54 protein-coding genes are annotated in these 44,245 nt (G+C 61.0%); 18 read left to right on the top strand and 36 right to left on the bottom strand.

The genetic code is table 11. The features are described from left to right. The 10 genes from JJ869_RS03805 to JJ869_RS03760 all read right to left on the bottom strand — a co-directional run. A partial coding sequence (locus JJ869_RS03805) for a tail fiber domain-containing protein (RefSeq protein WP_292264659.1) occupies positions 1-492 on the bottom strand: 492 nt, incomplete at its 3' end. Next, entirely contained in the window at positions 492-3,038 is a 2,547-nt protein-coding gene (locus JJ869_RS03800) for a phage tail protein (protein WP_292264658.1), read from the bottom strand. The genes JJ869_RS03800 and JJ869_RS03805, both read right to left, overlap by 1 nt. A gap of 15 nt (positions 3,039-3,053) precedes the next feature. Next, complete coding sequence (locus tag JJ869_RS03795; protein ID WP_292264657.1) at positions 3,054-3,461, bottom strand: hypothetical protein; 408 nt, start codon at positions 3,459-3,461, stop codon at positions 3,054-3,056. Positions 3,462-3,463: 2 nt separating this feature from the next. Next, complete coding sequence (locus tag JJ869_RS03790; protein ID WP_292264656.1) at positions 3,464-4,024, bottom strand: hypothetical protein; 561 nt, start codon at positions 4,022-4,024, stop codon at positions 3,464-3,466. After that, complete coding sequence (locus JJ869_RS03785; protein ID WP_292264654.1) at positions 4,024-4,611, bottom strand: hypothetical protein; 588 nt, start codon at positions 4,609-4,611, stop codon at positions 4,024-4,026. Before JJ869_RS03785 ends, JJ869_RS03790 begins: the two co-directional genes overlap by 1 nt. Before the next feature lies 1 nt (position 4,612). Next, positions 4,613-7,033, bottom strand: coding sequence for a phage tail tape measure C-terminal domain-containing protein (locus tag JJ869_RS03780; RefSeq protein WP_292264653.1), 2,421 nt, complete (start codon positions 7,031-7,033; stop codon positions 4,613-4,615). Then, entirely contained in the window at positions 7,026-7,292 is a 267-nt protein-coding gene (locus JJ869_RS03775; RefSeq protein ID WP_292264651.1) for a hypothetical protein, read from the bottom strand. Before JJ869_RS03775 ends, JJ869_RS03780 begins: the two co-directional genes overlap by 8 nt. A gap of 59 nt (positions 7,293-7,351) precedes the next feature. Then, on the bottom strand, positions 7,352-7,720 hold the full coding sequence (locus JJ869_RS03770; protein WP_292264649.1) for a hypothetical protein: 369 nt from the start codon (positions 7,718-7,720) through the stop codon (positions 7,352-7,354). A gap of 2 nt (positions 7,721-7,722) precedes the next feature. Continuing rightward, a complete protein-coding gene (locus JJ869_RS03765) occupies positions 7,723-8,664 on the bottom strand; it encodes a phage tail tube protein (RefSeq protein WP_292264647.1) in 942 nt (313 codons plus the stop codon). Between the two features lie 26 nt (positions 8,665-8,690). Next, positions 8,691-9,116: an acyl-CoA transferase gene (locus tag JJ869_RS03760; RefSeq protein WP_292264645.1), complete on the bottom strand. Its 426-nt coding sequence runs from the start codon at positions 9,114-9,116 to the stop codon at positions 8,691-8,693. An 84-nt stretch (positions 9,117-9,200) separates the two neighbouring features. Between JJ869_RS03760 and JJ869_RS03755 the strand changes: the two genes are divergently transcribed. Together JJ869_RS03755 and JJ869_RS03750 are read left to right on the top strand one after the other, a co-directional pair. Further along, positions 9,201-9,485, top strand: coding sequence for a ribbon-helix-helix protein, CopG family (locus tag JJ869_RS03755; RefSeq protein WP_292264644.1), 285 nt, complete (start codon positions 9,201-9,203; stop codon positions 9,483-9,485). Beyond that, the gene (locus tag JJ869_RS03750; RefSeq protein WP_116904306.1) at positions 9,473-9,763 is read left to right on the top strand and encodes a type II toxin-antitoxin system RelE/ParE family toxin; all 291 of its coding nucleotides are present in this window, start codon (positions 9,473-9,475) and stop codon (positions 9,761-9,763) included. Before JJ869_RS03755 ends, JJ869_RS03750 begins: the two co-directional genes overlap by 13 nt. 13 nt (positions 9,764-9,776) lie before the next feature. Here JJ869_RS03750 and JJ869_RS03745 read toward each other — a convergent pair whose 3' ends face one another. From JJ869_RS03745 to JJ869_RS03705, 9 genes are all read right to left on the bottom strand, one after another. Continuing rightward, positions 9,777-10,406 (bottom strand): DUF6441 family protein, encoded by a 630-nt coding sequence (locus JJ869_RS03745; protein ID WP_292264643.1) that lies wholly within the window; start codon positions 10,404-10,406, stop codon positions 9,777-9,779. Next, on the bottom strand, positions 10,403-10,714 hold the full coding sequence (locus tag JJ869_RS03740; protein ID WP_292264642.1) for a hypothetical protein: 312 nt from the start codon (positions 10,712-10,714) through the stop codon (positions 10,403-10,405). Before JJ869_RS03740 ends, JJ869_RS03745 begins: the two co-directional genes overlap by 4 nt. 12 nt (positions 10,715-10,726) lie before the next feature. Continuing rightward, on the bottom strand, positions 10,727-11,749 hold the full coding sequence (locus JJ869_RS03735; RefSeq protein ID WP_292264641.1) for a major capsid protein: 1,023 nt from the start codon (positions 11,747-11,749) through the stop codon (positions 10,727-10,729). Positions 11,750-11,790: 41 nt separating this feature from the next. Further along, positions 11,791-12,171 carry a head decoration protein gene (locus tag JJ869_RS03730; RefSeq protein ID WP_292264640.1) on the bottom strand — a complete coding sequence of 127 codons (381 nt, stop codon included), beginning with the start codon at positions 12,169-12,171 and terminating at the stop codon, positions 11,791-11,793. A 97-nt stretch (positions 12,172-12,268) separates the two neighbouring features. After that, positions 12,269-13,690, bottom strand: coding sequence for a S49 family peptidase (locus JJ869_RS03725; RefSeq protein WP_292264639.1), 1,422 nt, complete (start codon positions 13,688-13,690; stop codon positions 12,269-12,271). Beyond that, positions 13,690-15,186: a phage portal protein gene (locus JJ869_RS03720; protein WP_292264638.1), complete on the bottom strand. Its 1,497-nt coding sequence runs from the start codon at positions 15,184-15,186 to the stop codon at positions 13,690-13,692. The genes JJ869_RS03725 and JJ869_RS03720 overlap by 1 nt, the downstream gene beginning before the upstream one ends. Beyond that, positions 15,186-15,395, bottom strand: coding sequence for a hypothetical protein (locus tag JJ869_RS03715; RefSeq protein WP_292264637.1), 210 nt, complete (start codon positions 15,393-15,395; stop codon positions 15,186-15,188). Before JJ869_RS03715 ends, JJ869_RS03720 begins: the two co-directional genes overlap by 1 nt. A 3-nt stretch (positions 15,396-15,398) precedes the next feature. After that, entirely contained in the window at positions 15,399-17,444 is a 2,046-nt protein-coding gene (locus tag JJ869_RS03710; RefSeq protein ID WP_292264636.1) for a phage terminase large subunit family protein, read from the bottom strand. Next, the gene (locus JJ869_RS03705; RefSeq protein ID WP_292264635.1) at positions 17,392-17,961 is read right to left on the bottom strand and encodes a hypothetical protein; all 570 of its coding nucleotides are present in this window, start codon (positions 17,959-17,961) and stop codon (positions 17,392-17,394) included. Before JJ869_RS03705 ends, JJ869_RS03710 begins: the two co-directional genes overlap by 53 nt. 139 nt (positions 17,962-18,100) lie before the next feature. Here JJ869_RS03705 and JJ869_RS03700 point away from each other — a divergent pair, with 139 nt between their 5' ends. From JJ869_RS03700 to JJ869_RS03670, 7 genes are all read left to right on the top strand, one after another. Continuing rightward, positions 18,101-18,319 carry a hypothetical protein gene (locus JJ869_RS03700; RefSeq protein WP_116904226.1) on the top strand — a complete coding sequence of 73 codons (219 nt, stop codon included), beginning with the start codon at positions 18,101-18,103 and terminating at the stop codon, positions 18,317-18,319. A 2-nt stretch (positions 18,320-18,321) separates the two neighbouring features. Continuing rightward, on the top strand, positions 18,322-18,531 hold the full coding sequence (locus tag JJ869_RS03695) for a hypothetical protein (RefSeq protein WP_292264634.1): 210 nt from the start codon (positions 18,322-18,324) through the stop codon (positions 18,529-18,531). Between the two features lie 12 nt (positions 18,532-18,543). Beyond that, on the top strand, positions 18,544-18,762 hold the full coding sequence (locus JJ869_RS03690) for a hypothetical protein (RefSeq protein ID WP_292264633.1): 219 nt from the start codon (positions 18,544-18,546) through the stop codon (positions 18,760-18,762). 10 nt (positions 18,763-18,772) lie between these two features. Further along, complete coding sequence (locus JJ869_RS03685; protein WP_292264632.1) at positions 18,773-19,057, top strand: hypothetical protein; 285 nt, start codon at positions 18,773-18,775, stop codon at positions 19,055-19,057. Positions 19,058-19,159: 102 nt separating this feature from the next. Further along, positions 19,160-19,507: a hypothetical protein gene (locus JJ869_RS03680; RefSeq protein ID WP_292264631.1), complete on the top strand. Its 348-nt coding sequence runs from the start codon at positions 19,160-19,162 to the stop codon at positions 19,505-19,507. A gap of 55 nt (positions 19,508-19,562) precedes the next feature. Further along, positions 19,563-19,964, top strand: coding sequence for a hypothetical protein (locus JJ869_RS03675; protein ID WP_292264630.1), 402 nt, complete (start codon positions 19,563-19,565; stop codon positions 19,962-19,964). Between the two features lie 37 nt (positions 19,965-20,001). Further along, complete coding sequence (locus JJ869_RS03670; protein ID WP_292264629.1) at positions 20,002-20,583, top strand: DUF3489 domain-containing protein; 582 nt, start codon at positions 20,002-20,004, stop codon at positions 20,581-20,583. Positions 20,584-20,599: 16 nt separating this feature from the next. Here JJ869_RS03670 and JJ869_RS03665 read toward each other — a convergent pair whose 3' ends face one another. The 14 genes from JJ869_RS03665 to JJ869_RS03600 form a co-directional block, all read right to left on the bottom strand. Further along, positions 20,600-20,809 carry a hypothetical protein gene (locus JJ869_RS03665; RefSeq protein WP_292264628.1) on the bottom strand — a complete coding sequence of 70 codons (210 nt, stop codon included), beginning with the start codon at positions 20,807-20,809 and terminating at the stop codon, positions 20,600-20,602. Next, the gene (locus tag JJ869_RS03660) at positions 20,806-22,068 is read right to left on the bottom strand and encodes a site-specific DNA-methyltransferase (protein ID WP_292264627.1); all 1,263 of its coding nucleotides are present in this window, start codon (positions 22,066-22,068) and stop codon (positions 20,806-20,808) included. The genes JJ869_RS03665 and JJ869_RS03660 overlap by 4 nt, the downstream gene beginning before the upstream one ends. Positions 22,069-22,493: 425 nt before the next feature. Then, positions 22,494-23,687: a GIY-YIG nuclease family protein gene (locus JJ869_RS03655; RefSeq protein WP_292264626.1), complete on the bottom strand. Its 1,194-nt coding sequence runs from the start codon at positions 23,685-23,687 to the stop codon at positions 22,494-22,496. Then, positions 23,680-25,734, bottom strand: a complete 2,055-nt coding sequence (locus tag JJ869_RS03650) for a pseudomurein-binding repeat-containing protein (RefSeq protein ID WP_292264625.1) — start codon at positions 25,732-25,734, stop codon at positions 23,680-23,682. Before JJ869_RS03650 ends, JJ869_RS03655 begins: the two co-directional genes overlap by 8 nt. Beyond that, the gene (locus JJ869_RS03645) at positions 25,727-27,052 is read right to left on the bottom strand and encodes a PD-(D/E)XK nuclease family protein (protein ID WP_292264624.1); all 1,326 of its coding nucleotides are present in this window, start codon (positions 27,050-27,052) and stop codon (positions 25,727-25,729) included. Before JJ869_RS03645 ends, JJ869_RS03650 begins: the two co-directional genes overlap by 8 nt. Further along, positions 27,049-29,781, bottom strand: coding sequence for a DNA methyltransferase (locus JJ869_RS03640; RefSeq protein ID WP_292264623.1), 2,733 nt, complete (start codon positions 29,779-29,781; stop codon positions 27,049-27,051). Before JJ869_RS03640 ends, JJ869_RS03645 begins: the two co-directional genes overlap by 4 nt. After that, positions 29,778-30,200, bottom strand: a complete 423-nt coding sequence (locus tag JJ869_RS03635; protein ID WP_292264622.1) for a type II toxin-antitoxin system VapC family toxin — start codon at positions 30,198-30,200, stop codon at positions 29,778-29,780. Before JJ869_RS03635 ends, JJ869_RS03640 begins: the two co-directional genes overlap by 4 nt. A gap of 9 nt (positions 30,201-30,209) precedes the next feature. After that, positions 30,210-30,452 (bottom strand): plasmid stabilization protein, encoded by a 243-nt coding sequence (locus JJ869_RS03630; RefSeq protein WP_292264621.1) that lies wholly within the window; start codon positions 30,450-30,452, stop codon positions 30,210-30,212. Positions 30,453-30,553: 101 nt separating this feature from the next. Beyond that, positions 30,554-31,240, bottom strand: coding sequence for a hypothetical protein (locus tag JJ869_RS03625; RefSeq protein ID WP_292264620.1), 687 nt, complete (start codon positions 31,238-31,240; stop codon positions 30,554-30,556). After that, positions 31,237-32,247, bottom strand: coding sequence for a helix-turn-helix domain-containing protein (locus tag JJ869_RS03620; protein ID WP_292264619.1), 1,011 nt, complete (start codon positions 32,245-32,247; stop codon positions 31,237-31,239). Before JJ869_RS03620 ends, JJ869_RS03625 begins: the two co-directional genes overlap by 4 nt. Further along, positions 32,244-32,675 carry a VRR-NUC domain-containing protein gene (locus JJ869_RS03615; protein ID WP_292264618.1) on the bottom strand — a complete coding sequence of 144 codons (432 nt, stop codon included), beginning with the start codon at positions 32,673-32,675 and terminating at the stop codon, positions 32,244-32,246. Before JJ869_RS03615 ends, JJ869_RS03620 begins: the two co-directional genes overlap by 4 nt. Then, a complete protein-coding gene (locus JJ869_RS03610; RefSeq protein WP_292264617.1) occupies positions 32,672-32,935 on the bottom strand; it encodes a hypothetical protein in 264 nt (87 codons plus the stop codon). Before JJ869_RS03610 ends, JJ869_RS03615 begins: the two co-directional genes overlap by 4 nt. Next, positions 32,932-33,183: a helix-turn-helix domain-containing protein gene (locus JJ869_RS03605; protein ID WP_292264616.1), complete on the bottom strand. Its 252-nt coding sequence runs from the start codon at positions 33,181-33,183 to the stop codon at positions 32,932-32,934. The genes JJ869_RS03610 and JJ869_RS03605 overlap by 4 nt, the downstream gene beginning before the upstream one ends. A gap of 329 nt (positions 33,184-33,512) precedes the next feature. After that, positions 33,513-34,520: a WYL domain-containing protein gene (locus JJ869_RS03600; RefSeq protein WP_292264615.1), complete on the bottom strand. Its 1,008-nt coding sequence runs from the start codon at positions 34,518-34,520 to the stop codon at positions 33,513-33,515. A 226-nt stretch (positions 34,521-34,746) separates the two neighbouring features. Between JJ869_RS03600 and JJ869_RS03595 the strand changes: the two genes are divergently transcribed. Beyond that, a complete protein-coding gene (locus JJ869_RS03595) occupies positions 34,747-35,343 on the top strand; it encodes a hypothetical protein (RefSeq protein ID WP_292264614.1) in 597 nt (198 codons plus the stop codon). Between the two features lie 14 nt (positions 35,344-35,357). On the opposite strand, the gene JJ869_RS03590 is transcribed toward JJ869_RS03595, so the two are convergent. Then, positions 35,358-36,617: a site-specific integrase gene (locus JJ869_RS03590; protein ID WP_292264661.1), complete on the bottom strand. Its 1,260-nt coding sequence runs from the start codon at positions 36,615-36,617 to the stop codon at positions 35,358-35,360. A 201-nt stretch (positions 36,618-36,818) separates the two neighbouring features. Here JJ869_RS03590 and JJ869_RS03585 point away from each other — a divergent pair, with 201 nt between their 5' ends. The 4 genes from JJ869_RS03585 (at position 36,819) to JJ869_RS03570 (ending at position 39,075) form a co-directional block, all read left to right on the top strand. Then, a complete protein-coding gene (locus JJ869_RS03585; protein ID WP_292264613.1) occupies positions 36,819-37,028 on the top strand; it encodes a hypothetical protein in 210 nt (69 codons plus the stop codon). Positions 37,029-37,268: 240 nt separating this feature from the next. After that, positions 37,269-38,225, top strand: coding sequence for a helix-turn-helix transcriptional regulator (locus JJ869_RS03580; protein WP_292264612.1), 957 nt, complete (start codon positions 37,269-37,271; stop codon positions 38,223-38,225). Then, positions 38,222-38,515 (top strand): hypothetical protein, encoded by a 294-nt coding sequence (locus JJ869_RS03575; protein WP_292264611.1) that lies wholly within the window; start codon positions 38,222-38,224, stop codon positions 38,513-38,515. Before JJ869_RS03580 ends, JJ869_RS03575 begins: the two co-directional genes overlap by 4 nt. Then, entirely contained in the window at positions 38,512-39,075 is a 564-nt protein-coding gene (locus JJ869_RS03570) for a hypothetical protein (protein WP_292264610.1), read from the top strand. Before JJ869_RS03575 ends, JJ869_RS03570 begins: the two co-directional genes overlap by 4 nt. 276 nt (positions 39,076-39,351) lie before the next feature. On the opposite strand, the gene JJ869_RS03565 is transcribed toward JJ869_RS03570, so the two are convergent. Next, positions 39,352-40,356 carry a hypothetical protein gene (locus tag JJ869_RS03565; RefSeq protein WP_292264609.1) on the bottom strand — a complete coding sequence of 335 codons (1,005 nt, stop codon included), beginning with the start codon at positions 40,354-40,356 and terminating at the stop codon, positions 39,352-39,354. A 931-nt stretch (positions 40,357-41,287) separates the two neighbouring features. Between JJ869_RS03565 and JJ869_RS03560 the strand changes: the two genes are divergently transcribed. The 3 genes from JJ869_RS03560 to JJ869_RS03550 are packed head-to-tail and all read left to right on the top strand — an operon-like array spanning position 41,288 to position 43,122. Then, positions 41,288-41,557, top strand: coding sequence for a hypothetical protein (locus JJ869_RS03560; protein WP_292264608.1), 270 nt, complete (start codon positions 41,288-41,290; stop codon positions 41,555-41,557). After that, positions 41,554-41,871 carry a type II toxin-antitoxin system RelE/ParE family toxin gene (locus JJ869_RS03555; protein WP_292264607.1) on the top strand — a complete coding sequence of 106 codons (318 nt, stop codon included), beginning with the start codon at positions 41,554-41,556 and terminating at the stop codon, positions 41,869-41,871. Before JJ869_RS03560 ends, JJ869_RS03555 begins: the two co-directional genes overlap by 4 nt. Positions 41,872-41,874: 3 nt before the next feature. Beyond that, positions 41,875-43,122 carry a hypothetical protein gene (locus tag JJ869_RS03550; protein ID WP_292264606.1) on the top strand — a complete coding sequence of 416 codons (1,248 nt, stop codon included), beginning with the start codon at positions 41,875-41,877 and terminating at the stop codon, positions 43,120-43,122. A 5-nt stretch (positions 43,123-43,127) separates the two neighbouring features. Here JJ869_RS03550 and JJ869_RS03545 read toward each other — a convergent pair whose 3' ends face one another. After that, the gene (locus JJ869_RS03545) at positions 43,128-43,289 is read right to left on the bottom strand and encodes a hypothetical protein (protein ID WP_292264662.1); all 162 of its coding nucleotides are present in this window, start codon (positions 43,287-43,289) and stop codon (positions 43,128-43,130) included. 263 nt (positions 43,290-43,552) lie between these two features. Between JJ869_RS03545 and JJ869_RS03540 the strand changes: the two genes are divergently transcribed. Next, complete coding sequence (locus JJ869_RS03540; protein WP_292264605.1) at positions 43,553-43,999, top strand: phasin family protein; 447 nt, start codon at positions 43,553-43,555, stop codon at positions 43,997-43,999. Positions 44,000-44,245 lie beyond the last annotated feature (246 nt).

The following is a 44,245-nucleotide window of genomic DNA, read 5'->3' as shown; positions in this document are numbered from 1 at the left end:
CTGGCGGCTGCCATCCATGGTGAAGCGCACCCCGCGCAAGGCGCTGACCAAGGCCATCGCGTCGACGATGGTCTCCACATCGGATTTCAGCCTGATATCAGACGAGGAGACGAAGTTCGGGGCCGTGACGACGCCGGTGAAGGTCGCGCCAGCGAGCGCAGCCTTCGCCGCGATCGCCGCGTCGTAATCCGCCGCCGACTTGGTCGCCATGGTCCCGAGCCCGAGGTTCGTGCGTGCCACGGCGGTGTTCGCGAGCCCCGCCAGATTGCCGGCCGCATCGAGAAGCGCGTCCCAGCCCGTGTTCGTGGCGTTCCGGCGACGCAGAACCGGCGGAGAGACCGAGGTATCGACCCAGAGCATGCCAGCCGTGGTTGCCGTTGGCGCCAAGGCCCCCGCACTCGTCGATTGCAGGGCCGCGATCACCTCATTGATGCGCGCCCGAACGGCCGCGCCCGCGTCGTTGGCGATCACGAAGCTGGATGTCTGGGGCATTACGCGACCTTATCGGCATAGAGCCGCAATTGGCTGACGATGGGCGTGTAGGACGCATCCTTCGTCGTGAGAAACGCCCGCGCCTCTACCGCGCGGGCTTCGATTTCGTGGTTGTCGAGACGACCCCAGGGGCCCCAGTTGGGCGATGCGGCCGGATCGTCGTCGGTCTCGCGGATCTCGAAGAGCACGTCGATTTCTGCACCGGCCGATCCGTCAAAGTCGGCCCATGTGTCCATCAGCGCGGTGCGGGCATCGATGCGGTCATTCAACGCGAGTGCCGCCACGCCGATTTCCGAGCGCAGTCGCACGCGCTTCACGGCGCCAAGATCAAGACCGGCGGCAAAGGCGTATTGGCCGTCCATCGTGCTGACCTGCGTCACACCATTCGCGGTCGCCGTGGCGAGCGTCAGGTTCGAACCCGTAACCTGTAGCCCTGATTTCGGGCCGACGAAGCCGGGATCAGCCTGCAGGAAGTCCAAAGTCGAGAAGGCAAGCACCTGCGCGCCCTTGGTTGAGACCCTGGTTTCAGGACCGGCACGGCCGCCGCTGTCCTCGGCGCGCACCAGGTAGGTGCCAGGTTTCAGAGGCACGACGGCGATGGCTTCGCTGCCGGAGACCCGGTCCATCGAATAGCTGTCGGACCAGGTGGCCGTCGCTTCCTTGGAATGCCGGATGACGATGTTGCCGCCCACGCGAACATCGGGATCGGCCGAGCGGGTCCATTTCAGGATCGCAAGGCCGCCGGCCGTTTGGAGCGTCACATTCTCGAGCTGTGCTGGCGGGGCAGTTAGCCCGAGGATCTCTGCCTCGGTCCGTTGCCAAGGCGAAGAAACGCCCAGAACCGAGATCGCTTTTACCCGGAAAGCCCAAGCCCCCGGCGCGATGTCGCGAATTTCAAGCGCAGTTCCGTCGGTGCGGCCATAGTCGATCCAGTCGGCCCCGCCAGAAAGTTTGCCCTGCAGCTGATAGGCCGCGACAAACCCGGAAGGTGCCGCCTCCCAACTGATTTTCGCGAGCACCTTCAGCCCCCCGCCGTCCCGCGTCACATAGAGGTCCTCGGTGACCTGCGGTGCGCCGGGTGCCGGGATGTCGTAAGCATTGGGCAGCGCCGTCCGTGGGGCAGCTGCGTAGATCTGCTGCTCGGACGCCGACCAGTCATAGACCAATGGCGAGGTCTCGCGCAGGACCAGTTCCGGCAGGAGCAGTGCGCCATCGCCCGAGGCCGTCAAATCGAGGCTCACCCCATGCACCTCGAAGGGTTTGGCGGCAAAGCCCCAGCGGGCGTAGGACAGCGTCACCACATCTCCGACGGTGGCCGCCCAAGCCGAAAGCTTGCCCGAGAGCCGCACCGTCATCTGCCGTCGCGCGCGTTCAAGTTCGATCTTTGCAAGCCGCTGCGCCATCGAGGCAGAGATCGTGAAGGGCAGCGAGATATCGCGCCATTTCCGCTCACCGCCGTCCTCTGCGAGGTAAACATCCGAGGCGTAAGCCGGGAAGTCATCCGGCTGCCAATCGTTCTCGGGGCTGACGAACTGTCCGCGCACGCCGTTGAAGTTCGACGACATCGTGACGCGTGTCGCCAAGGTCAGCCCGCCTTCGCGGACATGGTCCGAGGTCAGCGCGACATCCGGCGCGCGCCACGCCCCCGCGTGGATACGCCAGGCCCCGCCCGAGAAGGCGCAGCGCCCGGCGAAGGACGACAGCATCCCCTCGATGATCGTCTTCGGGACCTCCGAGAGGGTGATCACCCCATTGCAGGCGTAACGCGGTTCGAACCCGCCACCCGCGAGTGGGACGGTCTCGTCACAGATATTGGCGGCTTCCACGAGGGACATCTCGTCGATCCCGTCTGGCTGGCCGATGCGCGCGCCAATGCCCCAGGTCGTGTTGGCCATATAGTCGGCAAGGCAGAGGGCGGGGTTCTCGGAATAGCCTGCGGTTTGCGTCCGCGGGTCCCAGATATCGTCCTTGCCCTCCAGATCCACCGTGATGTTTGGGATCCCGCCCGGGAAGGCATCCTGATCATAGGTGAGGCGCAGCCGGATCGCAGCACAGCCCCGCAGCCGATGGTTTTCCGTCCATTTGTCGGGCAGCGCGGATTTCAGGCCCGCGAAGGCGGTCTGGTTGGCGGCGCCCAGTTTCTTTTCGACAACGACCTTTCCGGCCCAGCGCCCCTGCGCGGTCCCGGCGGCATTCACCGCCACTTCGCCTTCAAAATAGATGGCCCCGATCGATTTGACCCGATGCGTGGCCAGCACGATCACCAGATCGAGGAACTTGTTGTCCGACCCCGAGGAGTGCAGGAAGACGATGACCCCGCCCTTGCGGGTGCGGCCATAGACGAGATCGCGCGGCACCACGGGCTCGCGGATCGTCACCGTCCGCGGCTGCATCGTCGTCTGCGGTTTCGGCATCAGGGCCTGCGCCGCATAAGACAGAAGCAGCGTCCCGCCGATCCGCAAGAGTGCCGCGCCAATTCCGCCTGCAGCCAGTACGCCGCTGATCGCCCCCGCGATCGCGGTGACGGCTGTCACGATGAAGGGCATGAATTGGGTCCGTATTTAGATGGGCCAGGCAAGCCGGCAAGAGGTGAGCGGTACGGTCACGAGGCCCTCCGGCGCCATGCCAACGGCCGAGGCCCCGTTGCAAATGCCAAACCCAAGGCCGGTATCGGCCAGTACGATGTCGCCGCGTTGCGCAAGCAGAACGGCTTGGCGTGGTTCTCCCAAAAGGGAGCTGCCCATCTCCTCGAGCGAGGCCCAGCCCAGGCGGCGCATCACACGCTCGCCGCCGAGCGCGGTGGTGTAGCGCCCGCGCCAGAGGGCCGCGATGTCCTCACCGCCGGTCAGTATCATGCGGACCTCAAAAGCGAAGGTCGGGCAGTCATGAACGCCCCAAACGAAAGGCTTTGCCCGTGCGGTATCGATCGCTGCTGCAAGCAGGCGTTCCCAGTGGTCAACGCGAGTCATGTCTATCCACGCCCCCAGGTGATTTCGCGGTCCTGGATCGCTGTCACGTATTCGAATCCGAGATCGCCCGGGAACAAGACCTGCTGGCTTTCATGGGTGTAGCGCCAGGTTCGCGCCACGGTCAGGTCGATCAACCGGCTTTCATAGCTGATGGTGATCGTGCAGGTGTCGGCGTCATCCTTGATTTCCGGGACGTCGAGCCGGCCCGAAAAGGCCTGAACCGGATCGGCAATGATGCTGCCATTCTCGGCCAGAAGCCCCAGCCAAATTCGTCCGGGCAGGCCCTGGCGCGCTTCCTCGATCGCCATTTGAACAAGGTCCAGTGGCACGCCGGACAGCGACACCGCCGTGCCGCCCGCCACGACCTCTCCGGTTTCATCGAGCGAGCCAAGGCCCAAGAGCGACCCAGCCCCAGCCCAGCTTTGACCGTTCCAACTGACCTCTCCCAGCCCCGACCAGATACGCACCCAGCCCGTGGCGAACTGCCCTTCGAAGAAGATGACGAGTCGAAGGCTTTGATCAGCCAGCGCAGTGGCAAAAGCGACGGTAAGATCGCGGCTCATCAGAGGACCTCCCGCGCTGAAATCGTGAAGCGATGCTGATCCGCCCGGCCGATGACTGAGGGAACCGGTGACGTCAGCCGCAAAAGAACCGACGGGGCATCAAGGCCGAGCAGCGTTCCGACCGGAACGGAGGCCCGGAGCGGCGGCACGAAGGCGAGCATCGCCTCACTGCCGATGGGCGTCACATCCGCCGTCAGCTGATAAAGCCGGGTGGTGGCATCCGAACCCAGCTGTAAGAAATCCCCCGCGCGAAGCCCAAGTCCCCAACCGGCCGTGCGAAGGGTGGATGCCCCAGCGACCTGCGCCTCGGTGACATAGGGATTGCCCGCCGCCAACGGCACCTCGATCGAGGGATCGGAGAACAGGAATCGGCCCCGCAGTCCACCAAGGGCGGTGAAGAAGGCCGAAAGCCTCCGGGCCTTGGCCCCTTGGGTCACTGCCATCTCGATCTGGTATTCCCACCAGGAGGCACCCCAGTCCTGGATCTGGGACGTGCCAGTGAACGGCGAGCTCGCCTCGGCCACAGACGTGACCAGTCGCCGCTCGAGCGAGGACACAAGCGTCAGCGGCAAAACAGGAATGGCCATCTCAGATCACCTGACCTCGGCGTCGGCCATCAGCCACGCTTTCCTTGGCGATGCGGGCGATCTCTGGGATCGCCGCGCGAAGGCGCGCGTCGATCTGCTCGGCCGCGCCAATCTGTGCCCCGCGCGCGTCGATGTTCACGGTGACGCCCGCGCCAATGCTGCCGCCCCGACCATAGTCCGCCGCCTCGCGCCGGTTCAGCACCCGCTCCCCGCGCTGCAGGATCGTCGGGACCTCGTCGGGGCGGAGACCAGCCCAACCGCCGGAATGCATCCGCGTCGCAGCAGCAAAGGCCATCGCAGGCACCGAGCGACTATGTCCGGAAAGCCCAACGATACCGCCCGCATGCGAGACGGCCGCCGCAACGGACCCGCAGCCAAAGATGCCGGAGAGCGCCGAGGCGATGGGCCCCAGCACCGCGCGCTTGAACGACAGAACCGCAAGGTCCGCCAGGATAGAGCGCACGAGGCCCTTGAAGTCGAATTTACCCGTTTCAACAAAGCTCCGGAACGCGCTTTCCGCACCGCTGAAGGCGCCGGTCAATGTTTCGCCAAGGCCCTTGCCCCAGTTCAGCGCATCCGTGGCGTAGGCTTGAAGGGATTCCGACACGGCAAGCCACCCGGTGGCGACCCGTTCGCCAGCGCTCCCGGCTGCACCACCAGCTCGGCCCATGGCATCCGATAGGCGATCTGCAGAGGCCGTGGCCTCATCTAGCGCCGCCGCGCCTTCTTCACCCGTGCCCGCAACAGCATCGCGAAGTGCGCCCCAAGAGGTGAGTGGGGCTGTCGCGCCATTGGCGAGGTCCGTGGCGGCACGCCGGTAAATATTGGCTGTTTCCAGGGCATCCGCCGCAATGCCATCAAGGCCAAGGTCAGGGGCCGAGAGCGGGTTGTCCTCGAAGGCTCGGCGAAAGGCATTTGCCGCTGCCGTTCCAGCATCTGCGGAGGCCCCGGCAAACGGGTTCGGGATGTCATCGAGACTGATTTCGCCGATCTGACCAAAGGTCGTCTCGATCCCGACCGCCGCCAGCGCATCGCGAATTCGACCCGTGAACGCGTCAATCCTGCGGATTGCGCCGTTCAGCATGGCTTCGATCCCGTCAAGCATGCGGTTTGCAGCCGAGAAGACCAGATCCCCGATCACATCCGGCAAGCGCGACCAAATCTCGCGCACGGCCAAAAGTGCGCCCTCAAACGTGTTGGCGGTGGTGTTGCCGAAGCTAACGACGCTCTCGATGGCGCCGGCCATGCCTGAAGCGGCATCAGCCTTCAGATCGTAGAACATGGCTGTGGCCGCGGCCCCAACGCTTGATGCCCCCATCTTGATCCGGTCCCAGACCTCGACTGCGACGTCCTTCAAGAGGGCCATGGCTTCGCCAAAGCCGCCTGCACTGGAGGCCAACCGGGTGAACCAATAAACCAGCTCGCCCGCGCCGACGATCAGGACGCCAATGCCGGTGCGGATCAAGGCGCCTCTGAGCACCACCAGCGTAGTGGCGAGCCCGCGCACTGACAGCGCCGCGGCAGCCATCGCCGCGACCCAGCGTCCTGCAAGGAAGGTGACAAAGGTGCCAGTATAGATCGTCATGCGCTCAAGATTGGCAAAAAGACCCTGAATGGCCTGGCCCAACGGACCACTGACCCGCGCAAGCCCTGCCAAGACCCCAGCCACGCGCTCAAGCGCCGGGGCTGCCGCGACCGCAAGCTGGTTTGATACGCCCCGCCAGATCAGCCCCAAACGCGAGATCGCATCATTGGTCTGCTCGATCTGATCCGCATCCTGCTCGGACACAATGACGCCGAAGTCGCGCATATCCTGCGTCGCCTGACGCAAGGCCGCGCTGTCGATACGCGCCATGGCGATGGAGCCTTCCTCGCCAAAGAGCTGTCCTGCAACAGCCGCCTGCTGCGCCGCAGGCACAAAGGCTTCAATGGCCGTGTTGATCGCTGCCACACGCTCATCAAGTGGCATCGCCATCAGATCGACGGCTGATAGCCCAAGTTGGTCAAGCGCAGCGATGGCAGGCCCGGTTCCTGCAGCCGCCTGGCTGAGGCGTCGCGTCAGATCCTTGGTGGCTTGCTCAATCCCCGACATCGAGACCCCGGCAAGTTCGCCCGCCCGCTCCAGAACCTGGATCGAGGCCACCGTAGTATCGAGCGATTGCGCAAGTTTGGCCTGGGCGTCGATGCTTGAGAGCCCGTTGCGCACCATGGCAACACCTGCCGCGGCAACCGCAGCGGCTGCGGCGGCCGCGGCAATCTGCGCCCGGCGCGCGAAGGCCGCCATGCGCGCATTGGCCTGGTCCATCTCGCGCGACAGGCGCCCCATGCCGCGGCTACCCGCCTCGCCGACACCTTCCAACTCGGCACGCACTTGGCGCCCGCCGGTCGCGGAGAGGCGGACGGATACCTTCTTCTCAGCCATGACGGTGTTCGATCTCTTCGTTTGTCTTGCGCACCATCACCGCCTCGATGGGCGGCAGCAGTTCTGCGATGATCAGGGGCGAAAGCCCGAGGGCTGCGCCAAGTTGCAGGGCAGCGCCCATGTCCCAGCCGAGGATAGCGCCGCCACTCATGCCGCCCACGACGCGCACCTGTCCGCCGAGGCGCTGTACCAGATCCCAGACCTGCCAGCCTTCCAAAGTGAGAGGTTTGTGCAGGGTCCGTGGGCATTCCGCGCACATAGAGGTGCACGCCGCGCAATAGTCGCCGCCCCCGCCGAACTCCCAGTCGGCGAGAGCGGTCAGGCGTTTTTTTCCGCTTCCAGAATGAGCGCGCCCGCGATGTATTTCGTCTGGAACGCCTCGAAGATCGGCCAGAGTTCCAGAAGCGCGTCGATGCCCTCAGGCGTCAGCGGCAGCGGGTTGTCGTCCTCGTCGCCAATCCCATCCCAATCCTTGACGACGATGCGCGCCACCGCTTTTGCAACGATGCGCGCGAGATCGTCGTTGGAATGGGCCGCATCGCTGTCCGCTTCCACCGCCGCGGCGACAATTGCCGGATCGCTGCGCGCGGCCAACATGATGGCGGTCGTCAGCGGCTCTACAAGCAGTCGGACACCGTGGCCCAAATCAAGCCAGCGTGGTTCGTTCGACAGGTTCAGGCGCAGCATGTTCAGTAAGCCTCGCGGTCATTGGTGAGCGTCACGGTGCACATCCGGCCCACCACCGGGTCGCTTGCAGCCTGCCAGTCGAAGGTCGCCTGCACGCCCTGCGGGCCCGAGATCTCGATCCGGGGGCGTGGGAGATAAACGGCATGCGCGGTGACGGTCAGGCTCTCGCCGGTTGCAAGTGTGTAGGAGAACTCAAGTTCACAGGCCTCGCCGTTGATCGCCTGTTGCACCAGTGTCTGATCCGCGAAGCGCACGACGACATTGCCGGTCAGCGCCGCAATCGAGGGATCCGCACCGTCGATCTTGCCATCCGCTCGTATCGTCTCAATGCGGTCAAGATTGTTGGCATAGGTCAGGTCGGCGGAGACGACGTTGCCAATGTTCGCGCCGTTTCGCGTGATCGCCCCGTTGAAGTGCCCGAAGCGTTTCAGCGCGATATTGGCGGACGTTCCCGCTGCCGTAGTCGTGGCGATCGTTTCCCCCTGCGCCACAATGCTGGCCGTGGCTGTCAGCAGCCCAGAGCGCGCCATCTGCCAGTTGAGGCTATCCACCATGCAGCCAGAATACATCGCATAGCGCGGCACCTCGGGCATCCCGGTCTCGACCGAGAACGACGGCAGCGCCCAGTTTCCGGACCGGAACTCGTGGCTATAGGGCGCTTCCGCGCCGGTGGTCGTGGGCGCTCCAAATCCCGCCTTCAGCCAGAAGCCAAAGGCCTCGGCGTCAATCGGGATGACCACATCGCCATCCGCCGTCACCGCATCTTTGATCGGTGCCTGCGGATCGCGCCCGTAGCCCAGCAGTTCCGATGTCTGCAGCGGTTGTTCTGCCCCCAGCGTCGTGCTGGCGAAGGGCATCTTGGTGAAGCCGCTCGCAGGCGGCGTTCCATAGGTCGTTTCGAACGCCAGCGCCATCTGCGCCCGCGCCCCCTGGGCTCGTGCCATTGGTGTTTCTCCTTGAATTGGTCTCGTCAGCCCAGCGCGTCACTGGTCGCGTAGTGGAGGGTGATCGGAATGATCCCGGCTTTCAGAGAGGCGGCGCCCTCGACGGGAAGATCGACAGGTTCAGCAGCCTCCGGCTCGACCCAGTCGCATAGACCTCGCAAAGTCCGGTCCGCGGCGATTACCGCGCCGATCTGAGCGACAAGCGCGTCGAAAAGGGCGTCCCGGCCCGTTGTCGATTGCACGATCATCTCGAGTTCAGCGCGATGCTGGAAATGATAGGTCAGCGGCGACAACGTCACGCCTGGCTCTCCCGGTGTGCCGTCGCGCAGTATCATCATCCCTGCGGGCGGGATGCGTTCCGGGAGAACTTCCCCGCGCAGAACAGGCACATGCGGGATCGTCCTGAGCAGGTCCGCCAGGGCGGTCAGGATAGTTTCGCGTTGGGTGGGCATGGATAACCGTGCAAGAATTTGACTGTTGTCAGAGGGTAAGGCGTGTTACAGGTAATACCTGTGAATACTCACAAGGACTCACCCATGAATGCTGTGCGCCCCATCGCCGTGAAGCTCGACCAAGAAACCCGTGACCGTCTGAAGCGGCTGGCGGATGCGCGGGATCGCTCGACGCATTGGATGCTGCGTGAAGCGGTTGCGCAGTTCATCACCCGCGAGGAACAGCGCGAAGCGTTTCGCCAAGCCGGACTTCAGGCGTGGCAAGAATATCAAGCCACGGGTCAACATGTGACATACGAGGAAGCAGACGCCTGGCTTGCCAAGCTCGAAGCTGGTGAAGAGGCAGACCTTCCTGAATGCCACAACTGATCTGGTCTCCCGCCGCGCTGCGGGATGTTGAGCGGCTTTACAAGTTTTTGGCCGAGAAAAATCCTGACGCAGCACGCCGTGCGGCGAAGTCGATCCGTGAAGGGATGCAGATATTGCGCGACCAGCCGGGGGCAGGGCGCCCCATGGAGCACATGGATCCAGAGTTTCGCGAGTGGTTCATCACCTTTGGAGGCAGCGGTTACGTCGCGCTGTATCGCCTCGATGCGGAGGCTGCCGTTATTCTGGCCGTGCGTCATCAGCGTGAGGCCGGATACTGAAGGGTATTGCCACTCAAGATCGTTCCTCCAGCCAGTTCGCCACGATCAGGCCCGGTATCGCCGCCTGCGCCCGTTCGGCGTCCCGCGCCAGCGAAAGCCGTTTCGACATTTTCACCTGCCGCACCAGGAGAAAGATGGGCACCGTGCTCTGTCCGCGGCCGCTCTTGGACCGTGATGCCACGCCCAGTCCACGGCTGTTCAGCCGCCCATCGGCCACGAGCAAGCTTGGACCGTTTCGCCGATAGACAAAGCGCAGGCGCAGACCGCGCCGCCTTTCCCATTCACCGGGCGTGAGCGCTTTGCCGCGCGTGCCCTTACCAGCCGCAGGCGTTGGGATGGCAAGCCAGAACCCGTCTTTCGACCTGATCAAGGGTCCCGTGTCATGCGCCCCGATGATCTGGGGTGCGTTGGACCAGACCAGTGCGGCCGCCTCGAGGCTTTCGCCCGCCGCCGGAAAGGTCTTGGACCTGATCGTGTTGGCAAGCCGCTGTCCAAGGCGAGCGCGCGTGATCTGGGCGCGCCAGTCGGATTTAAGACCAGCGCCTGCAACGTGCATGGCCGTGGTTACGGCCTTTTCGCCAGCGAGGATTTCAGCGCGCATGGCGTTGACGATGTCGCCCGTGACGGAGAGGTCGAGTTTCACGCGGGCGTTGCCTCGACTGTCCAGATCAAGCGCTCCCGATCACGGATCGGCTCGCCCTGGATCAGGAATGTTTCATCACCGATGAGGATCTGCTCGTCAGGACGGGGCGCGGGAAGTTCCGAGACGCGCACGTCAAAGCGCATAGTCTCTGAGACCAAGCGCGCTGCCCCGAACGTGGTCACATCATCATTGCGACGCATGATGATGCGGATGCGGGTGAACTGCCCTTCGCTGTCACGATGCCAGGCCTCGTGGGCGAGGTTCGGATCAGCGAAGAGCAGATCGAGGGCCACGGCAAAGGCCGTCATGTCTCAGCGGCCTCAGTTCGAGCTGAAGATCCGGATCGCCAGCCGTGGGCGCTTGTTCACCGGCAGGATCGAGGCCTCGGTCATCAGATCAATCCAGCGGCCCTTCGCATCCATCATCTGCCGCGCGTAAAGCGGCAGACCGACCGTGTTGGCGGTTTCCAGCAGGTTCGCAGGCCCACCATAGGTGGTGAAGGTATCAAAAGTCCCCAAGGGAAACGCTATCCCTTCGCCTGCGGGGATCAGCCGTTCGGAGGTGCCATTCGAGAGCGTGACCGAGCCGTTGTATTCCTCGAAGAGGATGCCCGCGAACGGGAAGGCGCGGCGCATGTCCTCGCGCAGCGGCTGGCCGCCGGTGGCCGAGAAGAACTTGTAGGCCTCTTCGGTCTTCGGGTGGCTGATCAGCTTGTCGAAGAATTCCGAGCTGACCAGCGCATGCGCCGTGGTCATGGTCTCGCCGAGCAGGTTGTCCTCGATCCCGCGCAGCACGGTGCGAACCTTGCTCTGGATGTTGGTGCCCGCGGTGCCGAAGACGAAGTCGACCGAGATCATCTCCAGCCCGAACTCGGTGAAGTAGTTGTAGAGGGTCGTGCCCGCGCCATCCTTCACGATGCCGCGCAGCGCGTTCATCTCCATGTATTCGCGGGTCTGAGCGTGCTTGCGACGCATCAGTGTCAGCTTGCGGTTCATGACATCAACAAGCGGATCGGCTGCGTCTGATAGGCCCAGCGCAGGCATGCCCTGAATGTCGGCGGGCAGGATCACGTCGTCATGCGGGATCCAGGGCAGGGCAAAGCTGCGCATCGAGCGCTGCTCGCGGGTGCCGACCGTGGCTGGCGCGCCCAGCGGGACCGAGGGCAGGAGGCTCAGCACCCCCTCGCGCTGTTCGATGACAACCGAGCGTTGCGTCACGCCCTCGAAGCGGAAGAGGCCGATCTGGCCGAGGCGGGTGTAGAGATTGGGCAGGATGTTGATGGCCTGCGTCATCTCGGCGAGCGAATAGCCGCCCGCGTCAAACGGGTTGCGCGTGATGGTCATGGGGAACTCCGGGGAATGAGGGGAGGAATCTTGCGGCCGGGTCAGGCGGCGTCGCGTGGGATGATGCCGAGCGCGGTCAACTGGGCGTGCTTGGCCGCCGTCTTAGCTGCGTCATCGACACTGGCGTCGAAGACGAGCGCCGCTTTCGAGACGATGGCAGGCCCACGCAGGACGACGATGCCAGTCGCATCCGCAGCCGTTGCATCAACGTCATAAAGCAGGACAGCGGCAGCGTTTTGCGCGCCGTCAGTGCCAGTGGCGGTGCTGAGCTTCATCTTGCCGCTCGCGGTGACGCGGCCCAGCACAGCGCCGACAGGGTAGCTGGCGCCGGCCAGCAGCGTGACGGTCTCGCGGGTAAAGTTGGGGTTCAGCTCGTATTTGAGGACATCGCCCATGGTGGGCGGTTGGGTCAGCACGGACATGGGCAATCTCCTGAAGATTGGGTGTCAAAAAGAAATCCCCCGCCGGGGAGGAACGGCGGGGGATTAGGTGGGCGGTGCAGATTTCAGGGAGAGCAGTTCAGCCCCTGCTGCCCGCCGAGGCAGCCTTCTTCGCGGCAGCCACGATGGGGCTTTCCGTAGATTTGGGCAGAACCGGGGATGGTGGGGCCGCAACGATGTCGCGGGCATCCGCTGCGGCGGAGGCGCGTTGAAGGACCAGTTTGCGGAGGGCTTCTGGCGCAGTGCCATCGCGGAGCGCTTTCGCAGCATCGATCGCGATGCCGAGTCGGCCCGCTTGCGCCGCGATCTCGGCGATCTCGGCTGCCGCCTCGCGAAGCTGCGCCGACAGCTCCGCCAGATTGCTGGGGTGCGCAGCCGCCGGGGCGGGCAAAGGCGCGGCAGCTGCGACGGGCGCGGGGTCTTCTTCCTGTACGCTTTGTTCAGCTTCCTGCTCATCTTGTTCAGTCGCGCTCTCCAGCACGGTGTCCTCGGTATCGCTGATTTCCGTGTTTGCCTCAGTGGCGTCAGTTGTGGCGCTCATGGCTGCCTCCTTTGCTCGGGGATGACTGGCGCGGGGTTGCCGCGCCGTAGGTGATGGGGCAGACAGGCTTTCGCGAAAGCGGGCAAAGCCACGGGTGAGGTCGATCACCTCATCGGCCAGGCCTGCGGCGACGGCATCCGCCCCGCGGAAGGTGGCAGCCTCGGTCGCCAGCGCCGCATTTTGGCTCAGACGCCCAGCGCGCCCTGCGGCGACGGTCTCAGCAAAGAGGAACCGCAGCACATCGATCTCGCGCTGGATGTCGTCTTGGACGTTCTCGGGCAGTGGCTCGTAGGGATTGCCGTCGACCTTGTGCTGGCCGGAATGGATAAGTGTGACCCGCACACCATCCTGATCGAGCTGGCCGCTGAGATCGGCATGCATGACCACAACCCCGATACTGCCAACGGCGCCGGTGCGCGGCAGCAGGATGCGGTCCGCCTGGGATGCCAGCGCGTAGCCTGCCGAGAAGGCATGTTCGGCGACGAAGGCCCAGACGGGCTTGCGGCCGCGAATGGCACGAATGCGATCTGCGAGGTCAAAAACCCCGGCAACTTCGCCGCCAAAGCTATCGATTTCCAATGCGATGCCGCGGACTGCCGGATCCCCGGCTGCAGCCTCAAACTGAGCCGCGATGCCCTCATAGCTGGTCTGACCCGAGGACTGGCCGATCCAGCCCCCGCGATGGATCAGCACGCCGGCAATCTCAATCACGGCGATGCCGTCCACGACAGGGTAGGGCGCATCGCCGTGTTGCTGTAGGCGCTCGGTGAGGTTCCCGGCCAGAATGCTGGCGCGCGCGGGAAGATATGCGGCGCCATCTGAGGGGCCGTCGCTGTCCACCATCTCGACGCGCCGCCCCAGTATGCGTGGCCCGAGCCCCGACAGAAACGCCATGGCCTTGGTGGGTTCAACCAGCAGCGGCGTGTTGAAAGCGCGCGCGGCAATGCGGGCATGGAGCATCAGGCTTGGTCCTCGTCAGGGCGCGGGCGGTCTTCCGCGTCATCGGTCTCATTGTCTGGATCAGCCCCATCGTCTTCAGTCGGCACTGCCTGCACGCCCTGCGCGGGCGATCCCGGCCGGCGGAAATCAAGGCCCAGCGCACGTTCGCGTTCCCGCTCGGATGCGATTTCCCGATCAACTTGCTCCGCGTCATAGCCGCGTTCGGCGATGGCCTGCGTTCGGGATTTCAGGCCCGCCTCGATCTGCGCGATCTCGGCATTGGCGTCTTTCAGCGGGTCGACCCAGTCCCATTTCGTGGGGAGCCAGTCGGCGGCAAGCATGCGTGGGCGCTCGGCTTCATAGCCGGGCAAGGCCAGCGCGCCGGAGAGCACCGCAAGATCGAGCCACCGTGCATAGACCGGGCGGCAAAGCTGATAGACCATCACTGAGTGCTGCCATGCTGAAACCCGACGGCGGAACTCGATCAGCGCCAGCCGCGAGTTCGAGAAGCTCCCCTTCACCATGTCATTGGCGAGGTAGGGGTAGGGGATCCCGAGCGCTGCCGAGATTTGCAGCAGCGTCCGGTACTGGAAGGGCTCATAGGTCGCGCCGCTGTCAGCGGGCTGGCCGACGGTGACATCCTCGCCGGGATCCAGCCGCACGATCTGACCGGGGCTGATCTCGACGCCTGCGGGCATTTCTTCGTCGTCGATAGGCGCGAGCGGGTTCTCCGGGGCGGGCGAGGTCACGAACATCGCATACATCGCTGCGACCTTCTTCCGGTCGAGCTCGGCGTCATCGTACTGATCCAGGAGGAACAGCTTCACGATCGCCGGGGCCAGTTTCGAGACGCCGCGCAGCTGCCCGCCTTCCACCGGGTCGATCACATGGATGACCTCCGAGGCAGGCACCCGAACAATCTCACCCGAGAGACCAGGATCGGTGCTGTCACCCGGGTGGCGGCGGAAGAAGTGATAGGCGACGCGCCGCCCGATCCGGTCGAACTCGATCCCCTGACGGATCGCGTTGCCGTTCCGGGCCACGCCCATTTCATGCAGCGGCAGCATCTCCGAAGGCAGCATCTGCAGCTGGAGCGGGACCGTCAGCCCATCCTCGACCCGGCGCGGGCGGATCCGCACGAACACTTCGCCTGCCAGGAACACCTCACGCGCCGCTCGCCGCTGCAGACCATAGAAATCCGTCAAGCCCTCGGCATCGGCCTCATCGGTCCAGGCGAGCCAGAGCCGCTGCAGCTCTTCCTTGCGGGCAGCATCGGGCAGCTTCGAGAGCGGTTTGATCCCGTCGCCCACGGTGTTGGCCGACCAGATTTCGACCGCATTCACGGCGTAGCCATTGTTGCGCACGAGCCAGCGCGCCCGAGCGGTTATGTCGGGCCCCGATGCTGCTATGAGAGCATTTACATGGGCGCGCGTGGCTTGGAACCCACGCAGGCGACGATGGTGCTGACCGGCATCAAAACCGCCGATGAATGCCCCAAGGCGCTGCCGCCAATTCATCACAGTTCTTTCACTGTATAGGGACGAAGGATGCGCCCAGCGCCGCGTTCGAGTTTGGCAATGCGCCGTTCGACATCGCCTATGGCCGCGGCAAGCTCGGCATCCGTGGCGTAGCTCACAGTCTTGCCGTCATAGCTGACCGACCGCGTGCCACTGTAGCGCGCAGCCAAGAGCGTGCTGTGGCGGAGTTTCAGCTCGTCGAGGGTCATTCGTTATTCCATGTATTTGGGCGTACTGATCTTCCAGCCGCGCCGCCGGGGCGATGCGATCCGCCCCGCTTGCGGTTCTTTCGATGTCTCGGGCTCGGCACCCTGTGCTGGGACAGCCGTTTCCACACCGGCCTGCTTCTCCAACTGTCGCCACATCCGTTCGTCGAAACGGTCGGCGCCGAGGATCCACGCGGCAGCCCGCGCGTAGACCCGTGTGTCCAGCGCTTCGTTCCTCTCGCGCATCTTTTGCCATTCCTGGCGGGCGTAGCCGCGCCGATCGCGGATGGTGACCAGTTGTTCGGCCACCAGCTGCTTGAGCCATTCGCTGTCCGCCCAGTCGGGCAGGTGGATCATGCCCGCAGGGTTGGGAGCGCCCAGCGCGCAATCCTCATCGGACGGTCGCTCAAGGCGCAGATAGCGATAGGTCTCGGCCTTGAAGGTGGCCGTGGCCACCGTCCAGAGCCGAGCGCCTCGTTTCAGCTTGCGTCCATTCACCGTCGCATCGACGAAGGTGGGCCCCGACACCGGTGTCGCCCGGTTGAAGCCCTCAAGCCCTTTCACAGGTGCGACCTGCGCAATGCCCTGTGCCCGTGCCCAAGCGTAGACGGCAGAGGTCTCAAAGCCGGTATCGATGGCCAGCTTGGCAAGCGGCATCACCGCGCCGTTCTCATGCACCCAAGTTTGGCCAAGCAGCTCTGTCATTGCTTGCCAGCAGGCTGGATCACCAGGGCCGCCCGGAAGCACGATGTGGTCAACCAGCCAGCTCTCTAGACCTCGACCCCAGGCCCAGACGTCGATCTCGATCCGGTCCTTTTGGACGTCCGCCCCTGCGGTCAGGAACAACCCACCCATGGGAATCTGCGCCGGGAACGTTTCTCGCCGATCCGCCAGCCGCTGCCATTCCGGCGCGTCGCCACTTTCAACCCAGGTCTCGCCGAGGAGCGTGTTGCGCGCCGCGCGCAGCATCTCGTCCGAGCCCTGGGCCGCCAGCCAGTCCCGCGCGATCTGCTCCCAGCTTTTCCAGCCAATCGGTGAATAGAGGGCCGAAAGGTGAAACCCGATCGCGTTGGGGTCTGCACTGGTCGCTGTCGCCCGCCATTCACCTTGCGCCAACATGTCCGTCTTGTGATGCTCGGCGATCGGGCGCTCGCAGCTCTCGCAGGCATATGCCGCGGTTTCGGGCCGTCCCTTGTCCCAGCGCAGCCGTTCAAACTGCAGCCACTGCATCTGGTCGCAATGCGGGCAGGGCACGAAATAGCGCCGCTGATCGCTGGCCTCGAACTCTCGCTCGATCCGCGAGAGCCCCCGGATGGTCGGGGTCGAGACCATGAACACCTTGCGTCGATGCGCAAAGGTGGTGGTACGCGCCTCGGCGAGGCTAACGGGGTCGCCTTCCTCGTCTGCCGATGCCGGATAGGCATCGACCTCATCCAGAAACACATAGCGCGCTGGCATCGAGCGGAGGCCCGTCGCCGAATTCGCCCCCGTCAGCACCAGAATACCGCCGGGAAACTCCTTCGACAGCATCGAGTTTCCGGCATCCCGCGAGCGAGCCGGTTGCACGCGTTCCTTCAGCGATGGGCTGTCCTCGATCAGCGGATCGATCCTCCCGCGCGATGTCCGCTTGGCCATTTCCACTGTTGGCAACACCGCCAGCATTGGACCGGGCGCATGATGGATCACAAAGCCGATCCAGTTGTTGCCGGCTTCAGTAGCCCCAACCTGCGCGGCCTTCATGAACGAAATCCGCTGCGCCGGGTGCTTTGGCGACAGCGCATCCATGATCTCGCGCAGATAAGGCGCGCGAGCCGTGCGATACCGACCGGGTTCTGCTGCCGCCCGCGACGACAGCCAACGATGCCTGTCGGCCCATTCTGACACCGTGAGATCGGCATCTGGCCGCATGCCCCGGCGCCAGGCGCGCAGGACGTCCTCGGCCCCGTCGAAGCCGAGATCGAGGCCGGAGGTCAGATCGTGGTCATCTTCTCCTTCCCTTTCATGCAAGCGAGACCCTGAGGTCTGCGAGGGCGTCGAGCTGCTCTCGGACATGGGTTTCCAGCACCCTCTGCAAGATCGCAGTCTCGATCGTCACGGGTCTGCCCGATGCCTTCTCCACCTCTGCGGATAACTGCGCGGCCATGAGGGCCGCGACGCGGGTGGGCCAGGTGACCCAGGTGTCGCGCTCCTGGCGCGCAAGGCGGAACACCAGCGTTTCGGCGCGCGCGCGGTCGACCAGCACGCCCTTCTTCTTCTGGATCGAGAGCTGGCGCTCCTGCGCCTGGTACACCGTCAGCGCGGTACGTGCCTTGATATAGGACGTGCTATCGCCGGGGCCGGAGACGGCGCTAGGCGCCATTGCCGTGCTATCACCACCCGCGCCAAGCCCGCCCCGCGATCGTATCTGCTGATCGGGATCGGTCATGCTGCCGCGCCGCGCATCCGAGGCGGCGGCATTGATCGAGCCATCGGCGAAGAGCACCAGCCGCCCAGTCTTGCGCGCCTTTTGCACGGCCCCGCGCGAGAGGCCCGCGTGCTCGGCATAGGCGCGTTCGGACATACCTTCCATGGCGTTTGGACTGGCCTCAACATATTGGAAATAAACAGGAAAAACGATCTATTTGAGTTGATTACACTCCCTGATCGAGCGATTCATGGGTCCAGAAAGCGGGTGCATCGCACCCTGCAAACACGGATCGGAGAGAGCCATGCGCGCACAGGAGAAGATGGGGCACAGCTCGATGAGCGAAGGGTGGCGGGATCATACCAGCCCTGCCCAAGACCGAGTGAACTGGGTGATGGATGAAGTGATGTCGGGGCGGATGAGCCAGGCCGACGGGATGGTCGAGATGGCCCGCGCCCAGGAGATGATGCGCGAAGAAGCCCGCGCGCGCACCACCCACCCCGAACACCGCTGGGAGGACTGACCATGACCCGCCGCAAAACCACCAACCCAACTGCCCAGCGCGACGCCCAGCTCCTTGAGATCGCCCAGCGCCAGTTCCGCATCGAGACGCTGGAGACCCAGAACTGGGACCGGCTGGATTTCCACGATGTCGCCGTCTGGGCCATCCGCGCAGCACTCGAGGAAGCCTTTGAAGCCGGACGCCGCGCAGGCCCAGCCAACACCCAACCCTGAAAGGACATCGCCATGACCGCCATCACCACCATCCGCATCGACTACGCCGCGCTGCCCAAGTATCTCGAACGCTCGTGCCCTGATGCCATCGCCGGGGTCATCGAGGCCGAGCTGCGTGACGCGGGGATCACCGCGGAGGCCTCCGACGTGATTTCCCACATCAAGATCGAATTGCCGACCACCCAGCTTGCTGCTGCCAGCACCCTGCTGGCGAGCCTCAAGCTGATCTGAGGACGCGACGATGAGCACCCGCGCGCAGATCGCCATTCAGATCGGGCCCGAGGAATGGGCGCAGATCTATGTCCATTACGACGGTTATCCGTCGCACATGCTGCCCGCGCTGGCTCCTTGGACGCCCGAGGACATCCTCGTCGCCCGCGAAATCCGACAAGTCACTGCCGAGGCGCTGGACTGTTTCGATCCGCCCCGAGCGCCCCGCATCCTGCCGCGCCCAACTTGCGAACTGTCCCATCTCTACCTCTGGCAGGATGGGGCGTGGGTTGATGCGACGGCCTCTGCCGAGTGATTATAAAGCAAGGTTATTGCTCTGATTTTGCTACGTTAATCGGCCGTTCAGAGCGACTGTCATCGCACCAAAACGATGCAACTCACCTGAAAGGCCCGAGCCATGACCACCCCGACCGCCACCCTGATCGCCAACTTCCGCGCCGCCGCGGAAGAGATCGAAGCCCGCCTCGCGCCCAGCGCCTGCGCCACGATCGCCTCGCATAACTGGATCGTCATCGACGACTTCGGCCCCCTCAAATTCGAACTGACGCCCGAGGGCGGGAAGCATCGCGCGACCTGCACGGGTCATGGCAGCGCGCACAAGGTCAACCGCTTCACCCGTGAGGATGCCGAGCGCCTCGCAGCCGCCTGCAACGCCCGCGCCGCCTTCTGGGCCGACGCTGCGCTCGAAGAGGCAGCAACGCTACGCAGCCACATCGCCAAGCTCGAAGCCCTTAGCGCCGCCTGAGCCCCAACCGGCGGGGCCGAGCGCCCCGCCAGCCCCCATCACGAGGATCCCGACCATGACCACCCACCCCTACCTGCCAAGCCGCAACGAGGATTACGGCTTCTTTCGCACCCTGACCGTCTGCCCTCAGCGCGACCGCCGCAGCGCGGAGGTCTGGACGCTCGCCTCGCGCCTGATCGCCGAGGCCATAGGCGCCAGCAGCGAAGACGAGATGATCGGCATCCGCGACTTTCTCGACAGCCGGATCGGCCGCCATTTCGCCGACGATGTCGTCGGCAACATGACGGGCTGCAACATCGGGCTCGAGGCCGCCATCGCCTCCGCGATCCGCCGCTGGCAGGGCTGGCGCATCGATCGTGCCACAGAACGTTCTGAGGGTATCCCCGCAGGGCTGCCTTATCTGACCGGTTGGGTGCAGCACTTCGCGATTACGGCCGAGAGGGCCGAGAGCGACTGACGCAAACCCCGACATCCCATCACGATAGGAGGCCAAGATGCCCAAACTCACCGATACGCAGTCGATCATCCTCAGCCGCGCGGCCACGCGCCCCGACAATCTTGCGATGCCGCTGCCAGAAGGATTGGCTGGCGCGGCCGCGAAAATGGCGGTGGCCAAGATGATCGAACGCGGCTGGCTCGAAGAGGTCGAGGCCAATCTGCGTCGTGGCGACCCGCTCTGGCGCGAGACCGGCGATGGTCACAGCACCACGCTAATCGCGACCGAAGCTGGCCTTGCCGCGATCGGCATCGAGCCCGTAGTCGCGACGACCATGACCAATCTGCGCAAGGCAAAGCTGGAACTGGCATCGGCGGCAAAGGATCCCATCGAAACATCGCCCGATGCCGACACGTCGCAGCCCGTTGCCATCCGTACCGGTACCAAGCAGGCTCAAATCATCGCGCTCTTGCAGCGACCCGAGGGGGCGTCCATCGGCGAAATCGTCGAGGCGACGGGCTGGTTGCCCCATAGTGCCCGTGGTCTGATCTCGGGCGGGCTGAAGAAGAAACTGGGGCTGCCGATCATCTCCCAGAAGCTCGATCAGCGCGGCACCGTTTACAGACTTCCGGCCGCCTGACCCCCGCAACCCGCCCTCACCTCAGCCGCTCGAATAGCCTGCGCAGCGCGTAGCTGCGCAGAAGCGAGATCCCGGTGAAGATTGAGCCGATGGCAAGGTTCTCGCCAAGGCTGGGGTGAATACCAAACCATGGGAACACCACGATCTGCGTGATCACCGCCAGCACATAGCCCACGGCGACATTAGTGACTGCCTCGACCAGCGACAGCCGGCGGGATTGGGTCACGCGGCCAACCGCTGCGACTTGAGCGCTGCAAAGGTCTCGCCGCTGTCCAGCAAGACGGCCTCTTCGCCGGTGAAGGCCTGCCAGCGCTCGATGGCCACATCAACGTAAACCGGGTTCAGCTCCACCCCGTAACAGAGGCGCCCAGTCGTCTCGGCCGCGATCAGCGTGGTGCCAGAACCCATGAAGGGCTCATAGACCGCTTGGCCCGGGCTTGAGTTGTTCAAGATTGGGCGGCGCATGCATTCCACCGGCTTCTGCGTCCCATGAACCGTGGCTGCATCCTGATCCTTGTTGGCAATCTGCCAGAGCGTGGTCTGTTTCCGATCGCCCGCCCAGTGGCCTTTGCCCTTGGCGCGCACCGCATACCAGCAGGGCTCATGCTGCCAGTGATAGTCGCCGCGGCTGAGCACCAGCCGATCCTTGGCCCAGATGATCTGGGAGCGGATGGCGAAGCCCGCGGCGATCAGGCTGTCCGCAACCGTGGCCGCATGCAGCGCGCCGTGCCAGATGTAGGCGACATCGCCCGGGAAGAGCGACCAGGCCTCGCGCCAGTCAGCGCGGTCGTCATTCATCACCTTGCCGGTGCGCTTCGTCTTCGCGGCACCCGCCTGGTTGCGCCAGGACGGATCGTATTCCACGCCATAGGGCGGGTCAGTCACCATCAGCAGCGGCTTTACGCTCCCGAGAAGGCGCCCAACAACATCGGCGCTGGTGCTGTCACCACAGATCAGCCGATGCGATCCAAGCTGCCAAAGGTCGCCCGCCACCGACACCGGGTTAACCGGCGGCTCTGGGATGTCATCCTCGCCTTCGACAGCCCCGTCTTCGCCCATCGTCTCTGGATCCTGTAGAAGCGCATCCAGGTCCTCATCCGAAAAGCCCAGTAGATCGAGGTCGAAGTCTTCCGCCAAGAGCCCTGCGATCTCGTCGCGCAGCATCGCCTCGTCCCATTCGCCAAGCTCGGTCAGCTTGTTATCGGCGATGCGATAAGCGCGCCGTTCCGCTTCATCGAGATGGCCAAGCCGGATGACAGGGGCTTCGGTCAGGCCCAGTGCCCCTGCGGCCAGCACACGCCCATGGCCAGCAATCAACTCGCCGTCGTCGGCCACCAGGCAAGGAACAGTCCAGCCGAACTTCGCCATGCTGGCCGCGATCTTCGCAACCTGTGCCTCGCCATGGATCTTCGCGTTCTTGGCATAGGGGCGCAGCTTCTCGATCGGCCAGAGCTCAATCTGGCGCGGCGCAAAGACAAGATCCATTGGAAGGAAAGCTCACAGGCAGGGGCGAAGCATGCCGAAGCCAACCCCGAGGTCACGGGCGCGTCGGCAGTCACGATGTCAGAAAAACAAAAGCGCCCGCGAGGGTCTCCTCCGGGCGCAAATCTTCGATGTTTCCTTGATAGGTCAAGGGGGCTAGAAATGTCAATCCGTTTTCTGTTTTGAATCAATGGCTTCCTAAAGGGACGGGTGGATTCCACGAAAGGTGGCTTCCTTGGATTCCTCAGTGGAATCCACCTGAAAGGGCTCTGGGATGCGTAACCCTTTGATAATGAGTCAGGTTTTTGCGCGTCACGAAAGTACTGGCTTCCCGGTGGATTCCCCGGTGAAAAGGCCAGACGCTAGAAAACTTGCGCGCTGCGCCCCCCCGTATACGCAAAGGGCCAGGGAGGAACCATGGGAGGGGGTCATACCGCGCGCTTGACCAGCTTTGCCTGCCTCGGATCGTACAGGTAGTTCGCGATAGACCCTTCCTTTATCTTTTCGACGGCCTCGTTGACCGCGAAGAGTGGAACAAGAAACCATTCGCGCGGCAGAACAGGTCTCCCAAAACGATCCATGATCTCGATCTCGAGGCGCGCGGGCTCGAAAATCCGATGGATCAAATTCTCCAGCTTTGTCCTGTTGATATTGTAGAGCTCATAGGTTGCCACCACCTCTACATTCGCCATGAGAAACGTTGGCTGTAGCTGGGCGCCAGCGATCCGCTTTTCAACACTCATATTTGTGACGCCGATCTTGTGTACGAGGTCGCGGTTCTCGGCGACAAGTGGATGATCGGATTTGCTGCGCAGCACATAAATCGTCCCGCTTGCCTCGTCTCCGTCGATTGTCTGATCCGAAAAGAGCGGCCCTGCTGATGGGTCTGTGATCCGGCGTCCGGCGTCGTCCTTGTTCAAAGCGCGCTGAAGCGAGCGCATCAGCATGTTGCTTTCCGTGCCGTTGTCGAAAATGACCCTCAGACGTGCATCCGTGCGGCCTTGTTCATTGGTGATTGTTTCGCCCTTGGCCGCGACATAAGCTTTCTGTCCACTGACGATGAAGAAGCGTCCTTTTTCGATCTCGGCCTTCATCTCGAACGGTCGGGTCTCGCGCAAGCCGCTATCCATCTCTTTCTGGACCTGCTCGAACAAGGGCTTGAACGTCGCGAAATCCTCGCATTTCTCTCGGTTCGCCACTTCATCGGCGGCCTTTTTCTCAGCTGTCGACCGGACATGCTTCAACTCTGTGAGTGGTGACGTGGCAACTTCTACGCCCAGTTCAGCGAGGAGTGCGTCGTCATCTAGATCATCGGCGTCCCCCGCTAAGGGCGCAGAGGTTTTTGCAAGGAGACCTTGCTCGTCCAGTGGTGCAAGGAGGTCGCGGCACTCCTGCAATTCGCGTATCCGATCAAGACGCACGGCGTAGAGGCGTTCAAAGATATCACGATCCTCCCCGTGCTGGGGAGGCCGACCATGCTCCTCTGCAAATCGCAAAATTTCCTCAAAGCCTGCGATGATGCGCTCTTCGCGTGGTGTGCGGCTGAGCTGCTTCTTGACCTCGACCTCGACGCCAAGCTCAGCGAGAAGAGCGTCGTCCTCATCAGTGAAACCCTTAGCCATTGGCAGCCTCCTGCTTCATGCGCGCGAGATAGGCCACACCTTCGGCCATTTTCTTCTCCCACGGATCAAGCGATGTGATGGAAGGCAATCGGCCCCGCTCCTGCTTGAACTTGACAGCGCGCTTCGCCAGATCACGCGCCTCGTCCGAGGACAGTTGCACCTTTTTCGCCGAGATCACGGCCTGTACCTGCCGAAGGCTCTCCTCGCTCATCGTCTTTGCCAGGATCGAGTAGGCTTCGCCGAAGGGGTTGATCCGGTCGATCAAGTCAATGTCGAGTTCACGCACGTCCATTGCGAATTTGCGCACCCCGTCGATCAAGGCTGTGTTTCCCGTGGTCTGTATGTCATCGCTGCTCGACAGAGCGATCTCCTTCGCCTTCTGGGTCAGGTTGAGCGCGGCCACCGCATGCTGCCGCACGGCTTCCTGATCCTCGGCATCCAGCTCCGGGAACTTTGCTCCGACGATCTTGCCCATGCGAACCTGCGTCAGTTCCTCGGGTACCAGTTCCTCATCGAAGAGGCCCCGCTCGATCGTGGTCTTGTCCTGAACGAAAGCGGTGATCACCTCGTTGAGGTCTTCCTGGCAGATGCGCTTGGCTTCCTTGCTCTTGGGCTCTACCAGGCCCTTGATCTCGATCTGGAACTGCCCGCTGGCCTCGTTGAAGCCGACGTTCTCCTTGTTCGGATCATAGCCGCCCTCGCCGTAATCGAACCCTTCGACAGGGCCACTTTTCACGGTCTTGGGCGTGAAGTTGAAACGTGGGGCAAGAACCTGCTCCATCAGCAGGCTCGCGGCGATCGCTTTCAGCGTGTCGTTGACCGCCTCGGTCACGGCCTCGGCCGCGGCGTCGGGCTCCGCGATCAGGTTGGTGAAGCGCGCGCGCGTCTTGCCCTCGGCATCGCGGGTGGCGCGGCCGATGATCTGGACGATCTCGGTCAGGCTGGCGCGATAGCCGACCGTCAGGGCGTGTTCGCACCAGATCCAGTCGAACCCTTCCTTCGCCATCCCCAGGGCGATGATGATGTCGACATGGTCGCGGTTGTTCTTCTGCGCGGGGTCCTTCAGCGCAGCGGAGACCTTGTCCCGCTTGGCCGGTTCATCATCCACCAGATCGGCGATGCGCAGCACACGCCCCTCAGGCGTCTTGACCAGTTGAAACCCGGTGGCGGGGTCGGTGCCCTGCCAGTCACCCAGAGCGTCGATGATGTGCTCGACCTCGCGATGCTTGTCCTTCGTGCTCTCGCGTGAGTTCACGTTAGGGATGTGCAGGATCGTCTTCTCGGCTGGGTCCAGCACCTTGAGGATGTCGTCCGCATAGGACCCGGAATAAAAGAAATACCCGATGTCGAGCGACTTAAGGTATTTGTAGCCGTTCAGCTGCTCGTAATAGGTGTAGGTCACTGTATCGAACCGCGCCTCGTCCTCGGGCGACAGAACGGCCTCGGCATCTCCGCGGAAATACGATCCGGTCATGGCGACCAGATGCACCTTGTCGCGCGCGACCAGTGCGCCCAGGTGCGTGCCCAGCTTATTGTCCGGGTTGGCCGAGACGTGGTGGAATTCGTCCACGGCGATCAGGCGATCGTCAAAAGCCTCGATCCCGAACTTGTCCACGGCGAAGCGGAAAGTGGCATGGGTGCAGACTAGCACCTTGTCGCCGCTGGCCAGGAACTTGCCGACGGCTCCGACCTTGCCGTCATCTCCGCCGGGGGCATTGCACAGGTTCCATTGCGGCTGGACGGTCCAGTCGGTCCAGAAGCCGTACTTGCTCAACGGCTCGTCGTTGAAGCTGGACCCGATGGACTTTTCCGGTACTACGACTATGGCCTGACGCAGGCCCTGATTATGCAGCTTGTCGAGCGCGATGAACATGAGCGCCCGGGATTTGCCCGAAGCGGGGGGCGACTTGATCAGCAGGTATTGCTCGCCGCGCTTCTCATAGGCGCGTTCCTGCATCGCCCGCATGCCCAACTCGTTCGACTTGGTCGAGCTGCCATTGGCGGCGTATTTGACGGAGACGGAAGGTACGCTAGACGTGTCAGCCATCTTGATCGCCCCTACGACTCGAATATTCTTTTAGGCTGTTCGCGACATTATCAAAGACAGGGTTAAATTCCTTGATCAGTTTTTTCATCCCCTTTGCGATAGCCTCTGCGTCGCTGATGTCCTCTATCGTGGTGTTGTTGCGATTGAAAAACTTCGAATATTTCGCACCCGGCTTGGTGGCATCAGCGCGAAACTTGATGCGATCCTTGGTTCTGCCTTGTGCACAATGCTTTATGCTTTCGATTAGGTCGGTTCGGGCCTCCGCGTCGGCAAGAGGTCCAACTTCGGCATAGAGAAAAAGGCCGCCCTGCACGCCATCAGGTTTAGTGTTCAACTGTAGCCAGCATATGACTGGAAAGCCGGCCCACCAATTTTCGCAGCCTATCCACGGCTTACTTGTTTCATCACCCAATGCATCCAACCAGGTTGTGGGCAGGAAGCTGAATATACGTTGGTTTTGTGAATGATACATGACGCTAGCGTCTAAACCGTGAACAGGTAGCTTATCACCGTATTCCAGGTTTTCTCCAAATACGATCTCTGCAGCGACCATGAATTCCGTTGAAACGCCGTGCTCCATGATGAAATCGAGGGCCTTTTTGTGTGTTCGGTAGAGCTGTCGCGCGATGTTGGCCATGACCTTCTGATCGTCACTCATATCAGTAGCCTCTCTTATAACATCCAAATAGTGTTCGAGGAACTGCCGAACCTCGCCGCCCATCCTGCCTTCACGTGCCGTCATAACTGAAGAAAGGATTTCGCATATCTCTGAATATTTCAGAGCAACATACTGATCCGCTGCATCGTCGTTAGGCGCTTCATCGTGCAGTGTGAGAAAAATACCTTGGTGGGTGAAAGCCTTACCAGCATCCATTGCATCTTTTTTCGCGCGCTCAAGATATTTGGAAAGCTGTCCGTCGCTCTGCTTGCTATGAAACTTATTCTCGATAACGAACGCCCAGCCTTGCGAGGGCGAAATAACAAAAATATCCATGTCGCGCTTTTCGCGCTGAATTTCGGCATCTCGCAGATCTGCTTGAGAGACGTCTAATGCCGATAATTTTGCGTTCTTTGATCCAACAAGTGCTTGCGCCAGAAATGCGCGTAGGAATTCGTCATCGAAACCATGGTTTTCAGTTGGGTCTAGCAACCATGCAAGTATCGCAGAATGCCGTATCTCCATGGATTGCATGCGCATAACGCGAATTGGATTGAAGCGGTTAAGGTAAGCTGAAATTCGATCAAGCTCACGGTTGTTCACGAACAAGGCTTCGAAGTCACCCGGCGTGGCGTTGTTAGGGTCTGCATTCTTATTCATGCGCTTACCTTTGTCGTCATCTTCGTGTACATCTCGAACAGTTTTTCCAGCCGTTCGGTGTCGTTGCGGAAGCGGCGGCCGATGTAGATGCGTTCCAGCACCTCGTCGTTGTGGTCATGCGCAGCGCGCAGGTTGGCGGGCATTTTTTCGGGGTCGTAGAGGTCGGCGATAGTGGCGGGGAAATGCGCCTCGCGGGCCAGAAGGATGCCTTCTGCCGCCGCCGTCAGATCGGCGCGGTTCTTTTCGGTCAGTTTCGGGACCGGGAAGGCATTGTAACAAACCCCAGACGAATACCGGAAGTCAGACTTCATTCGGCCAGCTGTCAACTTGACCCATGCTGTGTGCAATCTTGTCTGTAGAACAGCGAACACATACAAGGGAGCGTCATAGACAGCCTGCGCCGCATCCGAAATAATAATGTCAGGCTCTAGAAGGCCCGCAGGAAGATACTCGCGGCGTTCTGACGACACTCTTGGGACGATAATAGTTGAAGTCTTTCCCAAAATCCGCCGCTCAAAACGATGCGGCGTAGCATAACCGAGCTTTCCGCGCTCACTCCCTGTTCGCCTATATTCTTTAACCCGATCAAGCCTCTCTAGGATAGGTGGTATTGATTGTGCTAGAGGCACCTGATCGTCACCAATCCATAAGCAGTAACGCTCGATTCCATTAATAAATTCCTTGGAGCCTTGTATCTTTCTTATTAGCGGCTGGGCCTCTTGATATTCGCTCAAAAGTTGAATCTTGGCTTCTGGATCCAACATGAAATTCCCGAGGTCACGGGGAATATTACCTGCAACCATCTCTGGAAGACCATTAACAGGTTCGGCGTGCTTCTGCACAATAACACTCGGCCCATCAACGAGATAGGCGTTTATGTTCTCTGCGACAGTTTGATGGCAATCATCATAGATTTTCTTGGGAGAATTCGCATTTCCCTTTGGCGCAACTCCAACAATTACACAAATCACATTGGCATTGTTGCTGGCGTTGTTCGACCAGTAGAAGCTCCGATGTGCAAAGAAAATTTCTTGACCATTTTTGAAAACTGGAGGCCAAATTATGGGGACTTGCACCCCCTGACATATGGAATTTGTAGTCACAAATGCAAATAAACCATCTACGTGTTTGATGTATTCTGATGCTTTCCAAATCCAGCCAACGACATAGTCGACAGCTTTTGCATTCTTCATGCCAACTGCCAGATTGGCTAGGTCGCTCTTGTGCTCCAAGCTCTGATATTTGTCGCCTACGTAAGGCGGGTTCCCGCAAATATAGGTCTCGCCCCCCTCGTTCGCGAAATCGATCTGCGCCTGATCCAGCGGCGGCATGAACAGGTCGTCGGCCTGGAACTTCACCCCCGTCCCCGTGGGCGGGCAGACCGACAGCCAGTCCAGCCGCAGGGCGTTGCCGCAGGTGATCCAGTTCTGCGCGTCCAGCGGCAGGAATTCGGCCAGCGCCTCTTTCTGGCCGCGATAGGTCACGTCGCATTGGTATTCCGCGATGATCAGCGCCAGCCGCGCGATCTCGGCCGAGAAATCCCGCAGTTCGATCCCGCGATAGTTGGTCAGGGGAATGTCGGTGCGCCGCTGCGGCTCGCCCCGCCGCTTGTTGATCTCATACTCGATGCTGCGCATTTCCTTGTAGGCGATGACAAGGAAGTTGCCCGACCCGCAGGCGGGATCAAAGACGCGGATCTTGGCCATGCGTGCCCGCAGATTGGCCAGCTTGCGCGCGTTGTCGCCCGCCGCCTCCAGTTCGGCGCGCAGGTCATCGAGAAAGAGCGGGTTCAACACCTTCAGGATGTTCGGCACCGAGGTGTAGTGCATGCCGAGGACCGAGCGTTCCTCCTCATCCGCGACGGCCTGGATCATGGACCCGAAGATGTCGGGGTTGATCTGCGTCCAATCGAGGCTGCCGATATGGGAGAGATAGCGCTGCGCGATCTTGGAAAAGCGCGGCACATCGGTACTGCCCGAGAACAGCCCGCCGTTCACGTAAGGAAAGGCATCGGCCCAACGGGGCAGCCTGGCCTCGGCGCGCTTGGCGATGGGCGTGTTCATCGCACGGAAAATCTCGCCGATGACCTGATGTGTGTTGGACCCGTCGCGGTTGGCCATCTGGTCGATGGTGGCGGTGAACAGGTTGTCGCTGACAAAGATGTCGGTGTCTTCGGCGAAGAAGCAGAAGATCAGCCGCGCCATGAAATGGTTCATGTCGTGGCGTTTGGAGGCCACTCCCCAGTCGGGGTTGTCCTTGATCAGTTCGACATAGAGCCTGTTGAGACGGCTGGTCGCGCGGATGTCGAAGGCGCTTTCGCGGATCTGCTTGACAGTGGAGATGCCGGCGAGCGGCAGGAAGAAGCCGAAATGGTCGGGGAAATCGGTGTAGCGGCAGGCGATGGTTTCGCCTGTGGTGATATCCTCGGCCTCGAGGTCGATGCCATCGGTGGCGAGGATGAACTTCGCCTTTGCGCGGGTGGTGGCAGGGCTGTCGCGCAGGGCGGTCAGGGTCGCCGCTATGTCGCCCGGGGCGCAGGTCGCAAGGTGGATGTTGTTGGTCTGCAGGACGCCGCCGAGGTCGGATTTGTTCGACGCGCCGGTACGCAGGCGCTTGATCGTCGTGTCCTTGTTTCCGAAGGCCATGAGGAAGGCATAGGGGAACTCGGCCGCGTCAAAAGGCTGCTCGGCGAGTTCGGAAACGGCTTGTTCGATTTCAACGGCGTTCATGCGGCTGTCCAGGGGTTGATCAGGTCGATCTCGCAACCCTCGAAGTCAGGCGTATTGCGCGTGGCGACCGTGGCGCCGCAAGCGTGGGCAATGGATGCAATCTGGCAATCGGCTTGGGCAATCGGTCGCCCGGCGGCGCGACGTGCGGCTGCTATGGTGGCGAAGGACTGCGCGGCGTTGCTGTCGAAGGGCAGAATGCGCCCGGCCAGGTCCTCGCGCAGGATGCGGTCCACAGCTTCAACCAGCGCGGCGCGGCGCTTGCCGCTCCCCATGATCGCGAGGCCGTAGCGCAGTTCTGCCTCAGATATCGAGGTCAAGTAGACCTTGAGCCCGTCCTGAGCGGACAGCCAGTGTTCGACCATTGGCTCCGGGGCCGGACGCAACAGCTCCGAGATGACATTCGTGTCGAGGATGATCATGCGTCAGGCCTAGTCAAACGCGGGCGGTTCACGCATGGCTTCACGCTGCGGAAGGTCGAGATCAACGCCACCCAGAGGCGCGACCCGTGCACGGATGGCCGCGGCAAGATCGTGAGCGGGTTTTGCTTGCCCGACAACCTGACGCAGAATTTCGCGGGCCTCTTCCTCCATCGACCGACCATGCTCGGCCGCGCGAACGCGCAAGCGGCGCTTTACTTCGTCATCAAGGCTACGAATCGTGATGCTTGCCATGGTCTCCTCCCTGCTGCTTGCTCAAAGTAAGCTGTGATTGCATTGCAATCAAGTGGGATGCGATCAAGTTTGCCCGACTTCCAGGGCACCGAAGCGTGAATCTATCTTCGCGTTTGCGGTGTTAACCAAGGCTGCGTTTTCGGCTGTGTCGCCGTGAGCTCGACGTCTCGCAGGAGCCTGCTTGCCGTTAGGCCGTCTCTAATCCAGCCCAGCGCTTCGCACCAAACCTGATAGGCGCGCCGAGCAGCTTCAATCTGGCTGGCATCCGGTCTGAACATCACGGGACATGCTCGAACCTCGACGCTACGCCATTTTCCTTTCACCAGAACGCGCTCAGTTCCAACGACGGTGCTGACTGCGCGATCACCATGTCGGTTTCGTTTTATGTCCACGGGCACGCAGCGCGGCACGGCCCCCGGCATCCAGTCTGGCGTCAGCCCAGCGCGAGCGAGCTCTGCCACGCGGATAGCCATGCGCTTCCCGCCGAGGTGGTCGGGCATGCCTGCGACAGTGGCTGCAATGACCTCGGCGTCCTCATGGACGTAGCTGCCAATCTTGTACTGGCCGCCATCAACCTTGCAGCCGAGGATGGCGCGCTGCAGCAGTACGTATTCGAGGCCAAAGCCAAACCCTTGCTCGCGCTCGGGATCGGGTGGCTCTGGCAACTCAAGCTGGGCATGCTCTACCCGGAATGCCCATTCTAGTGCCTGCTGAACCGACATGGACCGCTTCGGGCGGCTTGGCCCGACCCGCCCAGCGCGTGAATGCAAACTGCGATCGTGTTTCATCTGATGCCCCGTTCACGGAGGCGCTCGGCCGTCACGAGGCCACGGGCAAGCATCACGTCGCGCATAGAGTTCGAGATCGCGCTCACGGGAAGGTAGCGATCAGAGTTGACCATCTCGGCATAGAAGACCGGCAGGTCTGTAATTGGGCGGGTTTTCTGCGCAGAGGCCGCCTTTGGCCTGCGCCGTTTTCGCGACGCATCATCCACCTGGCGCTGGGCGGCGCGCTGCATGACACGGTCCAACGCCTTAGGGCCGTCGGGAGGTTCGGGGTGTTCCTGCCGCGACGCCCCTGCCACCTCGAGGATGTCGGCCTCACTCAACCCGAGGTCCGTTTGCCATCTCCGAACATGCTCACGGGGTGGCCAGCCCTGCCACCAGCCGGGCAGGGGGCCGTCAGGGTCGAACCCCAGTGCCGCAAGCAACGATCCGAAAAACTCCTCGCCGAGGCCGTCACGCGCTTGCGCGCCCTCCTCCTCCTTTACTGGTTTACTTACTGGTTCTCTTACAAGGTTACTGTCCGGATTTCGGACACGGCTCGGGGCTTTTTCCGGACACGGGTCGGGGTCAAAATCGGACACGGCTCCGCGTCCGGATTTCGGACACGGGGTCAAGTTATCCATAGGAGATGCGCCGATTTCGGCAGCGATTTCCGGGGGCGCGAACGGCAGATCGTTCTGCACGTCACCACCATGTCCGGTTTCCGGACACGGAGCTGGCTTATCTTGGGTAAAGCCCGGCTCGAAGGCCAAGATGTAGCGGGTCGGCATCTGCCGTTTGTTGCCGGGATTGAGGCGTTGCACGCGACGGATCAGGCCAGCCGTCTCAAGCAAGGTCAGATGCTCGTTCAGCGTCGATCGGCTGATTTCGCAATCATGAGCAAGCTGCTCCTGGGAGGGAAAACAGCCGAAATCCGGATTGAAACGATCACATAGATGCCAAAGCACGATCTTGGTCGTGGGTTTCAGACCGCGCTGTTGGATAGCCCAGTTGGTTGCGGCATGGCTCATGTCGCGCCCCTCCGTGACTTGCCGACGTCAAATTCTGACGTCGACGAGATAGAAGTGTTGACCACACGGGTTGTGAACCCGTGATCTGCCAGCGCGCCCAGCGCATCATCAAGCGAGCGCACAAGCGCCCAGCCGAAGCCTTGGGACAGCACCGCATCACGAAACACCTCTTGCGCTGGACTGAGGCGGCCCTTGAGGGATTTCAGCTCGAGGAAAAGGACTTTGCCGTCACACAGAATGATCAGGTCGGCAAAGCCGGGGTGGACGCCCATGCCAACCAATATTGCCTGCCGCTTGGCTCCACGCGGGCCGGCCTCGGTCACCTCATTTGCACCGTGATGGATGATGGCGCTCTTAGGTAGGGCAAAGCGCAGCGCGGTCACGACAGCGCGCTGCAGGTCTGCTTCGGGTGTGCCGCGTCGCTTCATGAGCGGCCCTCCCGATCTGGCGCGGGCAGGCGCCCGGGCGTTTTGGCATCGAGCACGACAAGCAGGATGCGCGCGTCCTCGCGCTCCTCGGGGGTTTCACCATGCTGGACCAACACATTGCAGGCGAGCCGAACGAGATAGTCGGAATGGTGAACCATATCGACCACCACCATGCGCGCCTCACGCCGGCGCTCGTCAATCCACTCCTGGCGAACACGATCCCGGGCGCGGGGCTTGCGGAAGGGAAGGGGAATGCTCATCGGCGTCCCCTCCGCTGCCGAATGGGCTGACTTTGCTCTCGGCTCAGCAGCCATTGTTCGACGCTGGTCCGGCGATAGAATACTTTCCGGCCGACCCGCATGCAGGGCGGTCCCTCGCGCCGCGCTTCCCAGCGCGACAGGGTATCCGTCGTGATCATCAACTCTTGGGCCAGCTGATCCCGGCTAATCCAGTCCGCAAGCAGATTGAGCGGCGTAGTCTCGTGGTCGAGCGTCATCGTCTCCGACATTCCTGATCTCCTTGTTTCAATCCCCGTTAGGACGGGCTGGGAGAATCGAAGCAGAGGTTGATGGGCGGAAACGAGGCGGAAGGTGGAATTGAAGGCCAAGCCACATTCCACCCCTTATTTTATTGGTATTTTTGTAGGCTTCAGGCGACGCCAGAGCGGCTTCCATCCCGCTTCCCGGAATTTTCCAAGGCAAATTCCGGCGTTTTGTTCGGGGCGACGGGTGCGTAAAGCCCCAGAGAATGGATGTATGCGGATTTCACCGTGCCGTCAGGCGCGGCTCTCTCTGGAAGCGGCTGCACATCTTTTCTATCTGATGGTTGGCCATGCTATCACGGCAAAGATGGGAAATCATCGCGGCGATGGCCGTCCACCATGCGGCGCAACTGTTCAGGGGCGATCACTTCGACCGTGTCGCCCCACTTGTAGAGATGCCAGGCCATTTCCAGCCAGCCAGCAGCCTCAAAGCTGACGATCAGCCCACCATCATCATCGTCCTCGATGGTCTGGTTGGGATGAAACACGTAATTGCGTGCTGCCCGTGCTGCTTTACTGCTGAAGCGCCAGATCACTGTTCCGAACTCGGTTTCGGAGTGAAAGGATTCGAATGCGCGCGCCACGTGTTGTTTGAGATCAAACCCTTGTTTGCGCTGAAAGCTGTCGTTCAGCCGGCGAGCGTTCAAAATCCGATCTACGCGGAAGTTTCTGATGCGTTCATCGGCGGCCAGATCACGGCACGCCAGGTAGCAACGGGTCCCGAAGAGCACTCCATAGGGCTCGACGGTGCGCAGGCGTGGCTCGTCGTCCAATTCTGCCAGATATGTGATCTCCAGTCTGAACGGCCCCTTCAAGGCAAGATCGATGATTTCGAGGATTGCGGGATCGTAGGCCGTGCTGGGCCCTGGTCGACAGGCGTGGCCACGCGCCTGCAAAGTGGCCTCGGCATCCGCCTCTGCCCGCACGACCTCGCTTGTGGAATGCAGGACAACCAAGCGATCGCGCAGGGCGGCCAGCGCGCGGGCTTCGGTTATTGCCCCTTCCCGCTCCGCGCGGCGAATACTCATATCCAGCGCAGAGAGTTCGTCGTCCCGAATGCCTTTGAGATGCAGAAGTCGCTCGCCCCCGGCTAGTGACCATCGCTTCGGCTCGCCCCTCTTGCCGCCAGACACAACAACGCTCGGAAAGGCCTGTGTAAGGGCCTGTGTCATGCGCTGTGCGCTTCGAAGTGTCACGCCGAAGGTCTGCTTGATCTCCTCGAGGCTTACGCCGTCCTCGCGCGCGGCTGCCATGTCAGCGAGGCGCAGAAGCTCGTGGGTTTTGGAAAAGGGAACATATTTCATTTGGGTGCCAGAATTTTACGCCCTATTGAGTGCATTTTCCTCCAGCTTTCGCAAGCTGTTGGTGGCGGCATGGGCGATTCTCACGATCCCCACGTACATCGTTCTCGCAATCCACCCACGCGTGTCTCACCGCGGCGCGCGGACCTTGGCGCGTAAACTGCGCAAGGGGGCGGTGGGCCGAGACGTGCGCGCCGATGAGGTCACGGGAACATGGAGGAAAGGATCAATGACTGCGACACCAAGTACGTTTTATTCGATTATGGAGCTGTCTATCCGCTGGGATCACGGCGTGCACAGAGTTGTGGACGCAGCAATCCTCGGGCAGCTGAGGGTGGTCACGGGCATTTCACCCGTCGACTGCGGCCTGCAGCGCATAGGAGGCCTGGTCCAGGTCAACATCGCCGACGTCCTACCCATGTTTCGCCGCATCGGCCCGAGCGAAGAGACAGCCACGCTGCGGCGCATCGCGCCCTATGAGGGGGGCGACTGGATCTACATCACCGATCCGGCCGAAGGCATTTTGATCCGCAGCAACGATCTTCTCGTCCCCGGGCAAGACGTGCAGCGTTATGAGGATGAGCGCGATCTCCTGCGCCGCAGTGCGCATTCCGCAGGTGCAACGCCGCGCTATGACTGGGACGCGATGTATGCATGGCTTTTCAAACGTATCAACGATTACGGGGTTCCAGAAAGCCAGGCGGCCCTCGTGGGCGAGGTGCAGGAATGGTTTGTCCGTAACTCGAAGTCGGGCAAAGTCCCCGAGGACAGCACGATCCGTAAACGGATCCTGATGATCTGGCGGATCCTTCGGGGCCGGAAATAGCGCCCAGCGCCAAATCACGCTGAGCGCTGGTCCTGATCGGCATCGTGCACTAGCTGTGGCCGCGGCCGGAAGATGCTGGCCACGCTGTCCACGCCTGCACGCAGGGGTGACTCCATCAAGTGGGCATAGCGCTGCGTGGTCTGCATCTGGCTGTGGCCCAGCAGGCGTCCGATGATCTCGAGTGACGCACCGCCGCTGACCAGCAACGAGGCGAACGTGTGACGCAGGTCATGGATGCGGACGTCGGGCAGGTCGGCCTCTCGCTGAACCATGAGCCAGAAACGACGGATTTCGCGGACAGGCTTGCCCACGGCGTCACCGGGGAACAGCCAAGGGTTGCCGCGTGGTACGACAAGGTGGCGCTGCCGAACAATCGCCACCACGTCCTGCGAAATCGGGACGCGGTGGATCTTGCGCTGCTTCGTTGTTGATGCCGGCTTTGACCAGATGGCGTAGTCGAGGTTGAACTGCTCGAACCGTGCCTGCCGGACCTCTCCGACGCGTGCGCCAGTCAGCATGCACATTCGGATGATCGAAGCGGCGCGCTGATCTTCAGCCTTGTCGAGCACCGCTGCAAGGCGGGTCAGCTCCTCAGGCGACAGGAAACGCTCCCGGGCATGTTCAATGCGCCGGTGAAACCCTTGCGCTGGATTGTCAGACCGCCATTCCCATTCCATGGCTAGGGTGAACATCTTGCGCAGCACTTCCCCCATTCGGTTCGCGCGGATCGGGGTGGGCTTGTGGCCCTGAAGTTTCCGGGCCCGATTGTTGGGCTTCTGCTTGCAGGGCCGCGGGCGGCCCTCGGCCACGAAATCCAGAAACTTGGCCACATCGGATTTGGTGATGTCGGTCACCAGCCGGTTCCCCCATGCGGGTTCGACCATTTTCCGCAGCATGGAAATCTGATCGCCGGCGTTGGTCGGGGATAGCTTGGGCAGGTGTTCCCTGATGTAGCGGTCGATCATGTCGGTAACGCGTGGGGCTTCACGCAGCTCCTCCTTGGCCGCCAGTGGATCCTCGCCCTCATCGATCATGCGGCGCAGCTCGCGTGCCCGCTCACGCGCCGCCGTCACGCTCCACTCCGGCCAACGCCCGATCGTCAGTCTGCGCTGCCGTCCGGCGAAGCGGTAGTCCAGCGTAAAGGCGCGGTTGCCGGAGGGTTGTACCTTTGCTGCCAGCCCACGGATTTCCGTGTCGAAGATCTGGTAGCTGTTGCCTTTTTGCGGCTCCGCATCGCGAAGGATTTTTTCGTTCAGTTTCAGTCGGTTTGCCATCCCTTCTGCTCTCCTTTCTCGTCTGACACAGGCGTAGATCAGCGCCTCTATCAAGTCAGAGCATGGGGCGGGGAGCGGAAAATAGGCGGAAGGTGGGGTTGAACGGGCGGGTGAATTCCGTTCTGTTGCATGACTGGTTTGGCGAGGGTGGTGTGCGATTAGCCCAGACCGGACCTTTGTCAACCGCATGGCCGCAATGGAATGGCGTCACTGAACCTATCATTCGCCGAGCAGGCAAGATCAGAACTTGGCGATGGCGAGCAAGATAAACGAACCGTTTGGATAGCCCTCGATACCGAATCGCGCGACAATGAAGTGTTGAATTTCATGTCGACGGTAGAGAGTCTGTTTGCCTCGATCGCCCCTCCGGGCGAATCGGCCTCAATCCGCCGCGTATCAACAGCGCGCTAGACTGCCCCCTGGTCCCTGAAGTCGTGTCAGACTAATTGGAAATGGCACTGTGAGATGACATAAGGTTCCTGAAGGCACCCGCAGTGTGGGTGGGGATCAAGAATTGATGACACCGAAGTCAGAAATGAGGTCAGGTTCGAAAATTTTGGTATTCAAAATTGATGACATAAGCCACTTAAATGGCTGTATACGTCATCAGCGTTGATGACATAGGGTGTTCTCGGAAACGAGGAGAACAAAATGTCCATAAACCCAGACACCCTCAAGCAGCTGCGTAAGGAGCGAAATCTCTCCCAGCAAGCCCTCGCGGAGCGGTGTGAACAGATCAATAGCTCTAGGGTCAGCAAGCGGACCATCGCGCGCATCGAAACCGGCGAGACCCCGCCGGACCGCGTGCGGGCGCATACTGTCGAAAGCCTCGCGAGGGCATTGGATGTTACATCCGAGGCGCTTGGCAAACCTTCTAGCGAGGTGAGCGACGAAGACTGGAAGAAGAGCGGCTACACGCCCATCAGGGTCCTGCTTCCGGATGCGGCGCGCCAGAACTACCGGTGGGTGTTACACCATTACGAAATCCAATTTCACGATCTTGTAGAAGCCGCGCCGTGGATGTTCACTCTGCTTGCAGAGATGAGCCTTGCAGAAAGGCGGCAACGGCTGGCTGCGGCTGGCGAAGCCTTTGAAACGGCCATGAGCCAGCTGCCCGGACATCTGAGACACGGCAATAACGCACGTAGCGATTTTGAAAATGCATGCATAGACGAGGAACGCTCGCTGGCCAGTCGAGACATATTTGGCAACGAGATTCTCGCTTCTGCGGAAGGCAGTCTCGTTTGCGATCCGTTTGACCCGAACGAGGGAAACCCGTTCGTTGGTTTCCTGACCGAACTAGCGGAAAAGGTAGACCGCGCCGCAATCGACTCTGAACACATCGAACTGCCCTATGGCGGCGGTGTGCCAAGATGGCCCGTCTTCGAGAACTGGCTCTCCGATCTCACTGGCGGCGACTACTGGGCGGGGTTCGCGATGAAGAACGTCCGCGTTGGCATCGCCGACATGCCGGAAGATCTGAAAGCCGTTGAAAAGACGCCTGAGCGGGTCGCATGGCTGATCGACAAGATCCCGCCCGAGGTTCGCGAAAAAGAGGAAATGAGCAAGGCTGAGCGGCGAGCGAAATTTTCGGAGATCAAGATATGACCGCCGTCTCGCTCACCCCACACGCCGAGGCGCGGTTGCGCCAGCGCGGCTTGTGCGATGCCGGTCTTGATCTCGTTCTGGAACTCGCGAGCCCCGTCGGCCCCGAAGAATGGATGATGACCCGCGAGGACGCCTCGCAGGAGATCAGCCGCTTAAAGAAGCGGATCCAGCATGTCGAGCGGCTCAGCGGAATGAAGGTCGTCCTCCGCGGCGATGCCGTGATAACCGTGTACCGCTCTGACCTAAACGATCAGCGCCGTACCCTGCGGCGCGGGAGGGCATCGAAATGAACACGACCATTTCTTCTCCGATGATGACGGTCAGGCTCCGCGAGGCAACCGTCGCGCTTTTGATGGCTCAGCGTGCTCATGATCGGGAAACGCTGGACTCGGTCGTCGCTCGTCTAGCTGGCGCCCCGGCCCCAACTGTGGCGCCTCCACCTATTCCAGTAAGAGCTGCGCCCGATGCGGTGGTTGAACCGCTGCGGCAAGACCGCGGCAACAAATACGGCGTCGTTGTTCTCGGCGAGACCTTAACGGCCCCAACACTTGGCAAGATGCTCAGGAAGGTTGTCGATGCGCTGGAATCGATCGATGCTGCTGCCATCGAGCGACTGGCAACGATGTCCTCGCGGAAGCGCGCCTTTGTCGCCCGGACCCAAGATTCGGTACATCCCGGCAGACCTGACCTGCCAACCCTTGAGACGTTTTCTGGGTGGTGGGTCAGTGCAAATGTCGGAACCGCTGATATCGAGCGTGCGCTGCGCGCCGTGTGCGATGCGTCGGGCTTACACTACGGGCGCGACATCAATTTCTTGGGCAAGGTAGATCAGCATCGCCCCAAGGCTTAGTCGCGCGTGCCTCTTCGCATCAGAGCAGAGGTGAAAATCGGCTCTGTTACGCGGTTCTGGTACTATAGCACCGCGAAATTCCGTAGGCGCAGCCGGTGCCTCCTTTGTTAGATTTGGCGCTGGCGATTTCAAAAACGTTGAAATCAGAAGGTGATGGACCACTTTCTCACTCGGTTCTTGCCAGAAATTCAGTGTGTCAGAATGTGCTGCGGTATGCAGCTTCTCCAAAACGGCTATTCTATGTGATTGCACAATCAGTTTTCCGATGCGCGATAGCTACTCGGGAATTTCTGAAAGGATTTCAGTGATCAATTCCGCGAGGTCATACCCTTCACGCACATAGATTACTCGGATACCATGGCGTTTGCATAACTCAAGTTTTTTGCGGTCGCGCTCTACATTTTTCTTGTAAGCCTCTTCTCCTCCAAAAAAATCTATTGGCCGGTCGTGCTGTTCTCCCTGGTATTCAACGGCTATGCCTCGGTCGGGCATAAAAACATCAAGATGTTGCCTCCCAAGCCATTTGGGCCTGCCGTGCTGAATAACCGTTTCATCTGGAAAGGCATCCCGCACTTCGTAGAACAATGCGGTCTCAGCTACCCATCCTTCGCCAACACGGGGGATATCGCGCTCCTCTCTGAATGTATTTTCAGCCTCTCGCATCAATCCAACGCACAGCTTTTCTGCGCTTGGAGAAAGACTGAAACTGTAGCCAGGTGGAGACTTAGTAAGCACGTGGCTGGCGTGCCCATCGAATAGCGACATCCCGTGCGGATGAATGTATGCATCCTTTGCCCATTCTGTCAGCAGGTTACGTCCATCGTGCATTTGGAGTTGTTCAACCTGTGTCTGAAGAAAAGCAACTACATTTTCGATATTGTCACGTCCAAATTTTGTAAATTTCGGCCCAAAGAGAGTTGCGATATCTAGCCCTGAGACCAGCCCGCCCAATTCAAATTTGAGGCTCAAAATTCTGTCAGTCTGCGCGGAGTTTCGGCTTCCCAACAGGGGCTGGGGCTTTGTTTGCAACGCCCGATCTAGTTCACCTAAGCCTGTGAACGCATCCCCAGCCCAAAACCGAAAGTAGAATTTCTTTTCATCGGGCGCCACTTCGGCCAACCTCAACAGCTGATCGGCCCCTTCTTCCCACTTTTTGCGTTTCTGCTGTGTGCTAACGTCCGCCAGATCGTAAAAAGAGTTTTTGTCCTTAGTCGTAGGCAATGCCGAGATTATCTCGTCAGCCTTGCTAAACAGCTCGTCAACCGGTGTTCTGTCTTCCATAAAAGTCTGCCTTAATTTTAGACTTATCAGTCGTGAAACGCACGGCAAACGCCTGCTTTCCGTCCTTCGTGACGATGCTTCCCCCGTGCAATCATGCTTTCGGTCAACGTCTGGTCAACCGGTGAACGCAGTTTTGGCTACATTGTGTGCTGTCTGAAGGCGCTGAAATCCGACAGAAAACGACGAAAAGCGTTGTGCTTACAAAGGCTTGTCGCCTAATGGATTGAAATTGAAAGAATAAGTGGAAACAGTATGTTGCGGCTCATAACCTGAAGGTCGTAGGTTCAAATCCTACCCCCGCAACCATATTCCATAAATAAATCAAACTCTTGTCCGATGGTAATCTGATACCCCAAGATATTTTGCGGTTTACGTCAACGCCACGTCAACACCGCTCCAGAAAAACAACATTCGTCGACAATCGCGTGCGTTCGCATACGGCCCACGCGCACTCGCCGACATTCAACCCTCCCAAAATCGACGTTGGCCGCTTCCATGACGGTTACCTTATTCAGTAAATGTGGGGTTTTGATCTGATCGAATCTCATCGTTTTCACCGTTTACGATAAATTTCAGTGAAAGCCCCATGGGGTCTCCATCCTTGTATAAAGCGGAAGGGTGAAGCTGTTGGTCAATAGTGAGAGATGATCTGGGCCGCCTAACCCGCGAGGTCCGGAGCGATCGGACTATTAGCCTTGAACAGTTAGCGCTGCTGACAGGTATCTTTGCACCTGCTTTGTCCGAAATTGAAAATGAACAGCGTGTTTGAATGCCGGCCGGGTGGGCATTGCAGAGCGCGCCGGACAGTTGCGATCAGTAGGCTACGATGTCGAAGAATAGCAGTGACCTCATGGTGCGCTTGGGGGAATCGCCCTTCTTGTCACAGCGCCATGTGATGTGTAGATTACCAAGTCATACTTGAGGCTTCGCTATGACAGTCAAAACCACGCTCAGTTTCACAGATCGCCATCATCGTTTCCTGACTGACAAAGTAGGTGAGGGCGTCTTCGCCTCGCAGAGCGCAGCTGTAGCGGCAGCGCTTGAACAGATGATCCGGGATGAAGAAGAGCGCGGGATTGCGCTTGATGCCATGGCAGATGAAATCCGCGCGCGCATGCGAACACCAAATGCGGAATATGTAGATCCCGAGGACGCCTTTGCGGCGGCGCGCGCCCGTATCGGCGTCGTGCGGCAGGGATGACATATCGAATCCGGTTTCACCCGGCTGTCGCGGATGACTTGGCATCGATCGTGGAGCTGATCGCCGATTACGCTGGGCCGGAGGCGGCCGAGCGGCGGCTTTCAGAGATTGAGGCCGTAATTTCCAGTCTGGCTGACACTCCTCTGAAAGGCAGCGTTCGCTCAGAAATCGCTCCGGGTCTTCGCGCGATACCGGCAGGACGCAAGGCGGTCATTGCCTTTACCGTCAACGAGGCCGAGCGCGAGGTCTTGGTGCATGTCATCGGTTATGCTGGTTCGGACTGGATCGCGCGCAGCACCGCGCGGGGGCGTTAGGGGATGGCGAAGGCAGCAGCACATAAATGGGCGTTCAAGCCGGGCATGCGGGCGGGCACTTACAGCTGGCGGTCATCGTCCAAGGCCATTGAACGTCTGAAATCCGCAAGCTCAGAAATTCGGGCTGTTGCACGGGTCGATCCTGTGACAGCGGCAGAGGGTGTCATAGTGCTTGCGGAGCGCATCTGGCGAGCCTTCGAGCATATCGACTCGTCGTCGGGCGCGCTAGGCAATGCCGTGCGCCGGACGCTCGAGGAATTGCTGCCGGTACTCATCGATGCGCCCGCTGATGAAAAAACTCGCGCGAAATGGCTTGAACAACTGCGCGAGGCGATCGAAGACGACGGTGTGGATTATCTCGCGCCGATCGCAGACCGATTTGGCCAAATCGCAGCTTATCCTGCGCTGATGAGCCTTCACGCCGACCGGGACCTCGAAATGATCGAGGCAGCTTGGTCCGACCACATGCACTTTATTCATGTGCCAACGGGGACGCTGACGCTGTCCTGCTTGTTAGAGGCTGGGCGGTATGACGAGTTGCTGGAGCTTCTTGAGCGGAAAAAGACACGCCTCTGGTTTGATGAGAAATTTGGTGCCGAGGCACTGCTGCGCCAAGGACGCGAGGATGACGCTCTTGCCCGTGCTGAGGCATTGCTCCTGGATCAGCGTCGACAATGGGGCCATGTCGAGATTGCTGCGTTCTGTGAACGCATTCTCGTAAGTCAGGGCCGCGAGGAAGAAGCCTATCGCCGCTTTGGCCTGCCCTCGGTCTCGGGCAACACCTATCTCGCGATGTGGCGCGATCTGGTGAAGCGTTACCCCGACCTCGACGCGCGCCGAATCCTCGAGGATTTGATCGACACGCATGGCACGAAAGGAAAGTGGTTCGCCGCCGCGAAGACAGCGCGGTTCCTCGATATCGCGCTTGACTGTGCCGCACATCACGATGCGGCACCTGCGACCCTGATCCGCGCAGCACGGGACCTGAAACTCAAGGAACCGGGCTTCGCAATGGCGGTCGCTTTGCAGGCCATTCGGCATCTGCTCGAGGGCCGTGGGTATGAGCCGAGCCCGATCGACATCGATGAAGCCGTTGAGCACCTGATGGTAGCGGCTGCGCGTCTTGACGAGGTGGATCAGGCGCGGCAAGCGCTTCAGCGAATTGCAGGGACCGCGCTTTCGGCGGGGCTGATGGTCGAAAGGCTGGCGTGGAATATTGCGGCCCTTTCGGAAGCAGATCGCGACGGCTGACGCAGCTAGGCCGCTAGTTTGCCGCCAAGCCACTCATCCAGCTTCGACCAGCGCCGCCGTGCCGAGATATTTTTCGCCAAGATCGCCACGGCCTTCGTCTGGCAAACGCGAACGATAAGCTTCTTGCCCGGTGTGATCCCGGTATAGATCTGGTTGCGCTGCAGCATTGGGTAGTGCTGTGTCACGACTGGGATGACCACGGCGGGATATTCCGCCCATCCCTCTTGTAGAGGGTCGTGTTATAGGCTGGGACCAGCGTGTCGTAGAGTGGTTTCGCGATGCGAAGAGACAAAGAATTGCACGCATGCATGCTCAACCAAAAATGCTGCACCGCAGAAAATCCTTGCAATGCTGCGCTGCAGCAAATATGCCTTGAGCATCACCAAAGGACAGCGGGGTGGACCCGCCGAGCAAAGAAGGATTTGCGACAATGAATAAATCGACAGACATGGCGGCGACCCTCAAGGAGATGATGGACGCGTTCCCGGTTGATACAAAATCGATGGAAAATGCATACAAGAACTCGCTGGCCCTGACCGAAAAACTGTCTCACGTTGCCATCGAAGCAGCGGACAAGTCTGCTGAAATTTCCCAAAAATGGACCAAGGACACGCTGGCGAAACTGGCTGAGATGTCGAAAGCCAAAGCAGAACCGGCTGATTATGCGCAGGCGATGAGTGATTACGTATCGGCCCAGGCAGACGTCGCAACCGAGAGCATGACTGCCTTCGCAGAACTTGCAAAAAAACTCCAGATGGAGACCTTTGAGCTCATGATGGCTGCCAGCAAGGATTTCTCGGGCGAAGCGGCGACTTCTTTCAAGAAAGCATCCGCCGACGCGGGTAGCGCTGTAAAAAAAGCGGCAGCTGCTGTCTGAACTTCACGCTATCGGGTGTGGCACTGCACCCAGGTTTTGAACCACTATTGTACGGTCGGACTCCCAGGGGTCCGGCCGTATTTCGTGACCATGGTGAGGAACGATCGGACTTGGAACGGATGTGCAAGCGTTCACCTCATATTCGAACATTATCGCGTATTGATATTGACGCCTACCAAGGGGTCTTCCGCCAACCATTCATTCAGTTTTGAACACCTCTGGCGCCCCGCCACATTTTTGACCGCG

It is taken from the genome of Marivita sp., assembly GCF_017643905.1.
GTDB lineage: Bacteria > Pseudomonadota > Alphaproteobacteria > Rhodobacterales > Rhodobacteraceae > Marivita.
The sequence above is the reverse complement of the archived record's forward strand: the minus strand, read 5'-3'. Positions and strand labels throughout refer to the sequence as shown.

Coding starts and splice junctions, on each gene's coding strand:
- JJ869_RS03655 (WP_292264626.1), bottom strand. CDS start 23,687: ATGGCTAAGGGTTTCACTGATGAGGACGACGCTCTTCTCGCTGAGCTT.
- JJ869_RS03565 (WP_292264609.1), bottom strand. CDS start 40,356: ATGGAAGACAGAACACCGGTTGACGAGCTGTTTAGCAAGGCTGACGAG.
- JJ869_RS03730 (WP_292264640.1), bottom strand. CDS start 12,171: ATGTCCGTGCTGACCCAACCGCCCACCATGGGCGATGTCCTCAAATAC.
- JJ869_RS03675 (WP_292264630.1), top strand. CDS start 19,563: ATGACCACCCACCCCTACCTGCCAAGCCGCAACGAGGATTACGGCTTC.
- JJ869_RS03635 (WP_292264622.1), bottom strand. CDS start 30,200: ATGATCATCCTCGACACGAATGTCATCTCGGAGCTGTTGCGTCCGGCC.
- JJ869_RS03725 (WP_292264639.1), bottom strand. CDS start 13,690: ATGCTCCATGCCCGCATTGCCGCGCGCGCTTTCAACACGCCGCTGCTG.
- JJ869_RS03720 (WP_292264638.1), bottom strand. CDS start 15,186: ATGAATTGGCGGCAGCGCCTTGGGGCATTCATCGGCGGTTTTGATGCC.
- JJ869_RS03570 (WP_292264610.1), top strand. CDS start 38,512: ATGAACACGACCATTTCTTCTCCGATGATGACGGTCAGGCTCCGCGAG.
- JJ869_RS03545 (WP_292264662.1), bottom strand. CDS start 43,289: ATGCTGCAGCGCAACCAGATCTATACCGGGATCACACCGGGCAAGAAG.
- JJ869_RS03705 (WP_292264635.1), bottom strand. CDS start 17,961: ATGGAAGGTATGTCCGAACGCGCCTATGCCGAGCACGCGGGCCTCTCG.
- JJ869_RS03650 (WP_292264625.1), bottom strand. CDS start 25,734: ATGGCTGACACGTCTAGCGTACCTTCCGTCTCCGTCAAATACGCCGCC.
- JJ869_RS03785 (WP_292264654.1), bottom strand. CDS start 4,611: ATGGCCATTCCTGTTTTGCCGCTGACGCTTGTGTCCTCGCTCGAGCGG.
- JJ869_RS03645 (WP_292264624.1), bottom strand. CDS start 27,052: ATGAATAAGAATGCAGACCCTAACAACGCCACGCCGGGTGACTTCGAA.
- JJ869_RS03760 (WP_292264645.1), bottom strand. CDS start 9,116: ATGCCCACCCAACGCGAAACTATCCTGACCGCCCTGGCGGACCTGCTC.
- JJ869_RS03585 (WP_292264613.1), top strand. CDS start 36,819: ATGGCGTCACTGAACCTATCATTCGCCGAGCAGGCAAGATCAGAACTT.
- JJ869_RS03625 (WP_292264620.1), bottom strand. CDS start 31,240: ATGAAACACGATCGCAGTTTGCATTCACGCGCTGGGCGGGTCGGGCCA.
- JJ869_RS03800 (WP_292264658.1), bottom strand. CDS start 3,038: ATGCCCTTCATCGTGACAGCCGTCACCGCGATCGCGGGGGCGATCAGC.
- JJ869_RS03550 (WP_292264606.1), top strand. CDS start 41,875: ATGGCGAAGGCAGCAGCACATAAATGGGCGTTCAAGCCGGGCATGCGG.
- JJ869_RS03630 (WP_292264621.1), bottom strand. CDS start 30,452: ATGGCAAGCATCACGATTCGTAGCCTTGATGACGAAGTAAAGCGCCGC.
- JJ869_RS03765 (WP_292264647.1), bottom strand. CDS start 8,664: ATGGCACGAGCCCAGGGGGCGCGGGCGCAGATGGCGCTGGCGTTCGAA.
- JJ869_RS03775 (WP_292264651.1), bottom strand. CDS start 7,292: ATGTGCGCGGAATGCCCACGGACCCTGCACAAACCTCTCACTTTGGAA.
- JJ869_RS03770 (WP_292264649.1), bottom strand. CDS start 7,720: ATGCTGCGCCTGAACCTGTCGAACGAACCACGCTGGCTTGATTTGGGC.
- JJ869_RS03780 (WP_292264653.1), bottom strand. CDS start 7,033: ATGGCTGAGAAGAAGGTATCCGTCCGCCTCTCCGCGACCGGCGGGCGC.
- JJ869_RS03540 (WP_292264605.1), top strand. CDS start 43,553: ATGAATAAATCGACAGACATGGCGGCGACCCTCAAGGAGATGATGGAC.
- JJ869_RS03755 (WP_292264644.1), top strand. CDS start 9,201: ATGAATGCTGTGCGCCCCATCGCCGTGAAGCTCGACCAAGAAACCCGT.
- JJ869_RS03700 (WP_116904226.1), top strand. CDS start 18,101: ATGCGCGCACAGGAGAAGATGGGGCACAGCTCGATGAGCGAAGGGTGG.
- JJ869_RS03670 (WP_292264629.1), top strand. CDS start 20,002: ATGCCCAAACTCACCGATACGCAGTCGATCATCCTCAGCCGCGCGGCC.
- JJ869_RS03740 (WP_292264642.1), bottom strand. CDS start 10,714: ATGACGGCCTTTGCCGTGGCCCTCGATCTGCTCTTCGCTGATCCGAAC.
- JJ869_RS03560 (WP_292264608.1), top strand. CDS start 41,288: ATGACAGTCAAAACCACGCTCAGTTTCACAGATCGCCATCATCGTTTC.
- JJ869_RS03750 (WP_116904306.1), top strand. CDS start 9,473: ATGCCACAACTGATCTGGTCTCCCGCCGCGCTGCGGGATGTTGAGCGG.
- JJ869_RS03735 (WP_292264641.1), bottom strand. CDS start 11,749: ATGACCATCACGCGCAACCCGTTTGACGCGGGCGGCTATTCGCTCGCC.
- JJ869_RS03640 (WP_292264623.1), bottom strand. CDS start 29,781: ATGAACGCCGTTGAAATCGAACAAGCCGTTTCCGAACTCGCCGAGCAG.
- JJ869_RS03795 (WP_292264657.1), bottom strand. CDS start 3,461: ATGACTCGCGTTGACCACTGGGAACGCCTGCTTGCAGCAGCGATCGAT.
- JJ869_RS03715 (WP_292264637.1), bottom strand. CDS start 15,395: ATGACCCTCGACGAGCTGAAACTCCGCCACAGCACGCTCTTGGCTGCG.
- JJ869_RS03580 (WP_292264612.1), top strand. CDS start 37,269: ATGTCCATAAACCCAGACACCCTCAAGCAGCTGCGTAAGGAGCGAAAT.
- JJ869_RS03555 (WP_292264607.1), top strand. CDS start 41,554: ATGACATATCGAATCCGGTTTCACCCGGCTGTCGCGGATGACTTGGCA.
- JJ869_RS03790 (WP_292264656.1), bottom strand. CDS start 4,024: ATGAGCCGCGATCTTACCGTCGCTTTTGCCACTGCGCTGGCTGATCAA.
- JJ869_RS03590 (WP_292264661.1), bottom strand. CDS start 36,617: ATGGCAAACCGACTGAAACTGAACGAAAAAATCCTTCGCGATGCGGAG.
- JJ869_RS03710 (WP_292264636.1), bottom strand. CDS start 17,444: ATGTCCGAGAGCAGCTCGACGCCCTCGCAGACCTCAGGGTCTCGCTTG.
- JJ869_RS03695 (WP_292264634.1), top strand. CDS start 18,322: ATGACCCGCCGCAAAACCACCAACCCAACTGCCCAGCGCGACGCCCAG.
- JJ869_RS03615 (WP_292264618.1), bottom strand. CDS start 32,675: ATGAAGCGACGCGGCACACCCGAAGCAGACCTGCAGCGCGCTGTCGTG.
- JJ869_RS03575 (WP_292264611.1), top strand. CDS start 38,222: ATGACCGCCGTCTCGCTCACCCCACACGCCGAGGCGCGGTTGCGCCAG.
- JJ869_RS03685 (WP_292264632.1), top strand. CDS start 18,773: ATGAGCACCCGCGCGCAGATCGCCATTCAGATCGGGCCCGAGGAATGG.
- JJ869_RS03680 (WP_292264631.1), top strand. CDS start 19,160: ATGACCACCCCGACCGCCACCCTGATCGCCAACTTCCGCGCCGCCGCG.
- JJ869_RS03600 (WP_292264615.1), bottom strand. CDS start 34,520: ATGAAATATGTTCCCTTTTCCAAAACCCACGAGCTTCTGCGCCTCGCT.
- JJ869_RS03690 (WP_292264633.1), top strand. CDS start 18,544: ATGACCGCCATCACCACCATCCGCATCGACTACGCCGCGCTGCCCAAG.
- JJ869_RS03605 (WP_292264616.1), bottom strand. CDS start 33,183: ATGTCGGAGACGATGACGCTCGACCACGAGACTACGCCGCTCAATCTG.
- JJ869_RS03660 (WP_292264627.1), bottom strand. CDS start 22,068: ATGGATCTTGTCTTTGCGCCGCGCCAGATTGAGCTCTGGCCGATCGAG.
- JJ869_RS03620 (WP_292264619.1), bottom strand. CDS start 32,247: ATGAGCCATGCCGCAACCAACTGGGCTATCCAACAGCGCGGTCTGAAA.
- JJ869_RS03610 (WP_292264617.1), bottom strand. CDS start 32,935: ATGAGCATTCCCCTTCCCTTCCGCAAGCCCCGCGCCCGGGATCGTGTT.
- JJ869_RS03595 (WP_292264614.1), top strand. CDS start 34,747: ATGACTGCGACACCAAGTACGTTTTATTCGATTATGGAGCTGTCTATC.